The sequence below is a fragment of the Pseudomonas neustonica genome, from assembly GCF_003797945.1.
GTDB lineage: Bacteria > Pseudomonadota > Gammaproteobacteria > Pseudomonadales > Pseudomonadaceae > Halopseudomonas > Halopseudomonas neustonica.
Genome location: NZ_RKKU01000006.1, coordinates 57672 through 115342 on the forward strand (window position 1 = coordinate 57672; position 57671 = coordinate 115342).

At 56.5% G+C, this 57671-nt stretch carries 49 protein-coding genes, 4 tRNA genes, 2 pseudogenes and 1 riboswitch (2 of these 56 cut by a window edge); of the genes and pseudogenes, 12 read left to right on the forward strand and 43 right to left on the reverse strand.

Annotation, left to right across the window (positions count from 1 at the left end):
• The 7 genes from EF096_RS07200 to EF096_RS07230 all read right to left on the reverse strand — a co-directional run.
• Positions 1-148, reverse strand: the 5' portion of a protein-coding gene (locus EF096_RS07200; protein ID WP_123888956.1) for a WD40/YVTN/BNR-like repeat-containing protein. It extends 974 nt beyond the left edge of the window; only the first 148 of its 1122 coding nucleotides appear in the window; the start codon lies at positions 146-148; its stop codon lies off the left edge, out of view.
• A 271-nt stretch (positions 149-419) separates the two neighbouring features.
• Positions 420-3077 carry an aminopeptidase N gene (gene pepN, locus EF096_RS07205; RefSeq protein WP_123888957.1) on the reverse strand — a complete coding sequence of 886 codons (2658 nt, stop codon included), beginning with the start codon at positions 3075-3077 and terminating at the stop codon, positions 420-422.
• A gap of 79 nt (positions 3078-3156) precedes the next feature.
• On the reverse strand, positions 3157-3999 hold the full coding sequence (locus EF096_RS07210) for a DUF2797 domain-containing protein (protein WP_372237864.1): 843 nt from the start codon (positions 3997-3999) through the stop codon (positions 3157-3159).
• Positions 3999-4265 carry a YeaC family protein gene (locus EF096_RS07215; RefSeq protein WP_123888958.1) on the reverse strand — a complete coding sequence of 89 codons (267 nt, stop codon included), beginning with the start codon at positions 4263-4265 and terminating at the stop codon, positions 3999-4001. Before EF096_RS07215 ends, EF096_RS07210 begins: the two co-directional genes overlap by 1 nt.
• Before the next feature lie 45 nt (positions 4266-4310).
• On the reverse strand, positions 4311-5150 hold the full coding sequence (locus EF096_RS07220) for a rhomboid family intramembrane serine protease (protein ID WP_123888959.1): 840 nt from the start codon (positions 5148-5150) through the stop codon (positions 4311-4313).
• 7 nt (positions 5151-5157) lie between these two features.
• Positions 5158-6126 carry a metallophosphoesterase gene (locus EF096_RS07225; RefSeq protein WP_123888960.1) on the reverse strand — a complete coding sequence of 323 codons (969 nt, stop codon included), beginning with the start codon at positions 6124-6126 and terminating at the stop codon, positions 5158-5160.
• A 1-nt stretch (position 6127) separates the two neighbouring features.
• On the reverse strand, positions 6128-7012 hold the full coding sequence (locus EF096_RS07230) for an NAD(+) kinase (protein ID WP_123888961.1): 885 nt from the start codon (positions 7010-7012) through the stop codon (positions 6128-6130).
• Between the two features lie 213 nt (positions 7013-7225).
• Here EF096_RS07230 and EF096_RS07235 point away from each other — a divergent pair, with 213 nt between their 5' ends.
• The gene (locus EF096_RS07235; RefSeq protein ID WP_123888962.1) at positions 7226-8158 is read left to right on the forward strand and encodes a DUF1853 family protein; all 933 of its coding nucleotides are present in this window, start codon (positions 7226-7228) and stop codon (positions 8156-8158) included.
• Here the strand turns inward: EF096_RS07235 and EF096_RS07240 are convergent, their stop codons facing one another.
• Both EF096_RS07240 and EF096_RS07245 read right to left on the reverse strand, forming a co-directional pair.
• Complete coding sequence (locus EF096_RS07240) at positions 8159-9013, reverse strand: hypothetical protein (protein WP_123888963.1); 855 nt, start codon at positions 9011-9013, stop codon at positions 8159-8161. It abuts the gene before it with no gap.
• Positions 9014-9280: 267 nt separating this feature from the next.
• Positions 9281-11317 carry an NADPH-dependent 2,4-dienoyl-CoA reductase gene (locus EF096_RS07245; protein WP_123888964.1) on the reverse strand — a complete coding sequence of 679 codons (2037 nt, stop codon included), beginning with the start codon at positions 11315-11317 and terminating at the stop codon, positions 9281-9283.
• A 179-nt stretch (positions 11318-11496) separates the two neighbouring features.
• Between EF096_RS07245 and EF096_RS07250 the strand changes: the two genes are divergently transcribed.
• Positions 11497-12534, forward strand: a complete 1038-nt coding sequence (locus tag EF096_RS07250; RefSeq protein ID WP_123888965.1) for an AraC family transcriptional regulator — start codon at positions 11497-11499, stop codon at positions 12532-12534.
• A 244-nt stretch (positions 12535-12778) separates the two neighbouring features.
• Here the strand turns inward: EF096_RS07250 and EF096_RS07255 are convergent, their stop codons facing one another.
• The 16 genes from EF096_RS07255 to EF096_RS07330 all read right to left on the reverse strand — a co-directional run bounded on the left by EF096_RS07255 (position 12779) and on the right by EF096_RS07330 (position 29051).
• Positions 12779-13513 (reverse strand): adenosylcobinamide-GDP ribazoletransferase, encoded by a 735-nt coding sequence (locus EF096_RS07255; RefSeq protein ID WP_123888966.1) that lies wholly within the window; start codon positions 13511-13513, stop codon positions 12779-12781.
• Positions 13510-14088, reverse strand: coding sequence for a histidine phosphatase family protein (locus tag EF096_RS07260; RefSeq protein ID WP_123888967.1), 579 nt, complete (start codon positions 14086-14088; stop codon positions 13510-13512). Before EF096_RS07260 ends, EF096_RS07255 begins: the two co-directional genes overlap by 4 nt.
• Positions 14085-15140, reverse strand: a complete 1056-nt coding sequence (gene cobT, locus EF096_RS07265; protein ID WP_123888968.1) for a nicotinate-nucleotide--dimethylbenzimidazole phosphoribosyltransferase — start codon at positions 15138-15140, stop codon at positions 14085-14087. Before cobT ends, EF096_RS07260 begins: the two co-directional genes overlap by 4 nt.
• Positions 15137-15658, reverse strand: a complete 522-nt coding sequence (cobU, locus tag EF096_RS07270) for a bifunctional adenosylcobinamide kinase/adenosylcobinamide-phosphate guanylyltransferase (RefSeq protein WP_123888969.1) — start codon at positions 15656-15658, stop codon at positions 15137-15139. The genes cobT and cobU overlap by 4 nt, the downstream gene beginning before the upstream one ends.
• Positions 15651-17111 (reverse strand): cobyric acid synthase, encoded by a 1461-nt coding sequence (locus tag EF096_RS07275; RefSeq protein WP_123888970.1) that lies wholly within the window; start codon positions 17109-17111, stop codon positions 15651-15653. The genes cobU and EF096_RS07275 overlap by 8 nt, the downstream gene beginning before the upstream one ends.
• Positions 17099-18106 (reverse strand): threonine-phosphate decarboxylase CobD, encoded by a 1008-nt coding sequence (cobD, locus tag EF096_RS07280; protein WP_123888971.1) that lies wholly within the window; start codon positions 18104-18106, stop codon positions 17099-17101. The genes EF096_RS07275 and cobD overlap by 13 nt, the downstream gene beginning before the upstream one ends.
• Positions 18099-19007, reverse strand: coding sequence for an adenosylcobinamide-phosphate synthase CbiB (cbiB, locus tag EF096_RS07285; RefSeq protein WP_123888972.1), 909 nt, complete (start codon positions 19005-19007; stop codon positions 18099-18101). The genes cobD and cbiB overlap by 8 nt, the downstream gene beginning before the upstream one ends.
• Positions 19004-19813, reverse strand: a complete 810-nt coding sequence (locus EF096_RS07290) for a cobalamin-binding protein (protein WP_235869659.1) — start codon at positions 19811-19813, stop codon at positions 19004-19006. Before EF096_RS07290 ends, cbiB begins: the two co-directional genes overlap by 4 nt.
• Positions 19810-20463 carry a 5,6-dimethylbenzimidazole synthase gene (bluB, locus tag EF096_RS07295; protein ID WP_123888973.1) on the reverse strand — a complete coding sequence of 218 codons (654 nt, stop codon included), beginning with the start codon at positions 20461-20463 and terminating at the stop codon, positions 19810-19812. Before bluB ends, EF096_RS07290 begins: the two co-directional genes overlap by 4 nt.
• Positions 20460-21752: a cobyrinate a,c-diamide synthase gene (locus EF096_RS07300; protein ID WP_123888974.1), complete on the reverse strand. Its 1293-nt coding sequence runs from the start codon at positions 21750-21752 to the stop codon at positions 20460-20462. Before EF096_RS07300 ends, bluB begins: the two co-directional genes overlap by 4 nt.
• Positions 21749-22363 carry a cob(I)yrinic acid a,c-diamide adenosyltransferase gene (gene cobO, locus EF096_RS07305; protein WP_123888975.1) on the reverse strand — a complete coding sequence of 205 codons (615 nt, stop codon included), beginning with the start codon at positions 22361-22363 and terminating at the stop codon, positions 21749-21751. The genes EF096_RS07300 and cobO overlap by 4 nt, the downstream gene beginning before the upstream one ends.
• Positions 22360-22935 (reverse strand): hypothetical protein, encoded by a 576-nt coding sequence (locus tag EF096_RS07310; protein ID WP_123888976.1) that lies wholly within the window; start codon positions 22933-22935, stop codon positions 22360-22362. The genes cobO and EF096_RS07310 overlap by 4 nt, the downstream gene beginning before the upstream one ends.
• A 107-nt stretch (positions 22936-23042) precedes the next feature.
• Entirely contained in the window at positions 23043-24848 is a 1806-nt protein-coding gene (btuB, locus tag EF096_RS07315; protein WP_123888977.1) for a TonB-dependent vitamin B12 receptor, read from the reverse strand.
• Positions 24849-24965: 117 nt separating this feature from the next.
• Positions 24966-25195: riboswitch (cobalamin riboswitch) on the reverse strand.
• A 149-nt stretch (positions 25196-25344) separates the two neighbouring features.
• Complete coding sequence (locus EF096_RS07320; RefSeq protein WP_123888978.1) at positions 25345-26175, reverse strand: hypothetical protein; 831 nt, start codon at positions 26173-26175, stop codon at positions 25345-25347.
• 4 nt (positions 26176-26179) lie between these two features.
• The gene (locus tag EF096_RS07325; RefSeq protein ID WP_123888979.1) at positions 26180-27769 is read right to left on the reverse strand and encodes an SPOR domain-containing protein; all 1590 of its coding nucleotides are present in this window, start codon (positions 27767-27769) and stop codon (positions 26180-26182) included.
• Positions 27770-27785: 16 nt separating this feature from the next.
• Positions 27786-29051, reverse strand: a complete 1266-nt coding sequence (locus tag EF096_RS07330) for an OmpA family protein (protein WP_218567534.1) — start codon at positions 29049-29051, stop codon at positions 27786-27788.
• A gap of 436 nt (positions 29052-29487) precedes the next feature.
• Between EF096_RS07330 and EF096_RS07335 the strand changes: the two genes are divergently transcribed.
• Positions 29488-29841, forward strand: a complete 354-nt coding sequence (locus tag EF096_RS07335; protein ID WP_123888981.1) for a DUF5064 family protein — start codon at positions 29488-29490, stop codon at positions 29839-29841.
• A gap of 50 nt (positions 29842-29891) precedes the next feature.
• On the opposite strand, the gene EF096_RS07340 is transcribed toward EF096_RS07335, so the two are convergent.
• Positions 29892-29968: transfer RNA gene (locus EF096_RS07340), tRNA-Asp, on the reverse strand.
• Positions 29969-30289: 321 nt separating this feature from the next.
• On the opposite strand from EF096_RS07340, the pseudogene EF096_RS20895 reads away from it, so the two are divergent.
• A pseudogene (locus EF096_RS20895) lies at positions 30290-30371 on the forward strand (DUF2897 family protein); the annotation flags it as partial.
• A gap of 179 nt (positions 30372-30550) precedes the next feature.
• Entirely contained in the window at positions 30551-31075 is a 525-nt protein-coding gene (locus EF096_RS07350) for a DUF2058 domain-containing protein (protein WP_123888983.1), read from the forward strand.
• A 49-nt stretch (positions 31076-31124) separates the two neighbouring features.
• Here EF096_RS07350 and rloA3 read toward each other — a convergent pair whose 3' ends face one another.
• Complete coding sequence (gene rloA3, locus EF096_RS07355; RefSeq protein ID WP_218565738.1) at positions 31125-31793, reverse strand: retropepsin-like aspartic peptidase RloA3; 669 nt, start codon at positions 31791-31793, stop codon at positions 31125-31127.
• A 403-nt stretch (positions 31794-32196) separates the two neighbouring features.
• Here rloA3 and EF096_RS20900 point away from each other — a divergent pair.
• Positions 32197-32880, forward strand: a pseudogene (locus EF096_RS20900) (cache domain-containing protein); the annotation flags it as partial.
• A 147-nt stretch (positions 32881-33027) separates the two neighbouring features.
• Positions 33028-33753, forward strand: a complete 726-nt coding sequence (locus tag EF096_RS20905) for a methyl-accepting chemotaxis protein (protein WP_456239104.1) — start codon at positions 33028-33030, stop codon at positions 33751-33753.
• A 65-nt stretch (positions 33754-33818) separates the two neighbouring features.
• Here the strand turns inward: EF096_RS20905 and EF096_RS07365 are convergent, their stop codons facing one another.
• On the reverse strand, positions 33819-35138 hold the full coding sequence (locus EF096_RS07365) for a Na+/H+ antiporter family protein (protein ID WP_123888985.1): 1320 nt from the start codon (positions 35136-35138) through the stop codon (positions 33819-33821).
• A gap of 207 nt (positions 35139-35345) precedes the next feature.
• Between EF096_RS07365 and EF096_RS07370 the strand changes: the two genes are divergently transcribed.
• Positions 35346-35945: an NADPH-dependent FMN reductase gene (locus tag EF096_RS07370; RefSeq protein ID WP_123888986.1), complete on the forward strand. Its 600-nt coding sequence runs from the start codon at positions 35346-35348 to the stop codon at positions 35943-35945.
• 279 nt (positions 35946-36224) lie between these two features.
• Positions 36225-37448 (forward strand): OprD family porin, encoded by a 1224-nt coding sequence (locus EF096_RS07375; protein WP_123889047.1) that lies wholly within the window; start codon positions 36225-36227, stop codon positions 37446-37448.
• Positions 37449-37612: 164 nt separating this feature from the next.
• On the opposite strand, the gene EF096_RS07380 is transcribed toward EF096_RS07375, so the two are convergent.
• The 6 genes from EF096_RS07380 to tig form a co-directional block, all read right to left on the reverse strand.
• Entirely contained in the window at positions 37613-39514 is a 1902-nt protein-coding gene (locus EF096_RS07380) for a SurA N-terminal domain-containing protein (RefSeq protein WP_123888987.1), read from the reverse strand.
• Between the two features lie 229 nt (positions 39515-39743).
• Entirely contained in the window at positions 39744-40016 is a 273-nt protein-coding gene (gene hupB, locus EF096_RS07385) for a nucleoid-associated protein HU-beta (RefSeq protein WP_092284196.1), read from the reverse strand.
• Positions 40017-40230: 214 nt separating this feature from the next.
• Positions 40231-42630: an endopeptidase La gene (gene lon / locus EF096_RS07390; protein ID WP_123888988.1), complete on the reverse strand. Its 2400-nt coding sequence runs from the start codon at positions 42628-42630 to the stop codon at positions 40231-40233.
• A gap of 186 nt (positions 42631-42816) precedes the next feature.
• On the reverse strand, positions 42817-44100 hold the full coding sequence (gene clpX, locus EF096_RS07395) for an ATP-dependent Clp protease ATP-binding subunit ClpX (protein ID WP_123888989.1): 1284 nt from the start codon (positions 44098-44100) through the stop codon (positions 42817-42819).
• Between the two features lie 163 nt (positions 44101-44263).
• A complete protein-coding gene (clpP, locus tag EF096_RS07400) occupies positions 44264-44905 on the reverse strand; it encodes an ATP-dependent Clp endopeptidase proteolytic subunit ClpP (RefSeq protein ID WP_123888990.1) in 642 nt (213 codons plus the stop codon).
• A 90-nt stretch (positions 44906-44995) separates the two neighbouring features.
• Positions 44996-46342, reverse strand: a complete 1347-nt coding sequence (gene tig, locus EF096_RS07405) for a trigger factor (RefSeq protein WP_123888991.1) — start codon at positions 46340-46342, stop codon at positions 44996-44998.
• Between the two features lie 295 nt (positions 46343-46637).
• On the opposite strand from tig, the gene EF096_RS07410 reads away from it, so the two are divergent.
• On the forward strand, positions 46638-47153 hold the full coding sequence (locus tag EF096_RS07410; RefSeq protein ID WP_123888992.1) for an SDR family NAD(P)-dependent oxidoreductase: 516 nt from the start codon (positions 46638-46640) through the stop codon (positions 47151-47153).
• 398 nt (positions 47154-47551) lie between these two features.
• On the opposite strand, the gene EF096_RS07415 is transcribed toward EF096_RS07410, so the two are convergent.
• The 3 genes from EF096_RS07415 to EF096_RS07425 form a co-directional block, all read right to left on the reverse strand.
• A tRNA-Leu gene (locus EF096_RS07415) sits at positions 47552-47636 on the reverse strand.
• A 52-nt stretch (positions 47637-47688) separates the two neighbouring features.
• Positions 47689-47764 (reverse strand) — tRNA-His (locus tag EF096_RS07420).
• 35 nt (positions 47765-47799) lie between these two features.
• A tRNA-Arg gene (locus EF096_RS07425) sits at positions 47800-47876 on the reverse strand.
• A 321-nt stretch (positions 47877-48197) separates the two neighbouring features.
• Between EF096_RS07425 and folD the strand changes: the two genes are divergently transcribed.
• Positions 48198-49052, forward strand: a complete 855-nt coding sequence (gene folD / locus EF096_RS07430; RefSeq protein WP_123888993.1) for a bifunctional methylenetetrahydrofolate dehydrogenase/methenyltetrahydrofolate cyclohydrolase FolD — start codon at positions 48198-48200, stop codon at positions 49050-49052.
• A 51-nt stretch (positions 49053-49103) separates the two neighbouring features.
• On the opposite strand, the gene EF096_RS07435 is transcribed toward folD, so the two are convergent.
• The 6 genes from EF096_RS07435 to EF096_RS07460 all read right to left on the reverse strand — a co-directional run bounded on the left by EF096_RS07435 (position 49104) and on the right by EF096_RS07460 (position 57027).
• Positions 49104-49892, reverse strand: a complete 789-nt coding sequence (locus EF096_RS07435; protein ID WP_123888994.1) for an SDR family oxidoreductase — start codon at positions 49890-49892, stop codon at positions 49104-49106.
• A 153-nt stretch (positions 49893-50045) separates the two neighbouring features.
• Positions 50046-51233: a 2-methylaconitate cis-trans isomerase PrpF gene (gene prpF / locus EF096_RS07440; protein WP_123888995.1), complete on the reverse strand. Its 1188-nt coding sequence runs from the start codon at positions 51231-51233 to the stop codon at positions 50046-50048.
• A 355-nt stretch (positions 51234-51588) separates the two neighbouring features.
• Entirely contained in the window at positions 51589-54180 is a 2592-nt protein-coding gene (gene acnD / locus EF096_RS07445) for a Fe/S-dependent 2-methylisocitrate dehydratase AcnD (RefSeq protein ID WP_123888996.1), read from the reverse strand.
• Positions 54180-55343: a bifunctional 2-methylcitrate synthase/citrate synthase gene (gene prpC, locus EF096_RS07450; protein WP_123888997.1), complete on the reverse strand. Its 1164-nt coding sequence runs from the start codon at positions 55341-55343 to the stop codon at positions 54180-54182. The genes acnD and prpC overlap by 1 nt, the downstream gene beginning before the upstream one ends.
• A 92-nt stretch (positions 55344-55435) precedes the next feature.
• On the reverse strand, positions 55436-56320 hold the full coding sequence (prpB, locus tag EF096_RS07455) for a methylisocitrate lyase (protein ID WP_218565737.1): 885 nt from the start codon (positions 56318-56320) through the stop codon (positions 55436-55438).
• Positions 56320-57027, reverse strand: a complete 708-nt coding sequence (locus EF096_RS07460) for a GntR family transcriptional regulator (RefSeq protein ID WP_235869661.1) — start codon at positions 57025-57027, stop codon at positions 56320-56322. Before EF096_RS07460 ends, prpB begins: the two co-directional genes overlap by 1 nt.
• A gap of 307 nt (positions 57028-57334) precedes the next feature.
• On the opposite strand from EF096_RS07460, the gene rloB reads away from it, so the two are divergent.
• Positions 57335-57671, forward strand: the 5' portion of a protein-coding gene (rloB, locus tag EF096_RS07465; protein WP_123889000.1) for an osmotic stress tolerance membrane protein RloB. The gene runs 1190 nt beyond the window's last position; 337 of the gene's 1527 nt are visible here — the first part of the coding sequence; the start codon lies at positions 57335-57337; the stop codon falls past the right edge of the window.

Below are 57671 nucleotides of genomic sequence, written 5' to 3' on the forward strand. Positions count from 1 at the left end.
TAACGCCGGGCGCGGCAAAGCTCGCTACGGCAACAGACAATGCCAGCGTCGAGAATACTGAACGAAAAGGAAAATTTTGCTTGCTGGTCGGTTGAAGCGAGTTCGCCCGGACCATGAATGGAGCGCGCCAATTGACAGGCTTACGCATACACCACCCCTCTTTGTTTTTATATAGGTGCACTGCTCCGCAAGGGAACGATGAACAGATCTCGCCATGCTTGGAGAGCTGAGAGACAGTGTCATATTCAGCTATCGCTCCAGCGGACAAGGCATATTAGAGGCCTACGACGGACTGCACAAATACCTCTTGGTAATTTTTTATTAAAATATTGTCCTTGCGCATACGAAGTAACTCATTTATCGGAGCTTAACTCAAGCCCCCCGGCTCTATCCGGGGGGCATTCTGCCAGTAGTGGCGCTCAGGCGAGTGACTTGCTCACGACTTCATAGACATCAGGCGACAGCTGCTCGGTCGCCAGGACGCGGGCCAATTCCTGCTGCATGAGCTGCTGACGATCTTCGGCGAACTTGCGCCAGCGGCTCAGCGGCGTCACCAGACGCGCCGCAATCTGCGGGTTGAGGCGGTCCAGCTCGATGATGCGGTCAGCCAGGAAGCGATAACCGGCACCGTCAGCTTGGTGGAAGTTAACCAGGTTCTGATTCGCAAAGGCGCCAATCACCGCGCGAACCTTGTTAGGGTTACGCAGGGTAAAGAGCGGATGCTGCATTAGCTCTTCTACCCGCGCCAAACCGCCGGACAAGGTGCTACCGGCCTGAATACTGAACCACTGATCCATCACCAGCGGATAGGCAGCCCAACGTTCGGCAAAGGTGTCCAATGCCGCCTTGCGCTGCTCATCAAAAGGCGAGTTGACCAGCGCGACCAGCGCCGCCTGACGGTCAGTCATGTTGTTGGCTTCAACGAACTGCCGCACGCAAACGTGCATAATTGCCGGATCTTCGGTCAGCATCAGATAGCCAAGCAGCGTATTTTTCAGGCTGCGCGCCGCCATGGAAGCAGCGTCAGCACTGTACGTCTCGGCAGTAGGCAGCGCGTCGAAACGCTGCTGAATTTCGCTCTTCAGTGCGCGCGCCAGCTCAGCACGCAGCCACTCGCGAGCAAAGTGAATCGCCTCAACGTGCGCTGTCTCTGCTAGCTCTACCAAGTATGCTTCTGATGGCAAGCGAATAATCTCTGCCACCATCGCAGCATCCAGCGAGGTATCGGCCAATACCGTGCGATAGACCTCAGCCAGACGCTGATCAAGGTGCAGCGGACGACCCGTGCGATGAATCTCTACCAGCCCCTGCAACACATCAACCGCCAGGCCCTGAGCAGCCTCCCAGCGATTGAAACCATCTGGATCGTGCTTGGCCAGGAAGACACGATCATCCCGACTGTAGGGATAGCTCAACTTAACAGGCGCGGAAAAGCCGCGTAGCAGCGACGGCAACGGCTGCTGATCAATATTACTGAACACAAATTCCTGTTCCGCCTCGGTAATCGACAGCACGGTCTCGTAACCCCGCGACTGGCTTTCGCCCGCTAGCTGCAGCGCCATCTCCTGCCCTTGCGTATTGAGCAGCGCCATCCGGACCGGAATCACCTGCGGCAACTTCTCACTCTGACCCGGCGTCGCCGGGCAGTGCTGGCGGAAGCTCAGACGATATTCACGCTTGGTTGCATCGTAGTGGCTAGCCGCCTCCAGGCGTGGTGTGCCCGCCTGACTGTACCAACGTTTAAACTGGCTGAAATCAGCACCGTTAGCGTCTTCCAGGGCTTTGACAAAGTCATCGCAGGTCACGGCCTGACCATCATGGCGCTCAAAGTACAGATCGGTGCCCTTGCGGAAACCTTCTGCCCCCAAGAGCGTGTGCAGCATGCGCACCACTTCAGCGCCCTTCTCATACACCGTCAAGGTGTAAAAGTTGGAGATTTCAATAAAGGAGTCAGGGCGAACCGGATGAGCCATAGGGCCCGCGTCTTCGGCAAACTGATTGGCGCGCAAGAAGGTGACATCTTCAATGCGTTTGACGGTGTGTGAGTTCATGTCGCCGGAGAACTCGGAATCACGGAATACGGTAAAGCCTTCTTTCAGCGATAGCTGAAACCAGTCGCGGCAGGTAACCCGGTTGCCCGACCAGTTATGGAAATACTCGTGCGCGACCACCGCTTCTACCCGCTGAAAGGCCAAATCGGTCGCGGTATCCTGCTGCGCCAGCACACAGCTTGAATTGAAGACGTTCAAGCCCTTGTTTTCCATGGCGCCCATGTTGAAATCGTTGACTGCCACGATCATGAAGATATCCAGGTCGTATTCCCGGCCATAGGTCTCTTCATCCCAGCGCATGGAGCGCTTGAGGCTATCCATGGCATGATCGCACTGCTCGCGATTTTCCGCTTCAACGTAAATACGCAGATCGATTTCGCGGCCGCTCATGGTGACAAAACTGTCCTGTAGCAAGCAGAGATCACCCGCCACCAGCGCAAACAGATAGGCCGGTTTGGGGAAGGGGTCTTCCCAACTAACCCAGTGGCGACCGTTTTCATGATCACCGGAGGAGGCTATCGGGTTGCCGTTGGACAACAGCACTGGATAGCGCTCACGCTCGGCAATCACCGTCGTGGTAAAGCGGCTCATCACATCCGGACGGTCGAGGTAGTAGGTAATCTTGCGGAAGCCTTCCGCCTCGCATTGGGTGCAAAACATGGTGCCAGACTTGTACAGCCCCTCCAGCGCCGTGTTGTTCTGCGGCTCAATGCGCGTGGTGATAGCCAATTCAAAGCTGGCGGCGCCAGGCTGCAGCGTCAGGCTGTCATCATCAATCTGATAATCCGCTGCACTGAGGACTTTGTCATCCAGCTCGACCTTGATCAGCTCAAGCAACTGGCCATCCAGCACTAGCGGCGGCTGTTTATCGGTGCTTGTCTTGTCCGCATTCAGACGCATACTCAGGCGGCTATGCACCAGCGCATGATCCTCAAACAGATCGAAGGTCAGGTGGGTCTCATCGATCCAGTAATCGGGCTGCTGATAATCCTTGAGATAAATAGTCTTGGGTTGTTCGGTACGCATGCAGTGCCCCTTTCCGGCGTTAGCCGGCAAGTGAGGAGATGTCCGCTGCTTATCCAGCAGCGGGCTTTGAATAGCGCTATCAGCTGATGCTGAATGCCAGCTGATAGGCGGTGTATTTACGAATATTGATCACCGCTGTGTCGAGCAGCAGGTATTGGCCCTTGATGCCCATAAGTGTGCCTTCAAGCAACGGGACCTTATCGAGATTGGCTGACTGCGGCTTGGCAACGTACTGCTCAACCGGATAACGAATCTGCAGCGGCTCGACTCCGGTGATGGGCTGAATGGCCTGCAAGCCAAATTGCGCCTGCAGGGCTGCAATACCCTCGCCCGCCAGCGCCAGCAATCGATCGCGCTCGGCGATCATATCCAACTGTTCCGGCTCACCGCGCAGCAAGGCACGCCAATTGGTTTTGTCTGCCACATGCTGACGCAGCAGATCTTCAACCAGACCTGACTGCTGACGTGTAGCCACACGCAGAATCGGCAGCGCCTGACTGGCACCCTGATCGATCCAGCGGGTAGGAATCTGCGTCGCCCGGGTAATGCCCACCTTAAGGCCGGATGAGTTAGCCAGATAGACCACATGATCAGTCATGCAGAACTGTTCACCCCAGGCCGGCTCGCGGCAGGTGCCAAGATGATAATGGCATTTTTCCGGACTCATGATGCATGAGTCACATTGCGCCAGCTTGGTGAAGCAGGGGTAACAGTAGCCCTGATTAAAGCTCTTCTTGGTTTTTCTGCCGCAATGTACGCAGTTGATAACGCCCAGGGCCTGCAGACTTACCTGCTTGCCAATAGCGGCGTTCAGCGCAACGCGTTCCTCGCCAATCGGCAACTGATATTGTACCGGGCTGGCGGCATCCGACAGCTCACCCAGCATCTTGCGCACACTGCCCTGCATGTCTGCGAGCAACATCAGTGCAGCGTTTCCGAACCGGTAGAAAAGAGGATGTTAGGCACCTCTTTCTCAGCCGATTTACACGCTTGCGGGCCCATGTAACCCGTACGCTCCTCTTCCGGCAGGTTATCCTGCTCCCAGGCAATCATCGCCTGCAGCGATAACTCTTTCTGCTCTCGCGTCAGCTTACGGCCATCAGGCCATTTACCGATCTCGACAGCAAGCTTGAGCGCTTGGTATACATCCGGGGTGATGTTACGCAACATATCGATGAAAGAGGTCATCAGGACTCCGGCTAAGCATGGAAAATAGTGGGGTATTGTAACGCGTCACAGGCGGCGCTGCAGCGCCCCGGCAATACTACCGAACAGACAGCCGACCAGCAGCCCGCTGACATGGGCAGCATTGGCGATGGCACCAAACCCCAGCAAACTGACCAGGCCGGACATACAGAGCGCGAGCCACGCCAACATCATGATAACCACGCCCTTGGGCAGCGCGAAATGCGCATTCGGCGCAATCAACTGATACAGCCAGCAATAACCCAGCAGACCATAGAGCACGCCTGACAAGCCGCCGAACAAGCCACTGGTGCCACTCCACCACCATTGTGCGGTATTGGAAATGACACCAATGAGCAGCGTCAGCCCGAGCAGCCATAAGCCACCTGAGCGCATTTCAATACGGCGGCCCAACTCCCAGTACCAGAGCGCGTTAAACGCCAGATGCATGAAACCAAAATGAATAAAGATCGGCGTAACCAGGCGCCACCACTGCGCCATATCAGGCTGCGGTGCAAGATAGCCACTGGCTTCCAGCGGCGTATAGGTCAGCAGCACCACGTTATCCAGATTACTGCCCAGGCCGGTCAAGGCGGCCACCACGGCAGTCACCAGCAACACCAGCAAGGTGACTGGAATCAATCGATAGGATTGACGCCAATAGGCGCTCGTCGGGGTTTCGACAATGCCTCGGTCAGGCTCACGGGTCATGTCACTCAAGTCGCGCTGATGCAGCGAGCGAACAATATCGGCGGTCTGCTCATCCACTACCCAAAGCACCTGCATGCCGTTCTCTTCTGCCACGCGATGCACGACGCCGCGGCTACGTAAAAAGCGTATCAGCGGGCGCAGATCTTCTTCCAGCGGACAACTCAAAGCTCGTTGCATGAATTCCTCAGGCGTATTGGGGGACATCGACCCAGACAAAATGATCCGGGTTCAAGCGTCGCTCACCATCCCAGCGGTAGGCAACCAGCTTGCCGTATTTTACGGCGCTGTAATCCAGGCAGGCCAGGTTGGGCCTGATGGGCTGTGGAGCACCCTGCTGCCAATAGTGACCGACAAACAAAATCGGGTCTTCCGGGCGATAGATCTGCAGCGCCGTCTTCTGCTCCTCGGATAACTCAAGCGCAGCCACCTCTTCGGGCAGCGCATCGGGCTGAAACACTACATCACCATAGGTGCGCGGCGACTCCTCCCAGTATTTGGTGCGAAAGGAAGCGCGGGTAAAGCCATCCTTGCCGGTCATGCTAATGCCGTCGGGCAGGCGCATATCGGTGCCCCGCAGCAAGCGATCCAGCGTCTGCGACTCAAAACTGCCCCACTGCCCCGCCGCCAGCAGAAAGTCGCGGTCGATGCAGCCGTCCGGATGTTGCGCGCGAAAGGGTTGGATCAAGCGATCATCCCAGCAGGCATGCACCAGGCGTATTTCATGACAATCAAGAAACAGCGGAAGTTCATAAAACCAGTCGAGAAACGCCTGCCATTCGTCTGGCCAATCGGCGAACTGATCCAGGGTATCGCCAATCAAGCGGTGATGACGCTCATTGTGCTCACGCATAAAAGCGCGACCGCTATCGGCCGGTGCAGGCGTTGCCCAACACAGCGCATTGAACTCATGATTACCCATAATGCAGCGAGCACTGCCCGCCTCCACCATATCGCGCACCAGGTGCAGCGCCTCGCGGATACGCGGACCACGGTCAATGATATCGCCCAGAAACAACGCCTGACGGTTAGCGTGCTGCCACACACCGGCTTTTTTTCGATAGCCCATCTGGTCCAGCAGCCGCTCGACCGTTAGCGCGCAGCCATGCACATCACCGATGATGTCGTATCCACGTTCACTCTCCAGGACACTCATCTCACTGCTCCGTCAGTCGGCTAGACCATCCCAGCTTGCTGCGACAGATGGCGTAGAAGTTATGATCGAGCGGGTGCAGCAATCGCAGTTTCTGCGGCTTCTTGCGGATAGTGATGCTGTCGCCAGGCGCGCAGGAGATATGTACCTGACCATCGCAGCTGACCTGCGGGTAAATACCGTTCTGTTTGGAAATAATGATTTTCAGCTCGCTATTACCATCCACCACTATCGGCCGACTGGAAAGCGTATGCGGGAACATGGGCACCAGCACCACGGCATCGAGCTTGGGATGCATGATGGGGCCGCCGGCGGATAATGAGTACGCGGTTGAACCCGTCGGCGTCGCGACAATTAGTCCATCCGACTTCTGGCTGTAGACAAACTGGCCATCAACATAGAGCTCAAACTCGATCATGCGTGCCGACTTGCCCGGGTGCAGCACCACATCGTTCAGCGCTTCACTGGTGCCCAGCTGCTCCTCGCCGCGGCGCACAAAGGCATCCATCAAAAAGCGCGTTTCGACCATATACTTGCCCGCCAGCACCTCGCCAACCCGGTGCTCCAGCTCGTCTGGTGGAATATCCGTTAGAAAGCCGAGGCCACCACGGTTCACGCCCAGCACCGGAATATTGTACCGACAGAGCGCGCGGGCAGCGCCCAATAAACTGCCGTCGCCGCCGACTACAATGACCAGGTCGCAGATTTCCCCCATCATCTTGCGTGAGCAGACCTGTTGTTGATGACCGGGAAACAGATCAGCCACCGCGTCTTCGAGAATCACGGTATGCCCATTGTCCAGCAGAAAGCGTTTCAGACGCTTGAGGGTATCCACCACACGGCCACTGCCGAGTCGCCCGATTAGCCCGATATTGCGGAACTGGTCCATACCACCTCGATATATGTTCGCTTGTGAGATATCCGGACATGAAGGACACTGGCCGGACAACAACGCTCGCCCAGCAAGTCGTTGACGATTATCTGCGTTGCCCATACTGCGCTAAAAACGGCATCGCTGCTGCGTTCAGGCTTTGCCCGGCCAGCTGGTATTACGATTATTCCGCAGCCGGCCACGTGCTGGCAAATCAGGACCCGATTATTGATGTTGCCGGATTTCACCCATCACATAGTGCGCGACCTGGCTTGGGCCGCCTTCACTGCCCCGCTCATGGATGGCAGCACACTGCCGCTACGCGATCCACTGCAAGATTCACTCTGGCGCAAAGACCCTGGGCGGCTAGTGTACCTACTACAGCAACTGGATGCAGAGCCAGGGCAGCTGGCCGCGCTATTTCCCCATTCCCGTGACCGTCGGCTGGGCAACTATTATGAACGCCTTTGGCATGCACTGCTGACGCTGGCTCCGGACGTTCATATTGTGGCCCACAACATCGCACTGCGCGACGCGGGCCGAACACTAGGCGAGCTGGACCTGATACTACAGGCCGCCAACGGGGAACTGGTGCATCTGGAATTAGCGATCAAATTCTATATGGCCCGGCCAGAGCTGCAACCGGTCAGTGCCGATCGTTCGTGCAGCGATGGGGCATTATGGTGGGGACCAGACCCGAGCGATCAGTTGGCGCGCAAGCTAGCGCGTTTGACCCAACATCAACTGCCTCTTGCCAAACGGCTGGCAGCACAGCAACCCACTCACTACCCTGCCGAGCTGCCGCTTCCCGACTACTCCGCAGCCTGGCTTCAAGGTTATCTGTTTCAATCTGCGGCGCAGCAGATGCCACCTGCCTGCGGTCAGACTATACGCAGCGGAGCACAGCTATGGTGTCATCGTGGTCAGGTGGAAACACTACTGGATGCGCAGAGCCGCTGGATCGCGCTGCCGCACAAGGAGTGGCTGATGCCGCCATCGATCGCGACCACCAGCGCGGTGCTGGAGCCACGCCAGATGCGGCACATCTTCGCCGAGGCTAGAGCGCAGCAAGCGGTGATGTTCGCTCGGGTAGATGAAACTGACTGGTATCAGCCGCTGTATGCAGATCGACTGATCTGCGTGGCGGATGATTGGCCGGCGTAATCAGTCAATATCGGTAGAGGTACGACTCTGCAGTTTGCCCAGGTCGCGCTTGAGCGCAACGTTGAGCTTCTGTTGCTGTGCCAGCTCCTGCTTGATATCCAGCAACTCGCCCTGCACGATTTCCAGATGATCTGCGTGCGTGCCCTTGAGCTCAGCGAGCGCTTGGTCCTTCTCCAGCGTCAACGCCTTCAAGCGGTTATTCAACAGCTCAATCTGGCGCTGGTATTCACGCACTTCCAGCGCGTGCCGCTCCATGATGTCATCAAGATCTTCACTGTGCTGTGCAGTCGACTCGATCGGTAACAGCGTGGTGTTGTCCGGATCAATGATAACGCCGCTGCCGTACCAGGTATCTTCCGCCGCCATCTGCAGACGCTCGGGAGATAAAATACCAATAGCTTCTTCATCATCACCCAAAATACCCAGGGTATTACGGGTGACCGCATCCTTGACCAAAGCGAGGTCGTTGGTGCCCGCGCGCTGACCCGGCTTCCAGAGCAGTGGCCGGTAGTTCGGCTGTTTGTTGTAACCAAGGCAGACCAGGCGGATCGGCCCACCGCCCATATCGGGACCACGATCAGCTTTCTCTGCCAGTTGTCGCAATGGCATATTCCACAAGCGGTTTACGTAGCCGTCCAGATCGAAATCGAGGGTGAAAAATACCGCCGCACGAACCTGCAGCCGCGAGTTGATCTGCACGAATACAGCCTCAACCGTTTCATCTTCGAATTCAGGTGACGCTACGAGGCCATCCAGCAGTGCTTCGAACTCGGGAAACAACATCTCTTTGCAGATGCCACGTTCCGAAAAGAACATCACCGCCTCTGTGAGCACTGACTTTGCTGGTTTGCTCATCATCTGTCTCCTTGCCGTGCTCAATACTTTGCGCCTTTTTTAAAGCAAATGCATCCAACCTACCGGGTAAGGCAGCAAGTGTATGAAAAAGGTTCAAAACGGTATGTGATGCAATTGGCAAGCAGCCAAACATCCGTTGGCAGTATAGACAGGAAAGGCCGGAAAGCATGCGCTACGCTGCGTAGCGCATATATGGAGCGCTCCGCGGCGGCAAACTAACCGCCGGCGGAGCGGGAGCAACCCATCAACTCCTGACGATCACAGCGCTTAAAGCGCGGCCGCCAAACGCGAGCCCTGATCAATGGCTCGCTTCGCATCAAGCTCAGCCGCCACATCGGCGCCGCCAATCAGATGCACGGGTTTGCCCTGAGCCTCAAGGCCCGCTTGCAACTCGCGTAGCGGATCCTGACCAGCACAGATAATAATGGTATCGACCGGCAGCACCTTGGGCTCACCAGCTTCACCAATGGTGATATGCAGCCCAGCATCGTCGATCTTCAGATACTGCACCGAATTGAGCATTTGCACCTGCTTGGCCTTCAGCCCTGCGCGATGGATCCAGCCGGTGGTCTTGCCCAGCCCGTTGCCGACCTTGGTGCTCTTGCGCTGCAACAGAAACACCTCGCGCGCGGGCGCATGCGGCTGCGCATCAATACCAGCAATACCGCCGCGAGCCTGCATGGTGGGATCAATCCCCCACTCTTTCCAGAACAGATCAACATCCTGACTCGGGCTGACGCCCTGGTGCGTAACGAATTCGGAGACATCAAAACCAATACCGCCTGCGCCAATAACCGCCACCTTCTGACCCACCGGCTTGCGCTGTTGAATCGCATCCAGATAGCTGATGACCTTGGGGTTATCAATACCGGGGATATCCGGGGTGCGCGGCTTGATGCCCGTGGCCAAAATCACCTCATCAAAGCCCGCCAGATCAGCCGCAGCGACGCGGCGCCCCAGCTGCAGATCGACGCCGGTCTTATCAATCATTTTGCCGAAATAACGCAGAGTCTCGTAGAACTCTTCCTTACCGGGAATCAGCTTGGCGATATTAAACTGACCGCCGATCTGATCGGCAGAATCGAACAGGGTTACCTGGTGTCCGCGCTCGGCGGCAACGGTGGCTGCCGCCAAACCCGCAGGGCCAGCGCCAACAACAGCGATGTTCTTTACCGTCGTAGTGGGAATGTAATTCAGCTCGGTCTCATGGCAGGCACGCGGGTTGACCAGACAGCTGGTGAGCTTGCCACCAAAGGTGTGATCCAGACAGGCCTGGTTACAGCCAATACAGGTGTTTATTTCGTCCGCCAGCCCTGCAGCCGCCTTATTGACGAAATCCGGGTCAGCCAGGAAGGGCCGCGCCATGGACACCATATCGGCATCACCTTCGGCCAGCACTTGCTCGGCAATTTCTGGGGTATTGATACGGTTGGTAGTGACTAGGGGAATGCTTACCTCGCCCTTGAGCTTGGCCGTCACCTTGGTAAAGGCCGCGCGCGGCACCTTGGTCGCGATGGTGGGAATCCGCGCCTCGTGCCAGCCGATACCGGTATTGATAATGGTTGCACCTGCCTTCTCGATAGCCTTGGCCAGCATGACCACCTCATCCCAGGTGCTGCCGCCCTCAATCAGATCCAGCATCGACAGGCGATAAATGATGATGAAGTCATCACCGGTCGCCTCGCGCACCCGACGCACGATCTCGACCGGCAAACGCATGCGATTTTCGTAACTGCCACCCCAGCGATCGGTCCGCTTGTTGACGTGACTGACTAGAAACTGGTTGATGAAGTAGCCTTCCGACCCCATGACTTCAACACCGTCGTAACCGGCCTGCTTGGCCAGCGCCGCGCAATTGGCGAAATCGGCAATCTGCTTCTCGATGCCCGCTTCGTCCAATTCCTTTGGGGTAAAAGGATTAATCGGCGCCTGGACTGCGCTGGCTGAAACCTGCTTGGGACCGTAAGCATAGCGGCCTGCGTGCAGAATCTGCATGCAGATCTTGCCGCCCGCTTCATGCACAGCAGCGGTCACGACCTTATGCTGCTCGGCTTCTTCCGCAGTATTCATTTTCGCTGCGCCCTGGGCTACCGAACCTTCTTCGTTCGGACCAATACCACCGGTTACGATCAAGCCAACGCCGCCCCTGGCGCGTTCAGCAAAATACGCGGCCATGCGGTTGAAGCCATTGGGGCGCTCTTCCAGCCCGGTATGCATCGACCCCATCAGGGTACGATTGCGCAGCGTGGTAAAGCCCAGATCCAGTGGGGCCAACAAATTCGGATACAGTGTAGGTGCAGTCATCGCTTTCTCCAGCATCTCATCAGGGTCGACTCTCGAGTACCTGCCCGGAGCCTGTTATGGACAAAACAATAGGCTCAGGACCAACAGCGCTCAATCACCCAAAGTGACACATTTATAACCCTGAATTACACTGTTCTCTTTCGCGCCTTCGGGCTCTTACCCCCCCTTGGGCTGCCATCATGAAACTAGGCGATATTTCGGTCAGCTATCTGCTCAGTCTGCGCGCAGCTATTACCCAACTGCAGCTCGACCCAACCCCGCTACTGGAGCGCTTTGGCATTACTGAAACGCTGTTGAGTGAACCGCACGCACGGATCAGCATCGCGCGCTTTATGCGCCTGGGTAACGCGGCCATACGCTATACGCAAAACCCGGCCATCGGCCTATTGATGGGAGCGCAAAGCCAGCTCAGTCATCAGGGTCTGGCTGGCATGACGGCACAGTGCGCACCCACGCTGGAGGACGCCTTCAACGTGATGGTCAAGTACGAACGACTTACCAGCCAAAACTACCGCGGCCATTCCAGCTTCTGCGCCCCGGCGCTGCGCTTCTATTCGATTGCGCCTTACAACATGTTCAACCTGTTCGTAGTTGACTCGGCCTTGGCATCACGCGCCCAGACCGCAAACCAGATGACAGGCGGCCAGGCAAAACTGCGTGAAGTACACATCGAATTCCCTGCTCCCACCTACGCCGCACGCTACGAGGCACTGTTTCAATGCCCGGTGCTGTTTTCGCAAGCACACAATCAGTTGCTGTGGGAGCCACGCAGCCTTGCACTGCAACCGGTACAAAGTGCGCCTGGTCATTATCAGCATCTGCTGACGCTGTGTGAGCAGCGATTACATGAACTGACAAGGCAACGTGGACTACGCGAGCGCGTTGAAAGCATCGTAGCGCCGCAGCTGCATCAGCGGCTGCCAGGCATCATGGAAGTTGCACAGCAACTGGGCCTGCCATCCTGGACACTGCGCCGCCGATTGCAGCAGGAAGATCACACCCGCTTCCAGGACATCATTGACGATATTCGCCGCGAGCTAGCAGTCAGCTATATACGAGATACGGAGTTGGCACTGGGCGAGATTACCTTCTTGCTGGGCTTCTCTTCACCGGAGGCATTTCAGCGCGCGTTCAAACGCTGGACAGGATCAGCGCCGGGCAGCTATCGGCGTGCACTACTTGGGGAGGGTAAAAGATCAGAAGGAGTCGAACGATAAAACCAGGTACTACAGGCAATCAAGGGAAAACGCATGAAGAGAATTACATCTCTTCAGCGTCTTCCACATCGTCTTCGCGTTGCTGCAACTGCAGCTCAATAAGCTCTTCAATATAGTCGCTCATGTGATACCTCCCTTTTCTTCTTGATGTTAATGACGTACTGCTATCGCACTATTCACGTTAGCCACGCCAGATGACAGTAAGATGAAAATGGCCAGGTAAAGTTCCGCTCCCACGCCAGCGTCAAAGCAAAAAGCTGGCCGCCGCTACCAGGACCGCACACTCGACTATTTCCAGCAGTGCTCCAGCGGTATCGCCGGTCGTCCCGCCGAGACGTTGCAGCAACAGATGACGTCCGTACAGCACCAGCCCTGCCGCTACAAATAGAGACAACGCCCCTGCTACGCCGCAAAAGAGCAGCAATACGGCATTAAGCAGCAAGACCCACTTTAGCTTCGAACGCGGCATCTCACGGGTCAGGCTCTCGCCCAGCCCACCCGCGCGCACGTAGGGTGTGGTTAATAGCAACAGGGGTAATAGACAACGGCCCAGCCAGGGAGCAATTAACAGCAAAAGCCAGGATTGCTGTTGCAGCAAGAGCACCAGGGCGGTGTATTTCAGCAGCAGACAAAGCAATAGCACGATGACGCCTATCGGTCCGCAAGCCGGGTCTTTCATAATCGCCAGTGTGCGCGCTCGGTCACCATAGCCACCCACCCAGGCATCCGCAGTATCCGCCAGGCCATCAAGGTGCAGACCACCGCTCAGCCAGACCCATAAGGCAATCAAGATGGCGGCTCGCAGCACAGGGTCAACGCTACCAAGCAATAGGTTGGCCGTGAGCAATAGCGCGCCCAGCAACAAACCAACCAGCGGGTACCAGAGCAGCGACTCGGCGCTCTCCTGAGCGCTTGGATCACGGCGCAGACGCACCGGCAGGCGGGTCAAAAACTGCAACGCCAAGGCAAAGGGCATCATAAGCCGACCTCTTTCAGCCCCTGCTGCGGAGCAAACTCAAGGCCCACTAACTCAGCGTAGCCGACCACAACCTGAAGCAGGTCAGCAGGCGCCAGCCCACGCGCACGGGCGAGCAAAAGTCGCATCACGCCGGCATGCGATACCACCAGTATCCGCTGCCCGGCGTAGGCTAAATGTAAAGTCTGAAGAGTGGTGTCTATGCGCGCAGCAAAATCCCGCATTGGCTCGGCACCGGGCGGCGTGTAGGCATAGGGATCGGTCCAAAAGCGGCCCAGTTCATCAGCCTGGTCAAGCATCAACTCGCTTGGGTGCTTACCTTCCCAATCGCCAAAGTGCAGCTCACGCAAATTGTCGTTGTACTCAATGGGCAGTCCGCGCTCCTCGGCAAGGCGTTCGGCAAAGTGCGCGCAGCGACGCAGCGGCGAGCTGACAATACGCTGCCAGCCACTGGCAACAGCGGTGGTGGCTATCATTTGCTGCCAACCCGCGGCGGTGAGTTGATCATCCAGACTGCCACGCAAACCGCCGCCCTGCTCGGTCTCGCCATGACGTAAAAAGTCGAGCCGGACCATCACAAGCGGCTACCGGAGACCGCTGCCTCCTGGAAGGTCGCCATCTGGTTGTGCAGACGGCAAGCCGCTTGCAGCAGCGGCACTACCATGGCGGCACCACTGCCCTCACCCAGGCGCATCTCCAATGACACCAAGGGCTCAGCATCCAGCGCATCAAGCAACTCCTGATGGCAGGTCTCGGCACTGCGATGACTGTAGAGCAGCCAGGGTGCGATGCCCGGATTCATGCGTACTGCGCACAGTGCGGCGGCAGTGCATATGTAGCCATCTACCAACACCGGCATGCCTTCCTGCGCGGCTGCGATGTAGGCGCCAGCCAAACCCGCAATTTCCAGTCCACCCACGCGAGTCAACGCCTCCAAGGGTGAGTCAACCATGGGTCGATGCAGTTTTAATGCGGCTTCAATGATCTGGGTTTTGTGCTGCAGACCGCTGTCCTTCATACCGGTGCCAGCACCCACCAGGCGCTTGGCTGGCTGATCAAGTAACAAACAGGCCAGGGCACAGGCACTGCTGGTGTTACCTATCCCCATGTCGCCACCGATAAACAGATCCGCGCCCTTTTCCAGCGCGCGCTGCAGTGCCTCACGGCCTGCTAGCAAGGCGTGCGCACACTGGACGCTGGTCATGGCCGGTTGATGAAGGAAATTCTCCGTGCCGGCAGCAATCCTCAACTGACGCACGCCAGGCAATGGCACACTCTCTTGTACCAGCCCCAACTCGAGCAGTTCGAGTTCAGCGCCCAGGTGACGCGCCAACACGCTGATGGCAGCGCCGCCCTGCGCAAAATTGGCCAGCATCTGGCCGGTTACTTCCTGCGGAAAAGCCGAAATTCCCTCCTGCGCGATACCGTGATCCGCAGCAAAAATGGATATCCAGATACGCTCTACCGAAGGATCGCTGCGACCTTGCAAACCCGCCAGGGTAACTGCCAACTGCTCAAGACGACCGAGCGAACCCTGCGGTTTGGTTAACTGCAGCTGCCGCGCCAGCGCCTGTGCTCGCCTACCCGCGTCCGGAACGCGTGCTGCTGCCTGCCACCAAGTGCCATTCACAGCTTTTCTCCCTTTAAGGTCTGCGGTAAACCCGCAATGCAGAATACTACCCGGTCGCAGTGCTCTGCCAGCTGCTGGTGCAGCCAGCCAGACTCATCGACAAAACGGCGGCTAAGCTCGCCCATGGGAACGACACCCAAGCCTGTTTCATTGCTCACCATAATGATCCTGCCCGGTAACTCGGGCAGGCAATCAAACAACGCCTGGCGCTCACGTGTCCAATCCTGCTCGTCCGGGCTGAGCAGCAGGTTACTCACCCAGAGAGTAAGGCAGTCGACCAGCAAACAGCGATCTGTTGCGGCGTGCTCGCGCAGCACCTGCGCCAGGGAAGTCGGCTCCTCAACCAGAGCCCAGTCAGCCGGACGCTGGGCACGATGCTGTACCACCCGATCGCGCATCTCCTGATCGCGTGGCTGGCAGGTCGCAATATAGGTCACAGGCAGACCGCACTCAGCCGCCAGCCGCTCGGCTAACCGGCTTTTGCCCGAACGGGCACCACCCAAAATCAATTCATGCATCGTTTATACCGCATAGCAGGCGCAGTTGCGTCGTATCAAGATGCGCCTCGACCAGGTCGGCCAGACGCTCCAGGTCTCGTTCCCGCAGGGCTGCGTAATCCATGCCTTCGGCGCGGGCAAGCCCGGCCCAACGCAGCACGGCTTGTTGCGTGGCCGACTGCTCAAAAAAACCATGCAGGTAGGTGCCCGCCACCTGCCCGTCCTCGCTCAGCGCGCCATCCATGCCGCCACCGTGCAGATATACCAGCGGTTGCGCCAGTGCCCGACCCTGGCTGATTCCGGCATGAATCTCATATCCACTGACGCTGGCCTGCTCAAGCGACAACACACCGGTAACATTGGTCAACTGCTTGGCTGCGCGCAGCTCGGTTTGCATATCCAGCAGGCCTAACCCGGCAACGCTGCCGGCGGGTCCTTCAAGCCCCAAGGGATCGGCCAGCCCCTTGCCCAGCATCTGAAAGCCACCACAGATCCCCAGCACCTTACCGCCATAACGCAAATGACGCGCCAAGGCCTTGTCCCAGCCGTGCTTGCGTAAAAAGTCGAGGTCAGCGGCAACACTCTTTGAACCCGGCAGAATAATCAGATCGGCCGCGGGTATGGGCTGACCGGGGCCGACAAACGCCAGCTCGACCTGCGGATGCAATCGCAGGGGATCAAAATCGGTATGGTTGCTGATACGCGGTACTACCGGCACCACCACCTTCAGGCATTCGGCCTGCTTGGCCACCTGGCGAGTATCAACCGCATCTTCTGCCTCTAGATGCAGGTCGTGCAGGTAGGGCAATACACCCAGCACCGGCTTACCGGTGCGCTCTTCCAGCCAGCGCAAACCTGGCTCCAACAAGGCAATATCGCCACGAAAACGGTTGATGACAAACCCTTTAACCCGCGCCTGCTCACTCGGCGAGAGTAACTCAAGTGTTCCTACAAGATGCGCAAATACGCCGCCCTTATCGATATCGGCGATGATAATAACCGGACAATCGACCGCTTCGGCGAAGCCCATATTGGCAATATCGCCCTCACGCAGATTGATCTCCGCCGGTGAACCAGCGCCCTCGACCATGACTACAGGATAACGCTCGCTCAGGCGTCGATAGGCTGCCAATGCTGCCTGCATGGCGACCGGTTTGTAGGCGTGATAAGCGACCGCATCCATATTACCGATCGGCTGCCCCTGAATGATTACCTGCGCGCCCACATCGCTGTTGGGCTTGAGCAGGATCGGGTTCATATCGGTATGAGCACTGATACGCGCGGCATGCGCCTGGACAGCCTGGGCTCGACCGATCTCGCCACCGTCTGCAGCTACCGCCGCATTCAGTGCCATGTTTTGCGGCTTGAACGGGGCGACAGCCACGCCCTGGCGTACCAGCCAGCGACAGAGTGCACTGACCAGCGTGCTTTTGCCCGCATCCGAGGTAGTGCCCTGCACCATCAAACTGCCCATGCCAACTCCTTCATGCTGTCTCGCAAGGCACTTTCCAGACGCTGCCACTGCGCCTCCGAGCGCGGCAAACCAAATCTCAGCCCGCCCAGCTCGTTAAACACGCGCACCAGTACACCGCGACTGGCCAAGTCCTTGTAAAGTTGCTGCGCCGACTGCTGTCCCAAGAGACGCCATTGAAACAAGCCGCAGCCGGCACCCGACGCTAACCCGACCGAGTCCAGCAAACGTCGCAGACGCTGGCTATCCATATGCAAACGACTGCGCCACAACTGTTGAGTCAGCCGGTCTGCCAGCACGGACCGGCCTACCGCACGCGCAGGTCCACTCACCGCCCACGGACCGAGCTGCTCTTCAAGAGCTGCCAACAATTGTTCCTCTGCCAGCACAAAGCCCAGCCGCAGGCCCGCCAGACCGAAAAATTTGCCGAGCGAGCGCAATACGATCAAACCAGGAGCATGACTATGCGCCGATAGGCTGTATTCCGGCGTCGGGTCCATAAAAGCCTCATCAACCACTAACCATCCACCCCGGCTGACCAGACGCTGGTGCCAATTCAGCAGCAGTTCGCTATTCAGCAATTGTCCGGTTGGGTTGTTGGGGTTGACCACCACCAGCACATCCAGTTGATCAAGACAGGCTGGCAGCAGCTCCGTGGTCACGCTGACCAACTGGTGACCAGCGCGCTCCCAGGCCAGACGATGCTCGGCGTAGGTCGGTTCCAGAATCCCCACGCGGCAAGGTTTGCGCAGTGTCGGCAGCGCCTGAATGGCCGCCTGCGAACCTGCTACTGGCAACGCGCGAGGTGCGCCATAATAGTCTTGCGCCTGCTGACTGAGTCCGTCCTCGGTTTCAGGCAGACGGCTCCAGACTGACTGGGGCAACGCGGGTACAGGCCAGTGATAGGGCGCGAGCCCGGTAGACAAGTCGAGCCATTGCTCAAGCGGCACGCCGAACTCGCTGGCTGCATGTTGTAAGCGTCCGCCGTGTTCAAGCATGACTTGCCCCCCATAACAGCACTAGCAGCAGCGACCAGAGCACTAGACTGCGGCGAACCAACTGCAAAGCGCGCAGGATGTCCTCTGCCCTGGACGCATCACCTATGCCCAGCGGCGGGCGTTCAGTCAGTTTGCCGTGATAAACCGCCGCACCGCCCAGTTGCAACTCTAGCGCACCGGCTCCAGCGGCCATCACCGGACCGGCATTGGGGCTATCCCATGCGGCAGCCTGGGTTTGCCAACAATGCAGACCGCGGCTCAGATTGCCACAGAGGCTATAGCTCAGCGCAACCAAACGAGCCGGCAGGTAATTCAGCACGTCATCCATTCTGGCGGCCACGCGGCCAAATAACAGAAAGCGCGGTGTGCGGTAGCCCCACATAGCATCGAGGGTATTGCTCAAGCGGTACAAGACCACTCCGGGAGCGCCCAGCAGCAAAAACCAGAATAACGCGGCAAAGACCGCATCACTGCCATTCTCCAACACCGACTCTACTGTCGCTTTGGCTATGCCCTGCTCGTCCAGCTGGCTGGTATCCCGGCTCACAATGCGCCCCACCAGCTCACGTGCCAGGGGCAAGTTGCCTTGCTGCAGTGCCACCGCTATCGGCTTGGCATGGGCGACCAGGCTTTGTCCACCCAGGCATAGATAAAGACATAGCACCGAGAACGCCCAGCCAAACCAGGGCAGTTGCACCAAGCCATAGACCACAAGCGTTAACGGAAGCACAGCCAAACACCAGGCCAGCGCCCCTTTGGCGATGCTGTGCGGTTGATTGAGACGCTGCTCCAGAAACTGTACCCAGCGACCAAAGCCAACCAGCGGATGCCAGCGGACAGGCTCGCCCAGCAAGCGATCCAGCAAGACGCCCAGTATGGCCGCGGCCAGCAGGGCGCTCATGCAGCGTGCCAGTTGCGAATAATGCGCGAAAGGTGCTGCAAACCATCGGTCAGTGCGCCTATACCGGGTTGTAAAATGTCGGCCGACTTGACCTCATGCAACTGCCCGGATTGGACCGCGGGGATACTCTGCCAGCCGGCACGCTCCTGCACCTGCTCCGGCCGAAACCGTTTGCCGCACCAGGAACCGATGATGATATCCGGCGCGCGCCTGACCACCTCCTGCGGATCGCTGATAATTCGTTCTTTGGCACTGGGCTTGCTCGCCAGCTCGGCGAAACAGTCTTCGCCTCCGGCGAGCTCAATCAACTCGCTCACCCAGCCTATGCCGGATATCAGCGGATCGTTCCACTCTTCAAAGTAGACGCGGGGACGACGCCCTTCGCGGCAACCCGCATTGCGTGCCTGCAACAACCCCTCCTCCAGCTCCGCGATCAGCTGGGCCGTGCGCTCGTGCGCGCCCACCAGTGCACCCAAGGTCGAGATCATGCGCAAAATACCGGCAATACTGCGTTGATTGAACAGATGCACCTCCAGGCCCTCACGCGCCAGGTCGGCAAGAATACCGGCCTGCAGGTCGCAGTAACCGAGCACCAGATCAGGCTCAAGCGCCAGAATCTCTTCGCTTTTCGCCGAGGTAAAAGCCGCCACCTTGGGCTTCTCCTTCCGCGCTTGCGGCGGTCTTACGGTAAAACCGGAAATGCCGACAATCCGCTGCTGCTCACCCAGGTGATACAGCACCTCGCAGGTTTCGGTAGACAGGCAAACGATGCGCTGCGGGCCACCCAGGGCTATGCATTCACTCATTCGGTCGCTCCCCATTGATCGCAAAACAGCAACTCCGATAACGGCCGGGCATCGGCCCACTCTTCTTGAACCAGCATCGGCTGAGCGTAGAACTCGGCAACCGGGCCCAAACAAAGTATCGCCACCGGCTTGGCACCCGGCGGCATCTGCAGCAAGTCAGCCAACGCCTGCGGCTCAAATAACGAGACCCAGCCCATGCCCAGGCCCTCTGCGCGCGCTGCCAGCCACAGATTCTGAATAGCGCAGGAAAGTGAGGCCAGGTCCATCTCCGGCAAGGTACGGCGGCCAAATACGTGCGCCTCGCGCCCCTCGGGCAGCGCCGCGACCAGTACCTCGGCGCAGTCGAGCACGCCCTGTACTTTCAGTTGCATGAACTCCTCCGAGCGCACGCCCAAAGCCTCGGCGGTCGCCAGTCGCTCGGTCTCTACCAGTTGATGTATCTGCTCACGCAGCGCCTGCTGACGCACCCGAACAAACCGCCAAGGCTGCATCAGGCCAACGCTGGGCGCGTGGTGCGCCGCCTGCAGCAACCGTTGCAATAACGCATCAGGCACCACTCCGCCGATAAAGTGACGCATATCTCGGCGCTCACGAATCGCCCGATAAACCGCGTCGCGTTCGGCGGAGGAATAGGCGTGATCGTCACTCACGGACGAAACAGGGCCGCAGCAGCCTGCGGATTACCCGGCAGATAAAAATGCACATAGGACGCGGTCAGGCGCTCAATGCGATAAACCGCCTCAGCCGTGCGCCGATAGTTGGGGCACTCGCCGCGCACCAGCGGCTGCATCTCGGTGGTTAACTGTGAATGGTGAAAGGTGTGGCCATGCAGCTTGCCTTCCGGCAGCTCCACCGCCTGCAAAGCGAGTGCAGCCAAGCGCTTCTGCATCACCGCATCACCGCTAAGCAGGCCCGCCATGGCAAACCGCTCGCCCTGCAGGTCAGTCAGACTATCGAGCAGATACAGCAGGCCACCGCACTCTGCCACTAACGGCTTACCCTGCAGATGATGTTCGGCGATCTCCGCCTGCATCGCTTTGTTGCCGGCCAGCTGCGCGGCGTGTAACTCGGGGTAGCCGCCCGGTAGGTATAGGCTATCGACCGCGGGCAGATGCGTATCATGCATTGGCGAGAAGAACACCAGCTCGGCGCCCAATGCGCGCAGCAGTTGAAGATTCGCCTGGTAGACAAAGGCAAAAGCACTGTCACGTGCCACGCCAATACTGACGCCCGCGAGCAGCGGCGGCAGAGTCTGCACTTGCGGCGCGGTGAAGCTCACCGAGGCTGGCAAGGCATCATCTACGCTATCCGCCAACGCTGCGGCTGCCGCATCCAGCCGGGCATCAAGATCGGCCAATTCATCGGCCTGCACCAGCCCCAGGTGGCGGCTGGGCAAGGCAATGTCGGGCGAACGCGGCAAACCACCAAACCAGCGGATGTCCGCTGGCAGGCTGTCACGCAAGATCTCGGCATGTCGGGCACTGCCCAGCTTGTTGGCCAGAATGCCGGCAAACGCCAGGTCCGGTTGGAAGTGGGCCAAGCCAAAGGCCATGGCGGCGAAGGTTTGGGCCATACCCGAGCCATCAATTACGCCCAACACGGGGACGCCAAACTGACGCGCCAAATCGGCAGCGGACGGTGTACCGTCAAATAGCCCCATGACACCTTCAATCAAAATCAGGTCAGCCTCACCCGCCGCTTCCCAGAGCAGGCGCTGCGATTGTTCCAGCCCTACCATCCATAAATCCAGTTGGTGCACCGGGGCGCCGCTGGCCACTTCAAGAATCATCGGATCAAGGAAGTCCGGGCCGCACTTGAACACCCGTACCTTGCGGCCAAGCTGGCGATGTCTGCGCGCCAGCGCCGCGGTGACGGTGGTTTTGCCCTGCCCCGAGGCAGGTGCGGCGATCAATACCGCCGGGCACTGTCTTGTAGTCAAAACTCAACTCCCTTCTGCGCTTTGATACCGGCCTTGAAAGCATGTTTAACCACGCCCATATCCGTCACGGTATCGGCTGCCTCAACCAGTGCTGGCGGCGCCCCTCGACCGGTAACCACTACATGCTGATGAGCAGGCCTTGCCTGAATATCGGCGATCACCTGATCCAGCTGCAAATAGCCGTATTTGAGAGCGATATTCAGTTCATCGAGCAGCACCAGTGATACCTCGGGATCGCGCATCAATTCGACGGCGACGGCCCAGGCCGCCTCGGCCTTGACTATGTCATCCTGGCGATCCTGCGTCTCCCAGGTAAAGCCCGCGCCCATCACGTGATAGCGTACTTCGTCCGGAAAGCGCCGAAAGAAATTCTCTTCGCCGGTGCTCTTGGCACCCTTGATAAACTGCACAATACCGACACGCATCCCATGGCCCAGCGCTCGTGCAGCCATACCAAAGCCTGAGCTGCTTTTGCCCTTGCCGTTGCCGGTATTCACCAGGAGTACACCGCGCTCTTGCTGGGCGGTGGCGATCTTTTCATCCACCACCGCCTTCTTGCGCTGCATGCGCTGGCGATGGCGCTCATCGCGCCCCTGATCCTGCTCACTCATGCCTGATGGCTCTTGTTGGACATGAGCAACTGAGCACTGCGCGCGCCCACGTACAGCACGACAGCAATACCGACGTAGAGCGCTAACGAGCTCAGGTACTGCGGGTAGTAGTGACCGATACGCTCAACCATGCCAGCGACGGTAGGCGCCTCGTAACGTCCAGAGAAAAAATAGAACCCACCGCTGGAAAGCACGTTGCAAACCAGAGCACTCAGTGCCATCACCGGTACCAGAACCGCCAGTGAGCCAGCTTGATCGCGATGCCAGCCAGCGTATAGACGGCCACCAAACCACAAGGCAGCATAGGCCGGAACCAGCATCCAGTAAGCCACGGTCATGCAGTGATGTCCGGCGTTGATCCAGCCGACCGAGAGCACATCAATTATGGTCGCTTCAGCAAACAACAACGGAAACACCCATTTAGGTCGCAGCAACACACCCGCGAGAAAAAAGACCGCCCATGATGCACTCGGCAGATTGTGTAGCGGGAAGTGACTACCCCGCGTCATGGCCATCAGTGCCATCAGCGCGATACCGATATAAAGCTGGGTCGTTCTCGACAGGTTCAGCATATTCATTCTCCTCGTTAAAACAGCAAAACGTCTGCGGCCGTTTCGACCACAGACGTCCCATGCTGCCGACTCCCCTTGAGACGGCATGCGTAATCGAACCGCCGAACCTACATCGCCTGATAACGCAGGGTCAGATACCCCGCGCGGCCTGGCTGCTGGTAGGTTGCGGCAGTTTCATAATCGGTATCAAACAGGTTGGTGACCTGTGCCTGCACTCGCCATGCATGGCTCAGCCAATATTCAGCCCGCAGGTCAACGGTGTTGTAACCCGGTAAATCTTCGGTATTGGACGTATTCTCCCAGCGCCGCCCTTCTGCATGCACAGTGGCACCCAGACCGATGCGACCAAAGCGACGATCCACATCCAGGTTGAATATCTGCTCAGGCGTACGCCTGATCAGGTCACCATCGGTGGTTTTGTGCGAGCGATTTTTTGGGTCCTGCAACGTCAGGTTGGCTTGCCAGTTCCAGCCCAATTGTTGGGTAAGCACCTCGAACTCAAGGCCTTTGATCTCTGCCTTATCAACGTTTTCGGCCAGCGAGACGCCACCAACAGTCACGGTCGAGATCATGTCATCGATATCGTTCTTGAATGCATTGGCCGACCAGCTGCCCCAGCTATGCTGGCCGCGCAGTCCAACCTCAAGGTTTTTCGCGGTTTCAGCCTGAATATCGGGGTTACCGAAGCTGGGGTAATACAGCTGGTTAAAGGTGGGAGCGTTGAAAGCCGTGCCGTAACTGGCAGCAAAGCTGACACTGTCGGTCAACGCAAAGCCATAACCCAGGCTTCCTGTGGTGTGCTCGCCATAGGCTTCGTTATCGTCGTGGCGCAAGCTGACCTGCCAGTCATGCCGGCCTGCCTGCCCCAGGTACTGTGCAAACAGACCGTGGTTATAGCGGCTCTTTTCCGGATAGCTGACACTGCTGCTGATTTCGTCTTCAAGCCAGTCATAGCCAAGTGTCAGCAACTGGTTATCGGCCAGATGAAAATCATTCTGCCAACTGAAGCTATCGCGCTGAGTGTCATAACTTGAGTTGAACGTACTGCCTTTAAAATTATCGTTCTGCTCCTCGCTGCGACCGGCCTGCAGTGTCACATCCCAGAAGCTCGCCAGCGCAAAGCGCGCACGAGCGCCATACACCCTGAGCACATCATCAGCATTGGCATCAGTACCAGAGTCATAGTCGTTATGCGACTCAACCTGCAGCAAGTGAGCGTCGATCAGCAGACCGTTAGCAAAGCGATAGCCACCCGAGAGACTACCTGACAACTCACGATAACCGTCATGATCCCGCTCTCTGGAGGGGCGAGCATCGATACCTTCGGTTTTCAGGCTACTGATGCCCAGGTTGTACCATGCATCATCAGTACCGCCGGAAACACCCGCCGTTCCGCCAAGATGCTGGGCACTGCCCACCGTCGTGGAGAAATAGGGGGTGATACCGCCATCCTCGCCCTTGCGGGTAAAGACCTGAATAACACCGCCAATGGCGTCTGCGCCATACAGGCTGGAGCGAGGGCCACGAACCACCTCAATACGCTCAATTTGCTCTACCGGCAGATTCTGCAGCGCCGCAACACCCGAGGTAGCAGAGCCCATACGAACGCCATCGATCAACACCAGCACGTGCGATTTGCTGGTGCCACGAATACTGAGGGTCATGGCCTTGCCCGGCCCACCGTTGTTGGTAATGCTGATGCCGGGGACGCGGCGCAATACCTGATCCACGCTGGTCGCCTGCAAGCGCTCAATGTCGGCGCGATCAAACACGCTGGTCGCCGCAATGCTATTGGATTGACTGGTGCGCGTTGCGGTCACAACCTGGTCATTCAGGCTGAGCGTATCGGCAAGGGAAAGAGAAGACAGGCCGCACAGGGCCAGTGCCAAAGGGGCACGTAAAAAGGTTTTCATACTGCGTAATTGCTCCGTCGTACCCACCCGCACGACACTGACTGAGAATAACAGTGACGGAGGCAGGGGAACGGCAACAAGCATAGAGGGGCCGCGCACCTACAGCGCCCACCGCACTGTTGTGAATCGCGACAGGCCGGTCTCCGGGCTTACGAACGGATCAATAGATCCTGCGGCCTGAACCTTCCCATGCATGAACAGCACAGTGGTGTTATCAGGCGCATCGCCATGAGGCGAACATCGCTTACCGTTGCGGGGGCAGCGCCGGAATTGTCTGCTGGACAGACGCACCGGCTTCCCAGTTTCACCCTCTGCGAAAAGAGGGAACCTGAAGCAGGCGTGAAGAGTAGAGACTTTGCTGATAAGCGTCAACCGCCGTGGTTGACCGCTCTAAATGCGGCACTGGCGTAACGCGCGCACTACTTTCGAGGGCTCGACAGTGTGCACTACCCACTAAAGCCAAACGCAGGCTCAGCCTGGCTTGGCCATAGCAAGATTATTTGATATCGACGTTTAGGGACGGCGCGCCAAACGCGACCAGCTCGGCGTTCGACCCGTTAAAGTAGCCATGCCAAAAGGCCTCAAGCAGCTCAATCGTTCGACCTGAACGGTAAGCCTGGTTTACATCCTTGGTAATCAGGCCAGCACCGGCAACATAGACTCGCGCGCCATCCAAATCAGCAAAGAGTTGGACGCTCGCCACTTTATCCAGCTCCGCTTGAGGATTGAGATCACGGATACGACGGTTGGCATAGAAGGACCCGAAGTCGCTATTTTCGAGCATGTCAGACATAAGTAAAATCACTCGCTCGCGGGCGGGTGAGGATTTCAAATCTGAACCAATATCACGCAGCGAGTGGAATATCTCACTGCGCGGTATATCTTCTGAAGCAGCCCTCAGAACTGCCACAAACTCACGCCCGAAACGCTTTTGGAAAAAGGCTCTCTGTTCGCTAACGCAAGCATCGAAGGCTCTCAACGACTGCATGCCGACGTCATCTCGTACCGCCTCAGGAAGCGGCGAGTTCAGCTCACCGGAGAACTGAAGCTGCATAAACTGGGAGGGCAAAAAAGCCGAAAAACTGTAGAGTTTGACTTCATCGCCTGACGCCACGAATCGATCAATTTGCCCCCACGCGGCCCGCTGAATACTTTCTGGCATCAAGACTGTTTGATCAACAATAACCGTAAGTTGCCGGCCACTACCCGGCTGACGAAACTCCTCTACGTTAGCGTGTTGATAACAGTCCGGAATGTCATTACGCTCAGACCCATTGGCATAACATGAAAATCCAAGCAAGCAGGCAGTAATCAGCTTGAGATTCATCGATTTATGCCTCATCAAAGTCTTTCAACAACTGTTGATCCGCACGCAAGCTAGCCACGGCAGCAAAGTCATAGCCTTTGGCAGTGCATACAGTGCGCAGTTGCTCGTCGCTGAATGCAGTCAAATCCTTATTGCGCAGGCCCGCCAATGCGTCCTCAGCAGGGGATGCCTCCAGTGTCTGCTGCACTGGCGCCGCAGTGGGGGCAGACTGCTCTACAGCAAGCGGTTTCGGTGCCGCCGGTTCGGCCAAAGGGCTAGCCTCAACCGCTGACGCAACCGAACTGGGGCTTGGCTGCGTCTGATGGGTACTGGCTTCAGCTCTCATACGCACTACATAGGCGTTAAAGTCACGTGATTGCGCACCACTAATGGCGGTCTGCACCGCACTATTAGTAGTCGTTCGCTTAGCCAACTTCATCTGTAGCATGCGCAGTTTATGATCTGCATGCGCCGCAATTTTTGTACGTTGCGTCTCCATCCAGCGTTCAAGTTCAGCCGCATTATTAAATTTATGCGTGTAGAACCAGGCCTTCTTGGACTCCACACCAGCAAAACCGAATATCGAGGCAAGCCATACGCTAACCGCCTGAATAGCCACATAGATAACCGACAGCACGATAAAGGTAATCAAGGAAGCACTGCGAATGGCGTCCATCTTATCGGTCAGCGCGCTGTCTTCCGACACTTCGTTTACCGAAGCCGACTCAGCGGGAAGGTCAAAGGGGCTGGCGCTTTGCTCATAGCTCTGTTGAGCAAATACATCCGGGCTGGAGACCATTTCTGTCTCGATACTTTTAAGCTGATAGGCACGGATACCAAAGGCAGCACACGCCATAATCAGCACTACCAAAACACAACCTACTATCCAGCCGTGGCGGGGTGTCACCGTCTGATTAGTGACAATACGCGCGAGGATGCGGTTGTAGTCCTTGGCCTGCTCATCTTTCTCGGTTTCTTTGATACGAACGCCGGGCTGAACCTGCTTCAGCGGATTGACCTTGCTCGGGTCTGCGTCACCCTCCCACCAATGCCTAGCCTTGTTCACCAGAGAATTATGATGTAGCGCGCGCCCCGCCGCCTCGGCAAAGCCTGCAGAGATAATGGAAAGCAGGAACGCCGCCATCCAACCAAGATAAGCCTGATCGTTCGACGAGAGGTTCTGGTTGATAAAGGGCACCAGCACGTATGCAAAACCCACCGCCTCAAAAAGGATGAGTAGAAAAACAAGTACCAACACCCAGGCTGGACGTTCACGTCGACCACCTTCACCTATGGTGTCCAGATAGGACTCACACTTGTTGTAATACTCGGAACTTTTATCACCCACTTCCTGATAGTAGTCGTAGTAGTCATTACTCAAGCTGACCTCGCTGAGCAGCCAGCCTTTGCTGTCAGAGCTGGTACTGGAGCGCGCTAGCCGGGCTACGGTTCCTATGACAGGGATGCCATGCCATACACGCATGACAAAGTAGCGGACCTTGTCCCAGTAAATAACAATGAGCAACAACGATATAAGTGCCGAAAGAATCGACCCGGTTATTAACTTGTTGGCCAGCGCGAGCGCCATCAATGCGTTGAAACTAAAATCTTCCATTTAAAGCACTCTCCGGTTAAGTACGCAAAGGTACAAATTTCGCGGTATAGCTCTCTCCGCGCTGGTCTGGATAAATCAACACGCCGTCCGTTGCTTGAGAACTACCCTTGCTAAAGACAACATCCAGGCAAGAAACAGGCGATGGCGAATCGGTCAGAAAAACACGATAAAGCACGCGGCTTTCGCCTTCGTAGGTGTTGGCAATGGCATTACCTTTGAAGCTGGCATTCCGGTTGCCTTCACTGTATTGCTCGACGATCTGAATGAACGGCTGACGACCCACTGCGGCGGAGTCACGCAGAATAGATACCGGCGAAATAGTGACCAGGTGGCCATGAACTGTTTGCGCCCAGACCCGATTGTTGTAACCCGGCAAGTAATCAGTGGTATTACGCGTCTCCAGCGCATCACCGCTGGCAAGACTCACCGCCTCGCCACTTTTGCGTGGAAGGTCTTGATCGCAACTGACCACTGGCATGTCTGCCGCATGCGCGGTTGGTATAAACGAGAAACCAGCAGACTTGGGCGCGATAGCACTCCCCAACTCCCAGCGGCCCGTTGAGACAGGAACTCCACCAAAATCAACAGCAAAGCGCGCATCCTCACGCAGCTCAACTCGCTGCGGTGCTGGCTTGACGGGCTCCGTTTGACCTACTAATACGCCCGTTCTTGCGGCTGGCGGAGCAGCGGCTTGCGAGCGAGTAGCGTTTGCTCTCGTGGAGGTTCCGTAGCTCAAGTATTTGGGGTTGTTACGCTCTGAGCTGAGCCGAGCCATTAGCGTCGCGCGATCGTCCACCTCGACTATTTCGACCCGTCGATTCTTTCCACGCAGTAGCGGATCGCTATTGTCGGCCACCGGTCTGGACGAGCCAGCGCCTTGAAAAAACAAGCGATCAGCAGCGATACCCTGCTGCTCCAGAATCCTGGCTACTACCTTAGCCCTGCGCTCTGAGAGCGCCTGGTTCAATTCCGCACTGCCAGTGGCGTCGGTATGCCCAACAACCAATATAGCGGTATCACTCACCCCAACAAAAGCCTCAGCCAAACTCGTAACCTGACGCCTGCCTTTAGCAGAGAGTTCGGCGCTGCCCGTTGGAAACATACCCTGGTCTTCAACCTGGGCAACAATGCCGACATCAGATGCGCCAAGCCCGGCGGATTTCAGCGTTTCAGTCTGTAACCGCACGTTTTCTCTGGCGGCTATCTGCTCCAACCTGTCTAACCGGCTTTTGTACGCCATCGCCAGGGCACAACCCGCTGCACCGCCAGCGATAGCGCCCAACGCAATGGCCTTGTCATCACCTTTAGTAACAGCGCCGACTCCGGCTCCTAACGTCGCACCAACAATCCCCCCAGCTATGCAGTTTATTTTTGCACTATGGCTACTGGAAAACTGCTGAACCTGGCTACAGCTACTAGTCACTAGCGCAATAGACAATACAAACGAGGTTGCTCGAAAAGAGCGCATACTGATTGAACCTGCAGGTTCTTCCATGAATTGATAGTCCTAAAAGGCGGTAGGCACTCAACAGCTAGAAACAAATAACAAAATGTCGAATTTTGGCGATTTGTTATAGCTATACGAGATATGCAAGAGAGGTGCGATTCTAAACTCATGCATAGTGGCATTTCAATGGCGTCGGAAAAATATCGCGCGCGAAAAAGCGCAGGCAATTAAATGCGACACCCGACAACGTCATAAACAGGAAACAACGAAGATGTTTGAACCCGGCCACCTGCACCTTGCGCGTATGCGCCTGCTCGAGAGCGATATCGGCTTCCATATCGACATCACCTACCGGCTGATTGATCAGGGCAAGAGGGTGAGGTTTGACGTGCAGGGTCAGATCAATGAAGAAGCGATCGAAGAGTATTTCGAGCTACCCCGTGAGACTGCCTTTAACTTCGCCAGCGATATTGATCACCTGCTGCGCCGTCACGGGGCTCTGTCGCCAGAATTTCTGTCGCTGTCAGAGCACAAGGAATACGATGCGATGTTTTCAGACATACGCGACAAGCTGCACGCCTGGCATGGCGAAACAATCGATCCAATACAGCCCAAAAGGCAATAAACAGGCAACAAAAAACCCCAGCTGCGCAAGCAACTGGGGTTTATCTTGTATGGCGCAGCGGACGGGACTCGAACCCGCGACCCCCGGCGTGACAGGCCGGTATTCTAACCAACTGAACTACCGCTGCGCATCAGCTCAAATACGCTTTAAACCGGGGTTTACAGTGCGTCTGAACTGGCGCGCATTGTAAACATTCCACCAAGGGAGTCAAGCACTTGCGTGAGTTTTCTTCAATCATCGACAAGTCTTGACTGGTTGCTTCAGCCACGCCTTGTCAGGCAACCCCAACGCGACAACGTAAAGCCACAACAAAAGCAGCCTGATTAACACAGCAGACTGATTTATCACCTGTCTGGCGCCGAAATAACGATCGCTCTGTGCCTTATGGTTTGCCATGCGCCCACAGAGCAGCCATGATGAATACACATTCGATAAAAGGATCAACACCATGCCCTGGTATGGATGGCTATTCATAGTGCTCGCACTCGGCAGCATCGTCGGCAGTCTTTTGATGCTCCGAGACAATGCCAATAGCAACAAGGTCAGTAAAGAAACCATCGCTAACGTGAAAGCACGTGAAGCTCAATTTGCAGCAGAGGAAGAGCGCGAAGAAAACCGGTAAACTAGCGGCACAAACGCCGCCTCTCTGGCATGGATTCATTTGCGTGCGGGCTCCTGCAGCCTGACGCCGACAAGACAGTTACAGATCATGGTCAATTCATTGCAAGCCCAGCTTCTCAAAACCGGCCTGGTTGACGAGAAGAAACTCAAGCAAGCCCAGCGCGCCAAGAAAAAAGCGGCCAAGACCGCACCTGCTGAAGATACAGGCAAGGCTATCGCACAGGCGCGATCCGAAAAAGCCGAACGTGATCGTCAGCTCAATCAGCAGCGCCAGCAGGAAGCGGCACGTAAAGAGCGCGAAGCCCAGGTCAAACAGATGGTGGAAAACAGCAAACTGGACCGTAGTGGCGGAGAAACGCCCTATCAGTTTGTGAGCAAGAACAAGATCAAAAAGATCCACGTCAACAAAGAACAGTTCGACCTACTCAGTAGGGGCAAGCTGGGTATCACCCGCCTTTCTGGCAATTTTGTGTTGATCCCGCTGGAAATCGCCGAAAAAGTCCGTGAGCGAGCACCACACTGGCCGGTTTATGTCGCTGAAAATAAAGCCGACACCGTAGCAGAGGATGATCCCTACGCTGCATTCCAGGTGCCTGACGACCTGATGTGGTAATGCAAGCGCCTGGCCGCCGCTAAGCGGCGCCAGGCGGCATCAACCGAGGTTACTCCTCGGCCTCCAGCTCTTCTTCAGTCTGCTCTGGCTGATCAATCGCACTGCCATCAACCATGCTTTCGTCATCTCGCATACGCTGCTGCTTGTCGCGCTCGTCCTCATGCTCTTGCTGAGAACAGCTCGGCTTGAGTAGAAAGGTATCGGATACATCAATCAGGCCAATATGCTCGATAGTACGGCGGCCAATCAGTACTGGATAGGTCATGTCACCGCGATCACGCAAAGAGAACTGCTCTTCGTAGACCTGATTGCCCATGCAGATTGACATCTTCACCACCGGCCGACGATCAGAACCACCTGCGCCGCGAACCAGAATCCGGCGAAATACCGGGCGCTCAAACTGCATCACGACCAGCTCATCAGTATCAGCGTCTTTGACCGGAACCTCGTAGCGCACCCAAGGTTTGCCGTTATGCGTATAGCTCTCAAGATTCACCGCGTGCATTGACGAGGTCAGTGCACCCGAATCCACCTTGATCTTTACGGCGGTGTGTTCAGGCAGGATAAGCCCTTTCTCGATCCAGCCCACAATTTGCTGCTCGTGATACGCGCCTGCCTCATCCATACCATTATCGCTACTGCCCGCCTGAGCAGCAGCACTGAACCCGGCCAAGAGCATCCAGGCAGACACCGAAACCAATTTAACGACTGACTGCATTTGAGATCCTTATTGCTGATAACCCAATAGACTAACCTGCGCCTTGATAGTGCCCAACGTAACAGCGACAAGTTTCGCGCCTTTATACCAGTTCAGAATACAAAACACCTTCCTATCTTATACCGGGCAATCACAGAAACAGATTGACACTTGAATCCCGGCACAACATGACGTCAAATTGACATCATTGATGCCAAAAAAATACCGCTCAGGTTATAAGCGCGCCTGCCGATACTGACGAAACAGCTACTTGGGGAACCAAGTTAAGCATCGATAACAACAATTAAAACAAAAGCCGTACGCCATTAGTGCATGGAGGTTGTAGATGAAGCTGTTGCGCAGCATACGAATCAGTCAACGAATCTGGCTGATCCTGATCATTGCTCTGGTCAGTAACCTGATAATGCAGGGGCTCTCGCTCTCCCATCTAAACAAAGAAATACGCGAAGCCGAAATAACCAAAGCTACACATCTGGTCGAGATAGCCCATGACCTGATGAGCTTCTATCACCAGAAAGAACTCAGTGGCGAGCTCACCGGTGAGCAGGCCCGCAAAGAAGCCATGTCTGCGCTCAGCAGCCTGCGCTACGACAACAACGAGTACTACTGGGTCAATGACATGAACAACATCATGATCATGCACCCGCTTGCACCACAGACCGTGGGCGTTGACCTCACCACCATGCGTAACACCGAAGGCGTCAATGTCATCAGTGAAATGGTGGCACTCGCGCGCAGCAAGGGCACAGCCAGCTTTGAGTACAACTGGCCCAAGCCTGGTGAGGAAGAAGGTACCGCCAAGATCGCCGCGTTCAAGCACTTCAAACCCTGGGACTATATGGTCGGCACCGGCATCTACATCGATGACATGCAAGCCAAGTTCGCAAGCGCTATTGCCAGCTCCGTAGTCACCATGACGCTGGTCACCTTGATCATGATCGCCCTGCTCTACCTGATAGGCCGCAGCATCACTCAACCACTTAACAGCGTGGTCGACGCCATGCGCGGCGTAGCCAGTGGAGAAGCTGACCTTACCCGTCGTCTTGACGATGGCGCCCGCGACGAGGTCTCGCAGATTGCGCATTTCTTCAACCAGTTCAACAGCAACCTTGCAGTCATCATCCACCAGCTCGGCGACAGCGCGCGACAGCTGATCAGCTCAAGCCATCAACTGGATCAAATCAGCGGTAATAGCCTGCGCGACATGAATAACCAGTCTGAACGTATGGAGCTGATGGCCACCGCCATCAACGAAATAACCTATGGCGTTCAGGATGTAGCGCAGAACGCCAATGCAGCTGCCCAAGAAGTTGAAAATGCCAATGAAGGTGCCAACAACGGCCGCCATCAGGTTGCTAAAACCATCCAGGAAATCAACCTGCTCTCAACCAGCGTGCAGACCGCCGTTGAGCACATGCAGACCCTCTCCAGCGACGCACACGAGATCACCTCGGTACTGGATGTGATTCGCAATATTGCCGAGCAAACCAACCTGCTGGCACTGAATGCGGCCATTGAGGCAGCACGTGCCGGTGAGATGGGACGCGGCTTTGCCGTGGTTGCAGACGAGGTACGCAACCTGGCGCAACGCACCCAGCAGTCGACAGAAGAAATTCACAACATGATCAGCAAGCTGCAGACCAACACCCAGACCGTGGTCGGCGTGATCAACGAAAGTAGCCGCCACTCACAGCAAAGCGTCGAACAGGTGAACGAGGCTGGCAAGGCACTGGAATTGATTGCGCACTCAATGCAACAGCTGGTCGCCCTCAACGCCTCGATTGCCAGCGCAACCACGCAGCAATCCACGGTAGTGGAAGACGTCAATCGCAACGTAACAGAGGCCGCAGAACTGGCTCGAGAAACCACCGATGGCGCGCGCGAAACTGCGCAGGCGGGCCAACACCTGGCAAGCCTGGGCCGCCAGATAGACGAGTTATTGAAACGCTTTCGCGTCTAACGCGGCATAAAAAAGCGCGCCTGGGCAGTTGCCAAGGCGCGCTTTTTTTATGTCGACAACCTCAATCAGAGCACCATGACCGCCAGCCAGCCAAAGGCAATCAGTGGCAGGTTGTAGTGCAAAAAGGTTGGCACTACCGTATCCCAGATATGGTTATGCTGGCCGTCCACATTCAAACCAGCTGTTGGCCCCAGCGTCGAATCTGAAGCAGGCGAACCGGCATCACCGAGCGCGGCCGCCGTACCCACCAACGCCACGATCGCCAGCGGGCTGAAGCCCAACTGCATGGCCAGCGGCACATAGATAGCGGCAATAATCGGGATGGTCGAGAAAGACGAACCAATGCCCATGGTAATCAACAGTCCAACCAGCAACATCAGCAGTGCCGCCAGCGCACGATTGTGGCCAATGATGTCAGCCGAACTGGCGACCAGCGTCTGAATTGCTCCGGTCTCACGCATGACTTCGGCAAAGCCAGACGCAGCGATCATGATGAAACCGATCATCGCCATCATCTTCATGCCTTCAGTAAAGACGCCGTCAGCATCCTTCCAGCGCACCACGCCCGATACTGAAAAAATCACGAAACCGACCAGCGCGCCCATGATCATTGAATCCAGCCAAAGCTGCATCACAAAAGCAGCAATAACCGCCAGAAGCGCAACCAGCAAGGATAGCGGGCTGTAACCACCTTCCATGCGCTCAACCTGGCGAATACGCGCGACGTCGTAGTCCCGCGGCTTGCGGTAGCTGATGAAAACCGCCACGAGCAAGCCTAACAGCATACCCAGCGCCGGCAACGCCATGGCGTGCATCACATCCAGACCTGCCACTTCGGCGCCGCTTTCAGCCACATTGGCCAACAGGATGTCATTAAGAAAGATGCCGCCAAAGCCAACAGGGAGAAACATGTAGGGCGTGATAAGACCGAAGGTAAGTACACAGGCGACGGCGCGGCGATCCAGATTCAGGCGTGCCATAACGTAAAGCAAAGGCGGAACCAGGAGCGGGATAAAAGCGATATGGATCGGCAGCACGTTCTGCGAGGCAATAGCGACGCCGCCAAGCAGAACCACCAATAACAGCTTGAGTAACGTTGCGCCGCCCTGCTGTTGGCGGTCTACCAACTGCAACGCCCGGTCCGCCAGCGCATGCGCCAAGCCTGACTTGGCAATAGCAACGGCGAAAGCACCCAGCAGCGCGTAACTCAAAGCAATATTAGCGCCCTTGCCCAGTCCATTCTGGAAGGTCGCAAGCGTCTCCTGTAGCCCCAACCCGCCAAGTAATCCGCCGGTGAGCGCGCCCAAAATAAGCGCTACTACCACGTGTACTCGACACAGACTCAACACCAACATGACGGCGACTGCCGCAACTACCGCGTTCATCCGCGTACTCCAGCAAAAGTAGCTCTTGCTGCCTTTAGCATTCGCCCAGGCAACCCCCAAAGGTCGGCTACTCTGCCCAACACCGCTGCCGCTGTCAAAAATGAACGACCGAAGGCGAACGAACGTCGCGTTTTTGTGGTTGAATTTACGCCCAAGCGTGCCAATCTTAGGGCACATTTTTACACTGAAGTCATAGTGGAGCACAGCATGACAAACATCTGCATCGTCGCCGGTAGTGGCCGCCCCGAAAGCCAAACCAGCAAGGTTGCCCAGTTCATCCATGACGCTCTTATTGAGCACCATCAGGTCGGCACAGCGCAGGTGTCGATAATAGACCTGGGTACTCAGCCACTACCCATGTGGCCAAGCGAAGATGCGCAAACCTGGCCAGAAATAGCGGCCAAGTTGAGCGCTGCCGACGGCATCGTCGTTCTCGCTCCAGAGTGGCACGGCATGGCATGCCCTGCGATCAAGAACTTCTTCCTGTACGCCAGCAAAGCTGAGCTGGCACACAAACCAGCGATGCTGGGCGGGATCTCCGCCAGCGTTGGGGGTGCTTTCCCGGTCAGCGAACTGCGCGCCTCAAGTTACAAGAACTGCCGCCTGTGCTATATCCCCGAGCATCTGATTGTGCGCAACGTCGGTAAGGTCCTTAACGGCACAGAGGTGGAGTCCGATGCCGATCAACGCCTGCGCGAGCGCCTGAATTATAATCTGGATATTCTGCTGCGTTACGCGCAGGCGCTAGCACCCGTGCGCACCGCCATCGATATGAGCAACCCCGCCTTTGCCAACGGCATGTCCTGAGTAGCAATAGACCGTGCGACCTGTCGCGCCGACAGGTCCTGGCAAAAGCAGCCCAGCAACAGCACTAGACTAAAGTAATAAGAAGCCTTCCACTGCTGGGTAAATCACTACCCTACCCCTCAAAAACAGGCTCTCCAAAGCTATCTACCCGCTCGGCAAGACGCATCCGGAAATAGCGTTAATACTATTGTCGTAAGGCTGACTCCTGACCTCCGTGCTTTAGTGACTCAGCGCTATCGCAGCGCAGCAAATCACATCAGGAGAACAACAATGACGCATGTGAAGAAATCCACCCTTGCCTGCGCTATCGCTTTGGCGCTAACAGGAACGGTAGCAGCCAATGCTCAGGCAGGCGACTTCGTCGATGACGCGAGCGCAAGCCTGCAGTTACGTAACTTTTACTTTAATCGCGACTTCCGTGACCCTGGCGCGCAATCCAAGGCAGAAGAATGGGCTCAAGGCTTTATATTCAAAGCCGAGTCCGGCTTCACTGAGGGGTTTATCGGTTTTGGGGTCGATGTCTACGCCGGCCTGGGGGTAAAACTCGACTCTGCTGACGAGCGTGCCGGCAGCGGTTTGCTGCCCAACGGCTACGGCAACGAAGGCCCCGACAGCTACAGCGAAGCCACTGCCGCGGGCAAGCTACGCCTCTCCAAAAGTGTCTTGAAGGTAGGCGGCTTGATGCCAAAACTGCCTGTCGTTTCCTCAGGCGATCTCAGGCTACTGCCTCAGGAATTCACCGGAGCCAGTCTAGCCGTCAACGAGATAGAGGACCTGGACCTGCAAGGCGGACAGTTGCGTGAAGTTAACTACCGCAACAGCACTAACTCGGAAGACATTCGCGCCACCGTGGGCGGCAGCGCTGATCGGTTCAACTATCTGGGCGGCAATTACAGCTTTAACAGCGGTAACACCAAGGTCGGTCTGTGGGGCGCTGAGCTACAGGATGTATATGAACAGACACTATTCAACCTGATACATAACCAGCCAATCGGCGATTGGATGCTCGGCGCCAACCTTGCCTACTTTGATACCGGCGACAACGGCAGGCAGTCACTGGACATCGACCACCAGATGAAATCACTAATGCTTTCTGCAGCCACCGGCGCTCACACCTTGCGCCTTGGCTATCAGCACAGTGACGGCAACACCGCCTTCCCGTATCTGGCGGAAACCGACCCCTATATTGCCAACTATGTGCAAATACTCGACTTTACCCGCGCTGATGAGCAGTCGTGGCAGGCGCGCTATGACATCAACTTCGCCAGCCTCGGCGTACCCGGGCTTAGCGCCTTCACACGCTACGTCAAAGGCGACAACTTCAGGGTTGGCAGTAGCGAGGGAAGTGAGTGGGAACGCGACCTGGATGTCAGCTATACGCTACAGAGCGGACCGCTAAAAAACCTTTCTGTGCGCTGGCGTAACGCGATGGTGCGCTCCAATGCCACCCGCGACATCGACGAAAACCGTTTAATCCTGAATTACTCCTTCGCTCTGCAATAGACTGCTCCGAGCGGCTCCTAAGCCCCCCCCAAGATACGAAGCCGTTCGTCTTCGGTGGTGACAGCTGTCACCACCTTTTTTTAATGCCTCCCCTAGCCGCCCAATGCACGGGCACAAAAAAAGCGCCGAAGCGCCTTTTTTGTTACCTCTGCAACCAGATCACATCAGAAACGCTCAATATCCGCGTCGGTGCTCAGTTGCTCTTGAGCAGCGCTGAAGTCCTGCTGACCTGACTGACCAGCAATAAACTGCTGATACTGAGAAGCCGCACCGCCATCTGACTGCACATCGCCAGCGGTAGCCACGCCGCGCAGCGCAACCAGCCAGAAGCCACCCACAGGCTGCTTGATACGCGCATACACCGGCTGATCTGCCGTAGGCTTGGGCATAGCGAACACACTACGCAAGAGCGGCGTAGGCAAATCGCTGGACGAGCGGCCAACCGCCTCATACTGCTGCCACTGCGTTTGCTGCTGCTCAGCCAAGGCATCGACGGTCAGCTCACCAGAGCGCAACGCGGCGAGAGACTGGTCTGTCTGTTCCGCTGCAGCCTGCTCGGCCTTGTTATAGGCCACCAGCTCGCTGATCTCCTGCTTGACCTCTTCCAGAGGACGCTGCTCGGATTGCAGATGCTGCTTAACCCGAACCACTACCACTGTGTCCGCGTCGAGCTCAAGCAGGTCGCTGTTGTAGCCCTTCTTGAGCACGTCATCACTGAAAGCGGCATTCATCACTTTAGGATTACTCGCCAGCCCTTCGCCGCCAAGGCGCTCAACCGGCCCCAGGGTTTCAATCTCAAGCCCGAGCGCAGACGCTGGCTCTGCCAGGTCAGACGCTTCATGCGCCAGATTGGCCAATTCCTGAGAGGCATCAACAAACTCGCGCTCCACCTGCTCTGACTTCAACTCCTGAACCAACTGCTCACGCATGGACTCCAGTGTTGGTACTTCAGGTGCTTTAAGGTCAGTCAGCTTGATCAGCTGGTAACCATAGCTGGTGCGCACCGGCTCAGATACTTCGCCGGTTTCGAGGGCGAACAGAGCATCGTCAAAGGACTGATCAAAACTGCCCTTGATCACATAGCCAAGGTCGCCGCCATCACGGGCGCTACCGCTATCATCCGAAACCTCTGCTGCAACGGCGGCAAAGTCTTCACCAGCGGCGATACGCGCAGCGGCTGCATCAATGCGCGCCTTGGCATCTGCCTCATCTTCTTTGTCGGCTACTTCAACCAGAATATGGGAAGCCCGGCGCTGCTCAGCAAGATTGCCTATTTCGCGCTGGTAGATTTCCTTGATCGCATCTTCACTGACATCAACCCGGTCAAAGAAACCGGCACGGGACAACGTCAGGGTTTCCAGCACAACCTGCTCAGGCGTCATGAACTGTTGAGCATTACTGGCGTAATACTCTTGGATCTCTTCATCAGAAACGCTAACGGCGGAGGCATCACCAACCGGCACTTCGATGACCGAGAAGTCACGCGTCTGGTTTTCCAGATCAGCCAACTGCTGGCGCTCGGAAGGCGTGGCAAAAGCAGTCGCTTCATAGCCGTTACGATATTGGGTAATCAGCAGCTGCTGGCGCACCAGGTCACGGAATGCCATACGCGACGGCATGCCCATGTTACGGATGACAATATCGAAACGATCACTGTCAAACTTGCCGTTTACCTGAAAGTCGGGCGTGGACAGAATCAACTGATCGATCATCTGGTCGGAGACCTTAAACCCGGCGTCTTGAGCGCCCTGAATAAGCACCGAGCGCTCCACCAACCCATCCAGCACAGTGGTACGCAGAAATTTTTCATCGATCATGCTTGGATCGAAGCTGTTATTGCCCATCTGCTGCAACTGCTGAATCAACTGGCGACGCTGCAAGGCCACAGCTTGTTCGAGCTCCAGCTTGGAAATCACCTCACCATTGACCTCTGCTGCCTTATCGGCATTACTGGAGAAACTGCTGATGGATTCCCAGCCAGTCAAAGCGAATATCAGCACAATGACGCCAACGATCACCTTAGCGACCCAGCTTTGCGCACTGTCCCTCATGTTTTGCAGCATCATGCCCCCGAATTCTGTTTAACCTGAGCGCTTCGCATCAGGTTTTTGCCACTCAAGCACTGAGCAACCTTTCTCTCGTCCAACAAAAAAGGCGCATCCTGTTGATGCGCCTTTCTGGTAACTGACGAAGCCATCTGTTAAACGCTACTGACCTAGGCCTGAGACGTCTTGGATGACTCCGTAGCATGCCTCACCCTGAGGATTGGCATGTCACATCAGATCAGGGACGCAATTAGTTCACAGCGTCCTTCAGTGCCTTACCTGCTTTGAAGCCAGGAATCTTGGCAGCGCTGATTTCGATCGGCTGGCCAGTCTGCGGGTTACGGCCAGTACGTGCAGCACGTTCCTTAACCGCGAATGTACCAAATCCTACCAATACAACCGAATCACCATCCTTCAGTGCACCAGTGACGGACTCGATGACGGCGTCCAGAGCACGACCGGCAGCAGCTTTAGGAATATCGGCGGATGCGGCGATAGCATCAATCAGTTCAGACTTGTTCACTCTAAGTCCCCTTATTTAATTCAACGAGTTGTTAGTCATTATGTAAGCTTGTGGTCTTAGCAAAGCTGTGGCCAGTCAGCATACCTGCTTAGGTCGAAGCACGCTTTATAGCAAGCGGTCAAAAACCGTGTCAAGGAATGCCTGAGGTATTCCCGGACCGGTTAGCAAAACGCTCCCGCACTGGACGCGCTTCACTCACCGGACTGGTATCGCCTCAGTGAGTACTGATGCGTCCTTTCTCATCAGTCTCGCGATTGTCATCCTTTGCTACCATCTCTTCAACCCCTTCTTTCAAGGGCTCCGGCATGTATTGCAGCGCAATCTGCAACACCTCGTCAATCCATTTCACCGGTTTGACGTCAATATCCTGTTTTATCCGGTCAGGAATTTCCTTCAAATCACGCACATTATCGTGCGGAATAATCACCGTTTTGATGCCACCACGATGCGCTGCCAACAGCTTTTCCTTGAGACCGCCAATCGGCAAAACCTGCCCGCGCAGCGTGATCTCACCGGTCATTGCAACATCGGCGCGCACCGGTATTTTAGTCAGCGAAGAGACTAGTGCAGTGCACATACCCACGCCCGCACTGGGCCCGTCTTTGGGCGTAGCACCTTCGGGCACATGAATGTGTATGTCATTGTTTTCATGGAAGTCTGCCTTGATTCCCAGACTCGCAGCACGGCTTCGAACTACGGTTAAAGCAGCGCTGATCGACTCCTGCATTACATCGCCCAGAGAGCCGGTTTTAATCTGCCTTCCCTTACCTGGCACCACTACCGCTTCCAGGCTCAGGAGCTCACCACCAACCTGCGTCCAGGCCAAACCGGTGACCTGTCCGATCTGGTCAGACTCCTCGGCCAAACCGTATTTAAACTTGCGCACACCCAGGTAGTGCTCCAGCAAGTTTTCGTCGAGCGCGACCGGCTTCGGCTTGCGCTCTCCTGCCTGCTCTTTGACTACTTTCCGGCACACCTTGGCGATCTGACGCTCCAGACCGCGCACACCTGCCTCGCGAGTGTAGTAGCGGACAAGGTCACGCAGTGACTCATGACTAAAGGTCAGCTCGTCCTTTTTCAGGCCATTGTTCTTGACCTGCTTGGGCACCAGGTAACGCTGCGCAATGTTGATCTTTTCGTCTTCGGTGTAACCCGGAATCCGAATAATCTCCATACGGTCCAGCAGTGGCGCCGGAATATTCATCGAGTTCGCGGTGCAAATGAACATGACATCGGAGAGATCGTAATCGACCTCAAGATAGTGGTCATTGAACGCATGATTTTGCTCGGGATCGAGCACTTCCAGCAGCGCGGAAGACGGATCACCTCGCATGTCCTGCCCCATTTTGTCGATTTCATCGAGCAGGAACAGCGGGTTTTTCACGCCCGTTTTGGTCACTTTTTGAATCAATTTACCCGGCAGCGAACCTATATAAGTACGCCGATGACCACGAATCTCCGCTTCATCACGGACACCACCCAACGCCATACGCACAAACTTGCGGTTGGTTGCGCGGGCCAGGGACTCACCCAGGGACGTCTTACCGACGCCTGGAGGGCCTACCAGGCAGAGCACAGGACCTTTGAGCTTACGCACACGCTTCTGCACTGCGAGGTACTCAAGAATACGTTCCTTGACCTCTTCCAGGCCGTAGTGATCAGCGTCAAGCACCTGCTCGGCACGCTGAATGTCATGCCGCACTTTACTGGCCTTTTTCCATGGCACCGCGGTCAGCCAGTCGATATAGGAGCGCACGACGGTCGCTTCGGCAGACATTGGCGACATCATCTTGAGCTTGTTGAACTCGGCATTGGCCTTGCCGAGCGCCTCTTCCGACATACCCGCGTCGTCGATCTTCTTGCGCAGATCGTCAAACTCGCTGTGCCCTTCATCCAGATTGCCCATTTCCTTCTGGATAGCCTTCATCTGTTCATTCAGATAGTACTCGCGCTGGCTGCGCTCCATCTGTTTCTTGACGCGACCACGGATGCGTTTTTCCACCTGCAGCAGATCAATCTCGCCATCGAGCACACCAAGTACATGCTCGACTCGCTCGCGCAAAGGCAGAATCTCAAGAATCGCCTGTTTCTCTTCCAGCTTCAGCGACAGATGAGCCGCCATGGTGTCGACCAGACGACCTGGCTGATCAATGCTGGACAGCGAAGAAACCACCTCTGAGGGCACCTTCTTGCCCAGCTGCACAAACTGCTCAAACTGGCTCATCAGGCTGCGCGTGAGTACTTCAGCTTCACGCTCATCAAGCGGCGTCTCACTTAGCAGCTCGACTTCAGCCGTCTGGTAGCCTTCGAGCTCATCAATTGACTCGATGCGCGCGCGCTGCTCGCCCTCCACCAGCACTTTAACCGTGCCATCGGGTAGCTTGAGCAACTGCAGAATGGTGGCGACGGTACCCATGTCGTACAAACCATCGCGGGCCGGGTCATCCTCTGCCGGATCGCGCTGCGAAATGAGTAACACCTGCTTACCGCCCGACATAGCCTGCTCGAGCGCCTGAATAGATTTGTCACGCCCAACAAAAAGGGGAATGACCATATGGGGATAAACCACCACATCACGTAATGGCAGGAGCGGGAATTCGCTAAGAGTCGTCATGGCTGAGGCTCACTCGCTGAGGGGCGCACGCTTGATACTGCGCCGAAAGAATAAAAGTCCATGAATTCAAGATGGGGGCTAGGGATCGAAAAAACAAGCAGGAAAACCGTAATAATACTGACGCATTTTGCACGCGCCAGAAACAACTACGCCGCCAAAGCGGCGGCGCAGTCAACAACCTGCAGATCAATCCTCAGGCATTGCCTTAGGTGGCTGCTCGGCCGTTTCGTAAATCAGCAAAGGCTTGGCCTCACCACTGATTACGTTTTCATCAATCACAACCTTGCTGACGTGCTCTGCCGACGGAATCTCGTACATGGTTTCCAGCAGCACGCTTTCAAGGATAGAGCGCAGGCCACGCGCACCCGTTTTACGCTCCAACGCGCGCGAGGATATCGCCTTGAGCGCATCTTCACGGAACTCGAGCTCGACCCCTTCCATATCGAACAAACGCGCATACTGCTTGGTCAACGCGTTCTTCGGCTCGGTAAGAATCTGGATCAACGCATCTTCATCCAGCTCATTGAGCGTTGCAATAACCGGCAGACGCCCAACAAACTCCGGAATCAAACCAAAGCGAACCAGATCGTCCGGCTCAACACCCTTGAGCGTATCGCCAACCTTCTTGCCGCCGTCTTTGCTGCGTACCGTAGCATTAAAGCCGATACCGCTCTTCTCGGAGCGATCACGAATAACCTTCTCAAGGCCCGCGAACGCACCACCGCAAATAAACAGAATGTTGCGCGTATCAACCTGCAGAAACTCCTGCTGGGGATGTTTGCGGCCGCCCTGGGGTGGCACCGAGGCAACCGTGCCCTCGATCAACTTCAACAACGCCTGCTGCACACCTTCGCCCGAAACGTCACGGGTAATTGAAGGATTGTCCGACTTGCGCGAAATCTTGTCGATTTCATCGATGTAGACAATACCCATCTGGGCCTTCTCAACATCGTAGTCACACTTCTGCAACAGCTTTTGAATGATGTTTTCGACGTCCTCGCCCACATAACCCGCTTCGGTCAATGTGGTCGCGTCCGCGATGGTAAAGGGTACATTCAGCAGTCGGGCCAGTGTTTCAGCCAGCAACGTCTTACCCGAACCAGTAGGGCCGATCAGCAGAATGTTGCTCTTGCCCAGTTCAACCTCATCTTTACCCTGACGCTGATTCAGACGCTTGTAATGGTTGTATACAGCAACCGACAGGACCTTCTTGGCTCGCTGCTGGCCAATAACGTACTGATCCAGGATCGAACAAATCTCTACCGGCGTCGGCAGCTTCTGATTACTGCTCTCAGCCTGACTTTCCTGCACTTCCTCACGAATGATGTCGTTGCACAGATCAACGCACTCATCGCAGATAAACACGGAGGGGCCGGCAATCAGCTTGCGCACTTCATGCTGGCTCTTGCCGCAGAAGGAGCAATACAGCAGTTTGCCGTTGTCGTCACCCTTCCCAGTTATATCGGTCATCGAAAACCCCTACTCTTGAATCGCTATTGAATACAAAGATGGGGGCATTGTGCCCACTTTGCAAGTGCGACCCTGTCAAGATGCACCAGTCTGTGCGGATCGCCACGCGTTGCAGCGCAAGGCGAACGGTCGATTCCACACGACTAGCGTGAAACAGTGATAGTTACTCAGCGCTTGGGCGTGAATCAAGAACCTTGTCGATAAGCCCGTAATCAGCCGCCTCTGCACCACTCATAAAGCGGTCACGATCGGTATCGCGAGCAATCACATCCAGCGGTTGGCCAGTGTGATCTGCCAATACCTTGTTCAGACGTTCGCGGATAAACAGAATCTCGCGAGCGTGAATCTCGATATCGGACGCCTGACCCTGAAAGCCGCCCAGCGGCTGGTGGATCATCATACGTGCATGCGGCAGGCAGTAACGCTTACCAGCAGCGCCACCGGCGAGCAGCAACGCGCCCATGCTACAAGCCTGACCAATACATAGCGTACTGACATTGGGCTTGATGAACTGCATGGTGTCATAAATCGCCATGCCGGCTGTTACTGATCCACCTGGGGAGTTGATATACAGGTGGATGTCCTTGTCGGGGTTTTCCGACTCAAGGAACAGCAACTGAGCGACGACCAGGTTGGCCATATAATCTTCAACCTGACCCACCAGGAAGATCACACGCTCTTTCAGCAGGCGTGAATAGATGTCGTAGGAACGTTCACCCCGGGCAGACTGTTCAACAACCATGGGAACCAGGCCGCCGGCGGCCTGTACGTCTGGGGGGAGCTGCATAAAGCTGTTATGGGTCATGGATTCCTATCACTCCAAAATGTACGTATCGCGAAAACACGAGAGCCAGCCCGAAGGCTGGCTCACGTTGGCGAACACTGACAGCGAGCTTTACTCGTCTGCGCTGCTCTCTTCCGACTCACCAGACTCAACCTGTGCAGGCTGCGCTGGCTTGACGGCTTCTTCGTAAGCCACTTTCTTATCAGTCACTTGCGCCTTCTGCAGAACAGTATCCACCACTTGTTCTTCCAGCACAACCGACTGGATTTCGCCCAGCTGCTGCTCATTCTGGTAGTACCAGTTGATGACCTGCTCCGGTTCCTGGTACGCAGCAGCCAGCTCTTCGACCATGGCGCGAACGCGATCGTTGTCAGGCTCAATCTCGTTCTGCTTGACCACTTCAGCGACGATCAGACCCAAGCCAACACGACGCTTGGCTTGCTCTTCAAACAACTCAGCAGGCAACTGACCAGCCTGAATATTGGCACCACCAAACTGCTGTACTGCTTGCTCACGCAGACGATCGATTTCGTTGCTGAGCAGCGCCTTGGGTACGTCAACGGTATTGATTTCCAACAAGCCATCCATGACCTGGGCTTTAACCTTGGTCTTGATCGCCTGCTTCAACTCGCGCTCCATGTTCTTGCGAACTTCGGCGCGGAAACCCTCGATACCACCTTCGTTAACACCAAACTGGGCGAAGAACTCTTCGTTCAGCTCAGGCAGCGCAGGAGCAGCAACTTCTTTGACGGTAACGTCAAATTCAGCAGCTTTGCCAGCTAGATCCAGGTTCTGATAGTCCTCTGGGAAGGTTACGTTCAGGGTCAGGCTATCACCTGCCTTCGCGCCAACCAGGCCTTCTTCGAAACCAGGAATCATGCGGCCGGAGCCAAGCACGATGTTGCTGTCGTTGGCAGTGCCGCCCTGGAAGGCTTCACCGTCAACCTTACCGACGAAGTCGATAGTCAACTGATCATCGTTCTGCGCAGCGCGCTCAACCGCTTCAAAGCGGGTGTTCTGCTTGCGCAGCGTTTCCAGCATGGTGTCGACATCAGCATCAGTCACTTCAGACTCAACGCGCTCAACCTTGATGGCAGAAAAATCGGCCAGTGCCACTTCCGGGTAAACTTCAAAAGTTGCGATGTACTCGAAGTCTTTACCTTCTTCCATGGTCTTGGGCTCAACGCTAGGCGCGCCAGCAGGATTCAGTTTTTCCTGCATCACAGCTTCATAGAAGGAAGACTGGATGACTTCACCGATCACTTCCTGGTGAGCAGAGGCACCAAAGCGCTTACGAATAACGCTCATCGGCACCTTGCCTGGACGGAAACCATCGACCTTGGCGCGCTGTGCGGTCTGTTGCAGACGCTTTTTGACCTCGTTTTCAATACGATCGGCAGGGATGCCAACGGTCATGCGGCGCTCGAGGCCGGAGGTGGTTTCAACCGAAACTTGCATGGAAAGTCCTCGTTCAACAGACAATGAATTAGTTATTTGGTGAATCGCAAAGGGACGACATTCTATGCGCTTGAATCTCAGAAGTCATCACCGCGAGCATAATCAGGCATCGACACCCGTGACAACAAGGCAATAATGTGCCGATCACCGCAAATTCATGGAATGCTATCGCTAAAACCAGGACGCATTTGTAGTACGAAGAAGTAACGGGCTATATGAACCGTAATCACGAAGCCGAATAGACTCGGCTAGCGGAATCAACGTTACCGCCCTGCATAATAGAAGCGAACACAGAATGTCATTTGCAAACCAGGTATGTATCGTCACGGGCGCCACCTCAGGCATTGGACTAGCAGTGGTTAACCAGCTAGCGGCCAAGGGAGCGGACCTGGGACTGGTCGGACGCAATCAGGCCAAGGGCGACGCACTGACCGCATCACTCAAGGCTGCGGAAACGCGCGCCTGCTTAGTAGCTGCCCACCTGGGTAAAAAGGAAGCGGCACAGCAGGTTTGCGCAGCGGCCATTGAGCATTTTGGTCGTATCGATGTACTGATCAACAACGCAGGCCTGCTCATGAAAGGAACTGCACTGGAATGCACTGACGCCGACTGGGACAGCGTGCTGGACATCAACCTGTCTGCCGCGTTCAGGTTATCGCGCGCAGCGCTGCCCAGCATGATCCGCCAGGCTGGCGGAAGCATTATCAACTCACCGAACATAGAGCGATGCAACCCCATAATTGGGGCACCCCCACCCTTTTCGCAGCTTCCCTGGCATTACCCCGCAAAAAACGCGAGCTCTCTAGGATAGACCCAAACGATCACATCCTTCGCGAAAGCGATAACCATTTGAATGCAATTGGCTGCATTCAATCACCACCTTCCGTTGTTGCTGCCCGCTTCATACATTAGCCATAATGAAAGGCAAGGAGGGATTCGGGTACGGACTCAATTACCGAGCAAGGCATGTGATGCATGCCCAGAGAGTCAGGGGAATAAAATTGGCCAAGCGCTGTGACCAGAAAGGCGCGCGGCATCAAAGCCAAGCGTATTTAGAGAACATCAGAAACGAAAAAAGCCGCGCTTAGCAGCCAGTGAACGGCTGTTTGGGAGCGGCTTCTTGCGATGTTCAGCACTGGCTTGAATTCAACGATATTCAGGCAGGCTTTTTGACACGTCACCAACTGTCTCATAGAGCAGTTGATTATATGGTGCGGACGGAGAGACTCGAACTCTCACACCTCTCGGCGCCAGAACCTAAATCTGGTGTGTCTACCAATTCCACCACGTCCGCGTAAAGCTAATAGTAAAACGCCAGGCCGTAAGCCTGGCGTTTTACAGAATAATGGGGTGGATGATGGGGATCGAACCCACGACAACAGGAGTCACAATCCTGTGCTCTACCAACTGAGCTACACCCACCACTATTCACTTCAACATTCCACACCTTCGCGCAATGGCGCACCCGGCAGGACTCGAACCTGCGACCATCCGCTTAGAAGGCGGATGCTCTATCCAGCTGAGCTACGGGCACCTGTTGCACATGGTAGATGATGAAACATCATCGGCATGTCCGAATGATTTTTGTGACAATCATTCGGTGGAGCCTGGTCACCTTCCAAACCGGTATCGCTGTGTTTGTGAAGCGGGGCAAATAATACTTAGCGCGCCCCTCCACGTCAACGTCAAAGAGCAATTTTTTTAGTCAGATGAGTAGCTTAACGCACTCAATGGCTCCTAAAGGCAGGCCGCACCCAACTTATTGGCCTTTTCTGGCAATCGACCATGATCGGTCTTTTGCCCCGCTACCCTGCCATGCGACAATAGGCGGAATATTTTCTGCGTCAGGAACCCCATGAACGCCCAACTCATTGATGGCAAGCAGATTGCCGCCAACCTCCGCAAGGATATCGCCAGCCAGGTCACTGAACGAAAAAACCAAGGCCTTCGCCTGCCGGGCCTGGCAGTGATCCTGGTCGGTAGCGACCCAGCTTCCGAAGTCTATGTGTCACACAAGCGCAAGGACTGCGACGAGGTCGGTTTTATTTCCCGCTCGCACGATCTGCCCTCCAGCACCACGCAAGAGCAACTGTTGCAGCTGATTGATGATCTGAACGATGATCCGGAGATCGACGGCATTCTGGTCCAGCTGCCACTGCCAGCGCATCTAGAAGCGTCACAGCTGCTTGAGCGCATTCGCCCCGATAAGGACGTGGACGGCTTTCACCCCTACAACATTGGCCGTCTGGCGCAGCGTATGCCGCTGCTGCGCCCCTGCACGCCCATGGGCATCATCAAGCTGCTGAAGAGCACAGGGGTCGACCTCTATGGCCTGGACGCCACCGTGGTAGGTGCATCCAACATCGTCGGCCGCCCGATGGCGCTAGAGCTGCTGCTGGCCGGCTGCACTACCACGATCACTCACCGCTTTACCAAGAGCCTTGAAGACCACGTGCGCCGCTCCGATCTGGTTGTGGTCGCTGCAGGCAAGCCTGGACTGGTTAAAGGTGAGTGGATCAAACCCGGCGCTATCGTGGTCGACGTAGGCATCAACCGCATGGAAGATGGTCGCTTGGTCGGTGACGTAGAGTTCGGCGCTGCTGCCGAGCGCGCCAGCTGGATTACTCCGGTACCCGGTGGCGTTGGCCCCATGACCCGCGCCTGCCTACTGGAAAACACCTTGCACGCCTGTGCTCACCTGCACAGCTGACACCCAGCGCAGCGATAAGTAAAACGCCCGGCTCAATGCCGGGCGTTTGCGTTACAGGTTACCGGTTTTACCGCCATCTATCGGCAAGTTGATGCCGTTGATGTAGGCCGCCGCGGGTGAGGCCAGAAACCCTGCCGCATTAGCAAACTCCTCAGGCGCGGCAAAGCGACCAACCGGGATGCTTGCCTGCATGACCTGAGTCACCTGTTCAACCGTTTTACCACTGGCCTTGGCCGAATGCGCAATCAGGCTATCCAGGCGCGGAGTGCTGGTCAGGCCGGGCAGCAGATTATTGACGGTGATACCGTCAATGGCCAGCTCGGCTGCCAGAGTTTTCGCCCAATTAGCCATCGCCGCACGAATGGTATTCGAGACACCCAGGTTAGCGATTGGCTGCTTCACCGAAGTAGAGAGCACATTGAGGATGCGGCCGTAACCGGCTTCGCGCATGCCCGGCAGGAGCAGCTGGAGCAGCACCTGAGCGCTGACCATATGCTGGGTGAAAGCATCGGCATACTCTTGCGGATCTGCACTATTGGCCGGTCCTGGCGCGGGACCACCGGTATTATTAAGCCAGATATGAATAGCACCACCCTGCTCCAGCTCAAACCCGACAACCTCGGCAAGCGCCTTACTATCGTATGCATCTACGGCAAGAAAACCATGCTCTTGCCCATGCCTGGCTGGCAGACGGGTGCAGATGGCCTGCAATTTATCAGCAGAGCGCGCCATCAGCACCACCTCGGCACCCTGCTCCGCAAGCTGATAGGCGCAGGCCTCACCCAGTCCCTGACTGCCGCCGCATACCAACGCTCGCTTACCAACCAAGTCCAGATTCATGACGAACTCCCTATCGAGTGAATGTAATCCGATACATTAGCACGCAGTTGAAGTAGCGCCAGCACGCCCAATCAGCTGCGACCATCAGTGCAACTGACTGGGCAGCTTGACCGACAACACCGCTCAGAGGCTTAACAAGACGGCAGCATCAACTCAAAGTGCATCGCCCGGCACCCGCACCCAACCTTCCATGAGAATTCGCGCACTGCGACTCATCACCGCCTTGGTCACGTTCCACTCCCCTTTTATTTGACGCGCCTCCGCACCTACCCGAAGCGAGCCTGAGGGGTGGCCGAAGGTCACAGCGGTTCGCTCGCCGCCACCGGCGACCAGGTTCACCAGCGTGCCGGGGATGGCCGCGGCGGTGCCGATGGCTACCGCACAGGTACCCATCATGGCGTGATGCAGCTTGCCCATGGACAGCGCGCGCACCAGCAGGTCGACATCGGCGGCCTTGATCTCCTTGCCGCTGGACGCACGATAGCTCTTGGGCGTCGAAACAAAGGCGACCTTGGGCGTATGTTGGCGCTTGAGCGCTTCTTCCGGCGCATTGATCAACCCCATACGCAAGGCCCCGGCCACGCGGATAGCCTCCAGACGCGCCAGTGCGGCAGGGTCGCCATTGATATCCTCACGCAGCTCAGTGCCCTTATAGCCAATATCTTCGGCGTTGACGAATACCGTGGGGATACCGGCGGTAATCATGGTGGCCTTGAAAGTACCAATACCCGGCACCTCGAGTTCATCCACCAGATTACCCGTGGGAAACATGGAGCCACCCTCTTCGCCATCATCGGAAGGATCGATAAACTCCAGTACGATTTCAGCAGCTGGAAAGGTCACACCGTCCAGTTCGAAATCACCGGTTTCCTGCACCTGGCCATTGCTGACTGGCACATGGGCGATAATGGTTTTCTGGATATTGGCCTGCCAGATACGCACTACGCAGGTGCCGTTCTCGGGAATACGGGCAGGGTCAACCAGTCCAGCATGAATGGCGAACGCGCCAGCACCGGTCGACAGGTTGCCGCAGTTACCGCTCCAATCGACAAAGGCGCTGTCGATCGAGACCTGGCCATAAAGATAATCAACGTCGTGGTCGGGCTGACTACTGGCAGACAGAATCACGCATTTGCTGGTGCTGGAGGTGGCGCCGCCCATGCCGTCGGTGTGGGCACTGTATGGGTCTGGGCTGCCGATCACGCGCAGGAAGAGCTTGTCGCGCGCTGCACCTGGGGTCTGGCAGTCTTGGGGGAGGTCTTGCAGGCGAAAGAAGACGCCTTTGCTGGTGCCGCCACGCATGTAGGTGGCGGGGATGCGGATTTGGGGTGCATTGGACATGCTGGTTACTCCTGAAACGGTGGTGTCACTGGGCACGGTGACAGGTGATACCGATGGGTAAGTTACTCATATTTTGGTTTCGCCTTTATGGCGAGTCAGGGGAAATGCTTGTCCATTTCCCCTAACAACCCCTAGGACACCCCGACTATGCGGCCCTTCGGGTTCGCTGCGTTGCTCGGCCTGCCGGGGCCCTGCGGAACTCGCTTCGCTCAGACAGTCCTCGGGCTTTATCCCGACCGCCCTGCGCTACTCGCCCGCCTAGATGGGGACTGTGGGTCCGTGCATATGGGCGAGATTATCGCGCTTGTCCAAACCAACTGCGTAAACAAAAGCCCCGGCCTTGCCGGAGCTCTGTTTATACCGCTTCGGCCAACAGGTCTTTGGCAAACTTTTGCAGGATGCCGCCACTGGAATACACCGAGAGTTCTTCGGCGGTATCCAGGCGGCTGAGTGCTGGCACGCGCTCGACATCGCCATTCTTGCGATGAATCACCAGCGTTAGCATGCTGCGCGGCGCGGGAGTGCCTTCTACATCGAAGATTTCGGTGCCGTCGAGCCCCAAGGTCTTGCGTGTGGTGCCTTCTTCAAACTGCAGAGGCATTACCCCCATGCCGATCAGGTTAGTGCGGTGAATGCGCTCAAAGCCCTCAGCGACGATCACTTCTACACCTGCCAGCGCCACACCCTTGGCGGCCCAGTCACGGGATGAACCCTGACCGTAGTCGGCGCCTGCGATGATGATCAGCGGCTGCTTGCGCTCCATGTAGGTCTCGATTGCCTCCCACATGCGCAACACCTTGCCTTCCGGCTCGACCCGCGCCAACGACCCCTGAATCGGCTGACCCTGCTCGTCGGTGACCATTTCATTCCATAGCTTGGGGTTGGCCAGCGTCGCGCGCTGCGCTGTTAGGTGATCGCCACGGTGCGTTGCATAGGAATTGAAGTCTTCCTCAGGCAAACCCATTTTGTGCAGGTAGGCACCGGCTGCGCTGTCCAGCAGGATGGCGTTGGACGGTGACAGGTGGTCGGTGGTGATGTTGTCCGGCAGGATCGCCAGTGGGCGCATGCCTTTCATCTCACGCTGACCGGCCATATTGCCTTCCCAATAAGGGGGGCGGCGAATATAGGTGCTTTGCGGGCGCCAGTCGTACAGCGGTGGTGTTTTTGCCTCAGTCTCGCGGGTGATGTCGAACATCGGAATGTAGACCTCACGGAACTGCGAGGGCTTGACCGCCGATTTGACGATGGCGTCGATCTCTTCATCAGCTGGCCAGATGTCTTTCAGAGTAATCGGGTTGCCCTGCTGGTCATACCCCAGCACATCCTTTTCGATATCGAAGCGGATGGTACCGGCAATCGCGTAGGCCACTACCAGCGGCGGCGAGGCCAGAAAGGCCTGCTTGGCATAGGGGTGAATACGCCCGTCAAAATTGCGGTTACCCGAGAGCACGGCGGTAGCGTAAAGATCACGCTCGATCACCTCTTTCTGGATCACCGGGTCCAGCGCGCCCGACATACCGTTACAGGTAGTACAGGCAAAGGCGACCACATCAAAACCCAGCTGCTGCAACTCCGTCAGCAGGCCGGACTCCTCCAGATACATTTTCACCGTCTTGGAGCCGGGCGCCAGCGAACTCTTGACCCAAGGCTTGCGCAGCAGACCCAGGCGATTGGCATTACGCGCCAGCAGACCGGCACCAATAATATTGCGCGGATTGGAGGTGTTGGTGCAGCTGGTAATAGCGGCGATAATTACCGCGCCATCGGGCATCAAACCCTCTTCGCTATCCCAGTGCTTGGCGATACCACGACTGCTCAATTCGGACACCGGCAGCAGCGCGTGCGGATTGGATGGTCCGGCCATGTTGCGGGTAACCGTGGACAGGTCAAAGCGCAGCACGCGCTCATAATCGACCTCTTGCAGCGTATCCGCCCAGAAACCGGCCTCTTTTGCGTACTGCTCGACCAGCGCGACCTGCTCGTCTTCACGGCCGGTCAGCTTGAGGTATTCGATGGTCTGGTTGTCGATAAAGAACATACCCGCGCTGGCGCCGTATTCGGGCGTCATGTTGGCGATGGTCGCGCGATCGCCCAGCGACAGGCTGTTGGCACCCTCACCAAAGAACTCCAGATAAGCACCCACCACGCGCTCGCGGCGCAGAAATTCGGTCAGCGCCAGCACCAGGTCGGTACCGGTAATGCCCGGCTTCAGCTTGCCGCTCAACTCGACCCCGACAATTTCGGGCAGACGCATCATCGACGGATTGCCGAGCATTACGTTCTCGGCTTCCAATCCACCCACACCAACGGAGATGACGCCCAGCGCATCAACCATGGGCGTGTGGCTATCGGTACCCACACAGGTATCCGGAAAGGCAACGCCATCACGCACCTGCACCACCGGCGACATTTTCTCCAGGTTGATCTGATGCATGATGCCGTTGCCAGGCGGAATCACATCAACGTTGTCGAACGCCGTCTTGGTCCAGTTGATGAAGTGGAAGCGATCTTCGTTGCGGCGGTCTTCTACTGCCCGGTTCTTGGCGAAAGCGTCCGGCTCGAAGCCGGGGTGCTCGACGGCCAGCGAGTGATCAACAATCAGCTGAGTAGGCACCACGGGATTGACCTTGGTCGGATCACCGCCCTGCTCGGCGATAATATCGCGCAGCCCGGCCAGATCCACCAACGCGGTCTGGCCCAGAATGTCGTGGCATACCACACGCGCCGGATACCAGGGAAAGTCCAGGGTGGTCTGTCGTTCGATCAACTGATTGAGTGACGCCGTCAAATCGGCTGGGGCGCAGCGGCGAACCAGTTGCTCAGCGAGAACCCGCGAGGTGTAGGGCAGCTTTGCCCAGGCGCCCTGCTTGATCGCATCGACTGCCTCACGGGCGTCGAAATAATCCAGTGCCGTGCCCGGCAGGGGTTTGCGGTATTGGCTGTTCATTACTTACGATCCTTGAGCGGCACAAAGGCCACATCTTCAGGGCCAACATAGTTGGCGCTTGGACGAATAATCTTGCCGTCGATACGCTGCTCAATCACGTGACTGGACCAGCCGGAAGTACGCGCAATCACAAACAGCGGCGTAAACATGGCGGTCGGGATGCCCATCATGTGATAGCTGACAGCACTGAACCAATCGAGGTTGGGGAACATCTTCTTGATATCCCACATGATGGTTTCCAGCCGCTCGGCGATGTCATACATCTTGGTATTGCTTTGCTCTTCGGACAATTCGCGCGCGACCTCTTTGATCACCTTGTTGCGCGGATCAGACACGGTGTACACCGGGTGCCCGAAGCCGATGACCACTTCTTTCTTTTCAACGCGGGCGCGGATATCCGCCTCGGCTTCATCCGGGTTGTCGTAGCGCTTCTGGATTTCAAAGGCGACTTCGTTGGCGCCACCGTGCTTGGGACCACGCAGCGCGCCAATGCCGCCAGCAATGCACGAATGCATGTCAGAACCCGTGCCGGCGATCACGCGAGTGGTAAAGGTAGACGCGTTAAACTCATGCTCTGCGTACAGATTAAGACTGGTGTGCATAGCGCGCACCCAGGAATCACGGGGCTTCTCACCGTGCAGCAGATGCAGGAAGTGACCACCGATGGAGTCGTCGTCGGTTTGCACATCAATACGCTTGCCGTTGTGGCTGAAGTGATACCAGTACAGCAGCATGGAACCAAAAGACGCCATCAGCTTGTCGGCAATATCGCGGGCACCCGGATGGTTATGATCATCCTTCTCCGGCGACACGCAGCCCAGCACTGACACACCGGTGCGCATCACATCCATAGGATGGGCCGACGGCGGCAGCTGCTCCAGCGCGGCCATGACCGACGCAGGCAGACCGCGCAGCGCTTTCAGCTTGGCCTTGTAGGTGGCAAGCTCGGAAACGGTAGGTAACTTGCCATGCACCAGCAGATGCGCGATTTCTTCAAATTCACAGGTGTTGGCAACATCCAGAATATCGTAGCCACGGTAATGCAGATCATTACCGCTGCGGCCAACGGTGCATAGCGCAGTATTACCGGCGGCGGTGCCGCTGAGGGCGACGGATTTTTTGGGCTTGAAAGCTGGCGCTGGATTCTCGGGGGTAGAGCTCATGGCGTTAGTCTCCTCACGGATCGTTCTTGTAATGTGCAGCGGCCCCGCACGGAAGGAGCGGGGCTAGGCTAGATGATCAGCTAAATAAAAAGTTACTTCTTGCCGGCGGCAAAGAGCGCGTCGAGTTTCTCTTCAAACGCGTGATAACCGATGCGGTCATACAACTCCGCACGAGTCTGCATGCTATCGACTACGTTCTGCTGATGACCTTCCTGGCGAATGCTGGTGTAGACGTTTTCCGCCGCTTTATTGGCTGCACGGAAGGCTGACAGCGGGTACAACTGAATAGCGACACCCACAGAGGCAAGTTCATCGCGGGTAAACAAGGGCGTTGCGCCAAACTCGGTGATGTTCGCCAGAATCGGCACATTCAGCTCTTTAACGAAGCGCTCATATGTCGGCAGGTCGTAGGCTGCTTCTGCGAAGATCCCATCGGCACCCGCTTCAACATAGGCTTTGCAACGCTCGATGGCGGCATCAACACCTTCTGCCTGAATAGCATCGGTACGCGCAATCAGGAAAAAGCTGGGGTCAGTCTTGGCATCCGCCGCCGCCTTGATGCGATTAACCATTTCCTCGGTAGAGACAATCTCCTTGCCGGGACGGTGACCGCAACGCTTGGCACCTACCTGATCTTCGATGTGCGCCGCACCGGCACCCGCTTTGATCAGACTTTTAACCGTACGCTCGATATTGAAGGCGCTCGGCCCAAAGCCGGTGTCGATATCGACCAGCAGCGGCAGATCACATACATCGGTGATACGGCGCACATCAATCAGCACGTCTTCCAGGGTATTGATGCCCAGATCAGGCATACCCAGGGACCCGGCGGCAACACCGCCACCGGAGAGATAAATCGCCTTGAAACCAGCGCGCTTGGCCAGCAACGCGTGATTGGCGTTAATGGCACCAATAACCTGCAGTGGTTGCTCTGCAGCAATGGCGTCGCGGAAACGTTGACCTGGGGTTTTCTGCATCAGACTTTCCCTCCTGAGGAAGTGACGGAGTCGCCCTGCTCTTGCATACGGCGCTCGATATTGCGGCGAGATGCGCTGATATGTCGGCGCATCAGCATTTCCGCGAGTTCGCCATCGCGATCGGCAATGGCTTGAATAATATTGTGGTGCTCGGCAAACGCCTGCTGCGGTCGCTTGGGCGTGGTCGAGAAGCGGTAGCGATACATGCGTACCAGGTGATAAAGCTCATCACAGAGCATATTGCTCAGCGTGCGATTCTTGCTGCCCTGAACGATCAGAAAGTGAATATCCAGATCACCTTCCTGCTGATAGTACGACTTGTTTTCCTTGAGGCCGCTGTGTTGCTCGTGCATGGCCAGTACGTCACGCAGCGCCTGAATGTCTTCATCGCTCATATTCTGCGCTGCCAGCCGGCAAGCCATGCCTTCAAGTGCTTCACGCACGTGGTACAGCTCGATCAGCTCCTCGTAGCTCAACGACACCACCCGCACTCCGGCGTGCGGAATGCGTACCACCAGACGGCGACCCTCGAGCCGACGAATAGCCTCACGCAGCGGGCCGCGGCCAATACCAAAGGTGGTTGATAGATATTGCTCGCTGATACGCGTGCCGGGGGCAATGTCGCCTTTGACAATAGCGGACTGAATCTGGCGAAAGGCTCCGTCAGACAGGGTTTTAGTGGGTTCTTCCAGTTCAACTTCAGTCAATTGTAGACAATCCTTAGTCAGAAACGAGAAAACGTCTGAATTTTGCGCCCTTAATCAGCGCATTGTCAACAATACGCAAGGCATTGGATAGTCTATTCTGGAATAACGTAGTCGCCAGCCCAGGCTGGTGACATGGTAGCGACAGGATTGTCGACAATCGCTAAAAAGCGACGTTGCAATACACCGCACATAACCTGTACGCAGCCTCTACGAGGCAGCGCAGGGTCATGCTAATATGCCGCCAGCGTGCCGAGCCTCTGCCAGATTTTCAGGGCAACGCCGACTTACAACAGACGTTGAGAGAACTATGCAATCAATAAATCTGCACCTGAAAATCCTGATCGCCGTTTTGGTCAGTCTGGGCATCCTTATTACCGGCTATCAAATTTACTTCCTTGATATTCCTGTTACCGAAGACGAAACCGACGACATCTGGAGCCTGGATGCCAAAGTCGAATTCAGAGCGTCTCCCGGCACCCCGCTGAAAGCGCAGTTTTACATACCGCCGTTGAATCAAGAGTACGTCAGCCTTAATGAAAGCTTTATTTCAAACAACTACGGCGTCAGCGTAAACAGCCAGAACGGCAACCGTCGCGTCACCTGGTCATCGCGCCGCGGTAGCGGCACCCAAACGCTCTACTATC

Excerpts from the sequence above, each read along its gene's own strand:
- prpF (WP_123888995.1), bottom strand. The coding sequence starts at position 51,233 with ATGTCCAATGCACCCCAAATCCGCATCCCCGCCACCTACATGCGTGGC.
- cbiB (WP_123888972.1), bottom strand. The coding sequence starts at position 19,007 with ATGAGCGCCCTGCTGGCCGCGGCCATACTGGGCGTCTTGCTGGATCGC.
- rloA3 (WP_218565738.1), bottom strand. The coding sequence starts at position 31,793 with ATGCAGTCAGTCGTTAAATTGGTTTCGGTGTCTGCCTGGATGCTCTTG.
- EF096_RS07210 (WP_372237864.1), bottom strand. The coding sequence starts at position 3,999 with ATGTTGCTCGCAGACATGCAGGGCAGTGTGCGCAAGATGCTGGGTGAG.
- EF096_RS07365 (WP_123888985.1), bottom strand. The coding sequence starts at position 35,138 with ATGAACGCGGTAGTTGCGGCAGTCGCCGTCATGTTGGTGTTGAGTCTG.
- EF096_RS07245 (WP_123888964.1), bottom strand. The coding sequence starts at position 11,317 with ATGACTGCACCTACACTGTATCCGAATTTGTTGGCCCCACTGGATCTG.
- EF096_RS07225 (WP_123888960.1), bottom strand. The coding sequence starts at position 6,126 with ATGAGTGTCCTGGAGAGTGAACGTGGATACGACATCATCGGTGATGTG.
- EF096_RS07230 (WP_123888961.1), bottom strand. The coding sequence starts at position 7,012 with ATGGACCAGTTCCGCAATATCGGGCTAATCGGGCGACTCGGCAGTGGC.
- EF096_RS07215 (WP_123888958.1), bottom strand. The coding sequence starts at position 4,265 with ATGACCTCTTTCATCGATATGTTGCGTAACATCACCCCGGATGTATAC.
- cobU (WP_123888969.1), bottom strand. The coding sequence starts at position 15,658 with ATGCATGAATTGATTTTGGGTGGTGCCCGTTCGGGCAAAAGCCGGTTA.
- EF096_RS07220 (WP_123888959.1), bottom strand. The coding sequence starts at position 5,150 with ATGCAACGAGCTTTGAGTTGTCCGCTGGAAGAAGATCTGCGCCCGCTG.
- EF096_RS07275 (WP_123888970.1), bottom strand. The coding sequence starts at position 17,111 with ATGGGCAGTTTGATGGTGCAGGGCACTACCTCGGATGCGGGCAAAAGC.
- clpP (WP_123888990.1), bottom strand. The coding sequence starts at position 44,905 with ATGACCCATAACAGCTTTATGCAGCTCCCCCCAGACGTACAGGCCGCC.
- prpC (WP_123888997.1), bottom strand. The coding sequence starts at position 55,343 with ATGAGCTCTACCCCCGAGAATCCAGCGCCAGCTTTCAAGCCCAAAAAA.
- EF096_RS07320 (WP_123888978.1), bottom strand. The coding sequence starts at position 26,175 with ATGAATCTCAAGCTGATTACTGCCTGCTTGCTTGGATTTTCATGTTAT.
- EF096_RS07290 (WP_235869659.1), bottom strand. The coding sequence starts at position 19,813 with ATGAGTGAATGCATAGCCCTGGGTGGCCCGCAGCGCATCGTTTGCCTG.
- EF096_RS07435 (WP_123888994.1), bottom strand. The coding sequence starts at position 49,892 with ATGAATCTGGACTTGGTTGGTAAGCGAGCGTTGGTATGCGGCGGCAGT.
- lon (WP_123888988.1), bottom strand. The coding sequence starts at position 42,630 with ATGACGACTCTTAGCGAATTCCCGCTCCTGCCATTACGTGATGTGGTG.
- EF096_RS07255 (WP_123888966.1), bottom strand. The coding sequence starts at position 13,513 with ATGATGCCCTTTGCCTTGGCGTTGCAGTTTTTGACCCGCCTGCCGGTG.
- cobO (WP_123888975.1), bottom strand. The coding sequence starts at position 22,363 with ATGAGTGAGCAGGATCAGGGGCGCGATGAGCGCCATCGCCAGCGCATG.
- acnD (WP_123888996.1), bottom strand. The coding sequence starts at position 54,180 with ATGAACAGCCAATACCGCAAACCCCTGCCGGGCACGGCACTGGATTAT.
- EF096_RS07240 (WP_123888963.1), bottom strand. The coding sequence starts at position 9,013 with ATGAGCAAACCAGCAAAGTCAGTGCTCACAGAGGCGGTGATGTTCTTT.
- folD (WP_123888993.1), top strand. The coding sequence starts at position 48,198 with ATGAACGCCCAACTCATTGATGGCAAGCAGATTGCCGCCAACCTCCGC.
- EF096_RS07325 (WP_123888979.1), bottom strand. The coding sequence starts at position 27,769 with ATGGAAGATTTTAGTTTCAACGCATTGATGGCGCTCGCGCTGGCCAAC.
- EF096_RS07350 (WP_123888983.1), top strand. The coding sequence starts at position 30,551 with ATGGTCAATTCATTGCAAGCCCAGCTTCTCAAAACCGGCCTGGTTGAC.
- EF096_RS20905 (WP_456239104.1), top strand. The coding sequence starts at position 33,028 with ATGGCCACCGCCATCAACGAAATAACCTATGGCGTTCAGGATGTAGCG.
- EF096_RS07250 (WP_123888965.1), top strand. The coding sequence starts at position 11,497 with ATGAAACTAGGCGATATTTCGGTCAGCTATCTGCTCAGTCTGCGCGCA.
- pepN (WP_123888957.1), bottom strand. The coding sequence starts at position 3,077 with ATGCGTACCGAACAACCCAAGACTATTTATCTCAAGGATTATCAGCAG.
- btuB (WP_123888977.1), bottom strand. The coding sequence starts at position 24,848 with ATGAAAACCTTTTTACGTGCCCCTTTGGCACTGGCCCTGTGCGGCCTG.
- EF096_RS07235 (WP_123888962.1), top strand. The coding sequence starts at position 7,226 with ATGTTGCCGGATTTCACCCATCACATAGTGCGCGACCTGGCTTGGGCC.
- EF096_RS07310 (WP_123888976.1), bottom strand. The coding sequence starts at position 22,935 with ATGCTGAACCTGTCGAGAACGACCCAGCTTTATATCGGTATCGCGCTG.
- EF096_RS07410 (WP_123888992.1), top strand. The coding sequence starts at position 46,638 with ATGTCATTTGCAAACCAGGTATGTATCGTCACGGGCGCCACCTCAGGC.
- tig (WP_123888991.1), bottom strand. The coding sequence starts at position 46,342 with ATGCAAGTTTCGGTTGAAACCACCTCCGGCCTCGAGCGCCGCATGACC.
- EF096_RS07370 (WP_123888986.1), top strand. The coding sequence starts at position 35,346 with ATGACAAACATCTGCATCGTCGCCGGTAGTGGCCGCCCCGAAAGCCAA.
- cobD (WP_123888971.1), bottom strand. The coding sequence starts at position 18,106 with ATGCTTGAACACGGCGGACGCTTACAACATGCAGCCAGCGAGTTCGGC.
- EF096_RS07380 (WP_123888987.1), bottom strand. The coding sequence starts at position 39,514 with ATGATGCTGCAAAACATGAGGGACAGTGCGCAAAGCTGGGTCGCTAAG.
- prpB (WP_218565737.1), bottom strand. The coding sequence starts at position 56,320 with ATGCAGAAAACCCCAGGTCAACGTTTCCGCGACGCCATTGCTGCAGAG.
- EF096_RS07335 (WP_123888981.1), top strand. The coding sequence starts at position 29,488 with ATGTTTGAACCCGGCCACCTGCACCTTGCGCGTATGCGCCTGCTCGAG.
- clpX (WP_123888989.1), bottom strand. The coding sequence starts at position 44,100 with ATGACCGATATAACTGGGAAGGGTGACGACAACGGCAAACTGCTGTAT.